This window comes from Veillonellaceae bacterium (assembly GCA_012523975.1).
Taxonomy (GTDB): Bacteria; Bacillota; Negativicutes; order JAAYSF01; family JAAYSF01; genus JAAYSF01.
On sequence record JAAYSF010000014.1, the window covers coordinates 1 to 42,422 of the forward strand.

Genomic DNA, 42,422 nt, shown 5'->3' on the forward strand with positions numbered 1-42,422 from the left:
CCGTTCCGCAAGGACGGGAAACCGTGCGGCTTACGTTAAAAAATCCCGACTGTCTGAGCGTTAGCGAGTTTCGGGATTTTAGTAAGCTGTGCGGTTTCCCGAGGCTTTTGGAATATAGGGCCTAGACCTTTGGTTACTTTGGGGCAATGCCAAAGTAACAACCCCCTTTAGGGGTTAGATTATTTAAGGCATGGTAGGGAAAGATGGCTGCTTTGAGCAGCCGTCCTTTTTAACAAGTAACATCCCCTTTTGCATGAGAGAAAGCCTACTCACTTGAGTAGGCTTTCTCATTCAGGAAATTGTCTAATAGGTCAAATCTGCGCTCGCTTTGATAACCGATGTAGGACTTGTTATTGAATTGTCGATTACGGGGCTCATTTTTAAAGACAGCAATTGCTTCCAGACAATCACCGACAATTGTGTCGATAATTTTATTGGTGTGGATTTGATTCTTGATAGACGAACCTAGACGATAATGGGGGATCGTAGTCGCAACGTCAATCCTAAGCTTGTGAATACGGGCTAAGGCTAACGGAACGGGCGGAATGGCTAATTCGCGAATGGGGATGGTTTCGAGAAGACGGCGTGATACCGCATGCGGACCATGAGCGGGGGTGGCTAGACTAATTTTTTTATCCAATCCGAGTTCCTTATTAAGGTTGAGTCGCCATTGAAAGGTTGGATTATACCGCTCTATATGCCGCGGCGGTGATGGGTAACAATTAGTTAAAGCGATATCAAGATGCTTTAGCAGTATTCCGTCAACCAGTTCCATCAGGTTTTCACTGAAAGTGCCCACCATGTCGCCGTCTACAAAGGCAATAACATCGCTGCCCAATGCTAAGGCTACTTTTGCTCCAATTGCTCTTGGAATGTCGATGCCAAGACAGTCATTAAAGTAAATTATTTGCAATTTCGGAATTCTAAGCTGCAAAACTTCCTGCATGGTGGTGTCTTTTGAACCGTTTGCTACAAGAATGATATGATCCACCGGTAAGATTGCTAAGTTCTGTAGTACAGTGACGATTCGTCCTGCTTCGTTTTTTGCGGGAACGACCACGCTTATCATGCGCCATCACCTCGTGAATGGAGTGCGGTGCATGTGACCGGTGCGGTCACAAACTTAGTACAGTATATGGCGTTCAGCCTATTTTGCTAATTGTCCCGAAAAAAAGAGCTCCGGTAGCAAAATCACCATACCCCACATATTATGAAGTAACGAGGGGGAGGGGTGAGCAGTGGCAATAACGATCGGAGATTTAGTCATTCGTAAGTCACATGGCGGCGATATAGTCTTTAAAGTTTCTGATATTCGCGAAGATGATAACGGGCAGCGGTTCTGTGTTCTGAAAGGCATGCATTTGCGCTTGATTGCCGATGCGCCTATGGGCGATCTAGAGAGAATTGATGCAGAGCATCTTCGTAATGAAATTGTCCGGATGGAGAGTGTACACAACGATAGCCTGAAAAGGGTAATGATGCGACGCAGTATTGAACGGGAAAAAGTAGAGATGGGGCGTTCGGAGGCGGCAAAAAAGTTCAGTTTTTTTGATTTACCCGGCCGAGTTCTGCATCTTGACGGTGACGAGGAGTACTTAAAGATGTGCTTGAAGACTTACAGTCAGCTTAATATGGAAGCTGTCGGCCGGTGTATAGCTGAAGATAAGCAGCACGAGCATGTGGTTGCGCTTATTGATGAATATCGTCCTGATATCTTGGTACTTACCGGACATGATGCTCTGATTGGCGGAGGCAAAAAAGATTTTCGCGATATAAACAATTACCGTAATTCTAAGCATTTTTGTGAATCTGTTAAGCGGGCTCGGGTCTTTGAGCCTTCCCGTGATGATTTGGTAATCTTCGCTGGAGCTTGCCAATCTTATTTTGAAGCAATTCTGGCAGCCGGTGCTAACTTCGCATCCTCGCCGACCCGTATCTTTATCCACGCCTATGATCCGGTGTTCATTGCCGAAAAGGTAGCATTTACACCCATCAACAAGACGGTCGACGTCAGTGATGCAATAACTGCATCGGTCACCGGTATAGAAGGAGTAGGGGGCCTCGAAACGCGCGGCAAGTTTCGGCTGGGATTGCCGAAAACTCCATATTGAGAGCCAAATGTAAAACAAATATAACAGAAAAAGAGTAAGGTGCGATTTTCGCGCCTTACTCTTTTTCTATTAGGATTTTGGCCTCGGTTTTACATACTTTTCATCTGGGAAGCTGGTTGAAAGCTGTTGTTGATTAGCCTTGCCGCCGTAGGGACCGTGATGTTTTTGGGCCACAGTACCTGAGGGCCCATGAACTGATTTCGTATTTTTATCATACATGTCGCCGCTCAATCCTAACACCTCTTTTCTGAGCTTTTAAGGCTTTTTGCTGATTTAGGACACAGTTCTGATGCAAATTCAGTAAAGGAGTCCTTGCAGCCTTTGCTTTGGCTGCAGCAAGCGCAATCTGATTTTCTAAAGTCGGCCAATAAAATCACCTCCGTTATAAAGGTAGCTTTCCCGACAAGAGTGGCTTTGATAAATGTCAAAGTGTGGAGAACAGCCGGCAAGATCAGTCGTTGATGCGTTAGTTATGTAAACATTACCAAATGTCAGAAAGAGGATTTTTGCTATTAAAAGAGAATTATTATTACGTGAAAACCACAGAGTTTTAAACTAATCTTCAAATCTGCTTTATTTACTAGAAGGAAGGAATTTAAATTGATTAAGAAAAGTAAAGTTAACAAGGTCCTTGTTTTAAGTTTTACCGTAGCTTCGCTTTTAACCACTTCTTTTGGCGGCGCTTTTGCCAACTCTGCCTTGGCTGCCGAGGTAACAACCGCTCAGCAGGAGAAGAAAGATACCAAGAAAGACATCCTTACCGGTGTAGCCGCGCTTGGCTTGCTAGCGCTGCTCAGTAACGGCGGCGGTGGCGACAGCGATGGCAATGCTGCTAAGACAACTGTGCCGTCAACTGGCGGTAAAACTACTAAGCCTTCCACTACAGTTCCAGCGGGTAATGTGGCAGCAGCTGAGGCTCGTGCCGTCCAATTATTAAATGCTGACCGTGCCAAATATGGTCTGCCGGCCCTAAAGGTTAACAGCAAACTTACTTCTCTGGCTGGAAAATATGCTCAAGACATGATTAACAGAGGGTACTTCGCTCATAACAATCCTGAAGGGCAAACTCCGTTTGATCGAATGAAGGCGGCCGGTATTAGCTATACTTATGCTGGGGAAAACTTAGCTATCAACAGCAATGTTGATGCAGCTCAAGTAGCCTTTATGAACAGTTCAGGCCATCGCGCCAATGTTTTAAGCAGCAACTTTACTGAGGTTGGTATTGGTGTGAGATATGCCCCAAGCGGCCAAGTATATGTAGTTCAAGAGTTTATTCGTCCATAGTGTACAGCCAAACAAAGCAAAAAATGAAGCCTGCTGAGCAGGCTTCATTTTTTTGCTTTGTTAGTCGCAGCGTGGGCACATGCCGCGATGACGGTGATAGTCAAATTCATGGCCGCAGCGCGGACAGACCTTTTGGAGTCGATAACAGCAGATTTTATAGAGCTTATAGGTGCACTTAAAAGTTTTTACGCATTTTTTTTCACACTTCATTTTGGGCATATTGCAGCTCATATCATGGTCTTTCATTTTTGGTTCGCACATATCATAGTCTTTGTACATTTTTGGTTTGCAGCACATGTCATAGTCCATCTTAGGCATTTTGTGCATATAATGCATTGAGGAACAGTCGCTGTCGTACATTTTGTCGTCATCACAATACTTTTCCGACCACTTAGGGTACATCACAAGAACCTCCTTGTTATATTATGTTTATTCAAAGTCCTTTGAAGACTTCTGCTATATCATATGAATGAAAAAAGTAAAATGTTATGTTTAGAAAAAATATTACAATATACGCCAAATAATTTTACCAAGCGTCACTGTTTTTGCACATAACCGGTGGCACAGGCATATATATAAATAGAACTTACGAAGGGGGGAATATGAATGACTGATAAAGAAGGTTTAAGGCCTATGGTGGATTACTGTACTCTTGGTCAGCAAGCAGGACCGCAGACTATCGTTGTTCGTCAGGTAATAGGCGAAGCCGAAAAACAGAAATCCTTGGATATTCATGTGAGGGTACCCGACCGTAAACCGGAAATTGAGCAAATTGTTGATGTTTTTGTTAAGGACGTTGAGATCAATAGCATCGATGTTATCACCAACAAGGTCATTGTTCGCGGTGATTTCGAAATTAAGGCTATTTACGTAGCCTGCCTGCCTGATCAGCCTGTTCATGCCGTTGAACTCAAGAACTTTAAATGGACAATTGATATTCCGATTCCGGGAGCCCGTAAGGGTATGGACGCTGAAGCTACTGTCGATGTTGAGTATGTTGATTACGATGTTGATAAGCACACTCGCGCTTATAAGTACAAAAATTATGAAGTCGATGACGATATGTGCGATGATGATGACGATGATGACTGCAATGACAACCACAATCATCACCACCACCATCACGACGATGATGACTGCGGTAATAACAACAATCATCATCACCACCACCATCACTGCACCCGCGACTTTGATGTAGCTGTTGTTCTCAGAGTTAACGCGAAAGTCTTAGCCGATCGTCAAGTTATGATTGGTGGACCTGTTCCTAATGGTACATTGCCAAATAACGCAAAAGGATAAGTTTGCCGCCTATCCTTGGAAAAGGGGGGAATGAAATGGGCAAGAAAGAGTCAAGACCTAGTTTAAGGGCTATAGCTAATAAACCAGGTGAGCTTTTACGTCAAGGCTTTGAAGATTGTTATTGCTTTGAACCCGGGATGGAAAAAATCCAAGTTGAACAGGTGCTTGGGGCGGAAATGGAGCAGCGGGTCGTAGAGTTTGATATGTTTGTTCCTGACAGGAAACCGCCTATTGAGCAAGTTATTGACGTTTATGTAAAAGATATATGCATCAAATCGGTTGATGTCATTCCCAATAAGGTTATTGTCAGAGGCGAACTAGAAGTTAAAGTTATGTATGTGGCCGACCTTCCTGATCAGCCTGTTCATGCTTTTGAGCGTAAAGGTGTTAGATGGACGCGTGATATTGAAATTCCAGGGGCTGTTAAAGACGATGCAGCGACAGCCGATGTTCAGATTGAATTTGTAGATTATGATTTCTGCGAGCATGATGATCCGCGCAAAGTCCATATTACAATCGTATTGAAAGTCTGGGCCCGTGTAACAAGCACTATCGAAATGGACGCTTATGTAATGGATCCGGTTGTGACGGCCGGAGCATTCGAAATGACGACAGCTGCTAATACGGTGACCTCGTCTGACGGTTTTAATGATGATAAGGTTTCTGCTTCCCAAATGGGCGGCGGCGATGTCGAAGCTTTCGGGGAGTCGAACATTCTGGTAACCGGCCCGGAGGGGATGGTTGGTTATCCAGAAACAGTTACCGGTCCGTTTGAACCGGTGGCAGGTGTTCCGACAACAGTTTCAGGCATGGCTGTAGTCAACGGTAATAGTGTTAACGTTCGTACCGGCCCTGGCACTAACTTCCCGGTAATTCAAAAAGTTAACAGAGGCGATACCCTTACGATTAAGGACGAAGCTTTCGGCTGGTATAAGGTCGTTCTTCCGGATGGAAACACAACAGGGTGGATTGCCAGCTGGTTGCTAAATACCAATGGGACTGTACCTTCGGCGCCTAAGGGTTAACAGACGAAAACACCGCTCATCCTGATGGATTGCAGCGGTGTTTTTAATTGTTCTTTTGCGCATATTTCGGCATATATTTTACCGTATGCATTATTAATATGCGGAAAAAGAGGGTGAACTAATTGCTTACGGCAGTTACATATTTGGGCTCGGTAGGACTTGGCGTAACTTCACCGCAATTATTTAAGGCTGATGATGGGTTAGTCTATGTTGTCAAACTCAAAAATAATCGCCTTGGGCTTAAGGTTTTAGTCAATGAGTTATTGGCGTGCCGATTTGCAACATTAATGGATTTGTGTTTTCCGCCGGGGGGAATAATCACAATAACTGAGGAATTGCTGACCAAGACTCGCAGGCTTAGGGCGGCCCGAGTCGAGCCCGGACTCCACTTTGCTAGCAGGTATATAAGCGGCAGCCGGTATGTAGTTAAGTCAAATTTGCATCGGGCAACTAATAAATCCCAGATGGCGGGCGTTATGCTCTTTGACCATATGTTCCACAATCTTGACCGCACATGGAATCGGCGTAATTTGATTATGCATCGCAATGAGGATAAGGCCCAAATATATGCTATCGATAATTCCCATCTATTTAAGAAAGGCCGTTGGACAGTTGCTTGGCTGGCTAAGCTTGAGCCTAAGATAATAATGAACTATCGGCGGGCGTACGGCTGGCTGCTCAAGCACTATTTAACGGCTAATGATTTTAAAGACTATATTGAAAAGGTGCGGAGCATAACTGATGAAGATATTGAGACGATTGTAAGCGAGATACCGCTGGAATGGCTGCCGGATGACAAAGAGCGGCAGGCACTTATTCACTATATTAAAGCCCGCCGCGATATGATTGATAAGATTGCCCGCCCCTTTTTGGAATTGTTAACGGATGAAGACGGGCGTCCCGATTCTGATGAGAGCAAATAACTCTTCTGCATTATGGTTATGCATGCGTATGCAGCCATTTGATACCATCTGCCCGATGAGCCAAGGTCTATTGGTGCCATGAATTCCGTAGGCATCATAGTTTAAGCCCATCCAGCGCGTACCTAGAACTCCACCCGGGTTTAATATTTTGGTGGCAATAGCGTAGTTGCCTTCCGGGGTTGGGGTAGATGGTTTGCCGATTGCGACCGGAAACTGGCGAATGGTGGTTTTGCCGTTGAACAGGGTGAGCTGACGGTTGGATTTCGTTATAAGGATGTTGGCGTTAGCCAGGGTTCCATAAACGCGATCGGTTTTCTCGATTGGTTCGATTTCAGAAACCGCGGCATCAAATAGACGACAGTAGGTAGTGTGGTCAAGAGTGGCTGTCGGCCGCAGACCTTGACGCATTTGAAATTCGGCAATAGCTTCGCGTGTATTTGAATCATATAAATTATGCTCGGCTCCTTCATAACAGCCATGTTTTTTTAGCAGACGATGGATTTCAGGCAGCAGTCTTGAATTATCAGAGGCCATACCGAGCAGGCCTAACGAATGCGGTAGGTAAATTCTCCGGATATTCATACAGTCAACCTCCTGGATAATGATTTATTGGCATAATCATTATATGTGGGTCGACTGTTTTTGTTTTTAGAGAAAAAATGTATAAATGTATGCAATAAATGGTAAAGATATTATTGAAATAATTGTGCATATTATGTTTTGTGACAGTGTTTGGAGGAAAAGCATGCAGACAAAAAAAGGAAGCCTCTTGATCATAGGCGGTAACGAGGATAAGGACGGTAAGTGTGAAATACTCAGGCGATTTGTAAAAATGGCGGGAGGAAGGGATTCGCGCCTGGCAATTATAACTACAGCTACCGAGCTGCCTCGTGAAGTAGGCGATGAGTATAAATCGCTGTTTACCCGAATTGGCTCAGAAAGTATTGCAGTTTTATATATCGATAACCGTGAAGAGGCGAATGATGCCCGAAATATAAGTGATATTGAACAGGCTACCGGTATTTTTTTTACGGGCGGAGATCAGCTAAGGCTGACGAGCATTTTAGGCGGCTCAGGTGTTGAGGCCGCTCTTAGGCATGCTCATTGTAAAGGTGCGGTAGTGGCGGGGACAAGCGCCGGGGCCTCTGTTATGAGTAATACGATGATTGTAGGGGGCGACTCAAGTGATACTCCTAAAAAATCGGCTTTAAGTATGGCTCATGGTATGGGGCTGCTGGAGGAAGCGGTTATTGACCAGCACTTTGCCCAACGGGGCCGGATAAATCGGCTGCTAGCAGCGATAGCCCAGAATCCGCACATTCTGGGCATTGGCATTGATGAAGATACTGCCTTGGCAGTTAATGCCGACAGCAAGTGCGAAGTAATCGGTTCACAAACAATCACTATTCTGGACGGAAAAAACGTAGTCCATTCAAATATATCTGAATCGAAGCGCCATGATCCCTTGGCGCTTACTAACGTTTTGCTTCATATTCTGCCGGCAGGGTACGGATTCGATATTAGACGCCGCCGGCCTTACATTATTGCCGAAAATTAATTTCCGCCAGCTAAGAAGGGGGCACACATGGAGATTTTAACAACAAGAATTTTGGAAGGGCCTAATATTTACAGTTATCGTTCGGTAATTTGGATTAAGCTTGATCTCGCTCAGTATGAAGATATACCCAGCAAGAACATTGCTGGCTTTAACGAGCGTCTGCTTGAAATGCTACCAGGGTTAGCTCAGCATCATTGTTCGCGGGGAAAACCGGGCGGGTTTGTTGAACGCTTGCTCGACGGGACTTATTTAGCCCATATTTTTGAACATACGCTATTGGAATTGCAGACATTAGCTGGTTTTGAGGTTAAGTTCGGCAAAACTCGCAGTACCGGGCTTCCCGGTATTTACGACGTCGTGGTCGGCAGCCGCGACGGCGAGGTATCAAGACTGGCGGCTAAGACGGCCCTGGAATTAATTCAGGCTGGGCTGACTCAGCAGTATTTTAATGTCGAAGAGGCTGTGGCCAAATTAATTGCGTTGGGCGAGCAGCGGCGGTTGGGTCCCAGTACTCAGGCAATTCTGACGGCTGCTCAGGCTCGGGATATTCCGGCTGTTGTGTACACTGAAGAAAATCTGCTGATGCTAGGCTATGGACATCAGCGCCAATTGGTATGGGCAACGCTTACTGGGCGGACAAGCGCAGCCGCAGTTGATTTGGCTTGTGACAAACAATTAACTAAAAGAATCCTAGATGAAAATGGTATTCTTGTTCCAAATGGCATAGTTGTTAAAAGCGCCGTCGAGGCCGTTAAGGCTTTAGACCTTATCGGACCGAAGGTGGTGGTAAAACCGCTGACTGGGAACCAGGGTAAGGGCGTTACTGTTAATATAAACAGCGCGGCAGAAGTTGAGCTTGCCTTTCAAGGTGCCAGCCAGTATGATGAGCAAGTTCTGATTGAAGAATATATTCCAGGTATGCAGTACCGTTTTTGCGTTGTAAACGGCAAAACGGTAGCAGCATCCGAACGAATTCCGGCCTATGTTATCGGTGATGGTCAGCATACTGTTGCCCAGCTTGTCGACATTGTTAATACTGATCCTGCCCGTGGTGACGGTCATAGCAAACCGCTCAGTAAAATCAAGCTGGATGCTGTGGCGATTACCGTGCTAGCCAAGCAAAATTTGACGCCGCAGTCGATACCCGACAAGACTGCTGTCGTACGCATCCGCGATAATGCCAATATAAGTACCGGCGGTACGGCAATAGATGTAACCGACATTGTTCACCCTGCTAACTGCAGGCTGGCTGAACGGGTGGCCAGATTAATTGGTTTAGACGTGGCAGGAGTCGACATTGTGGCAAAAGATATTACAATGCCGATTGGCCCTGATAACGGAGCTGTTATTGAAGTCAACGCTGCCCCGGGTATTCGCATGCATCATTATCCTTCGGCCGGGAAGCCGCGAAATGTTGCTGCGCAGATTATTGATTATCTTTTCCCTAACGGCAGTACCGGGCGGATTCCGCTTGTAGCTGTCACCGGCACGAATGGCAAGACAACGGTAACAAGGATGATTGGACATATTTGGCGGCAAGCCGGCTTTAATGTCGGTATGACAACCACCGACGGTATCTATATAAATGACGAATGCATTATGGAGGGGGATACTACCGGACCAGACAGCGCCCGCATAATACTGAGCGACCCGCGGGTGGACACCGCTGTGCTCGAAACGGCGCGTGGTGGCATTGTCCGCGGTGGACTGGCGTTTGATAAATGCGACATCGGGATTGTTACCAACATTACTGAAGACCACCTAGGCCAAGACGGCATTGAAACGCTGTCTGACTTAGCTTATATTAAATCACTTGTTATTGAAACAGTGCGTCCCGGCGGATTTGCATTATTAAATGCGGACGATCCTTATGTAAATGAAATGGCTGAACGCGTCCAGGCTGAGATTGTCTATTTTAGCGTTGAACCCTCGAATGTCATAGTGCGGCGTCATCTTGGCTGCGGCGGCAGAGCTTTCTTTGTAAAAGACGGTGTTATTTATGCGGCAAGCGGGGCATTTGCTCGGGCTATTCTGCCAGTTGAGAATATTCCGGTTACTTTAGGCGGCATTGCCCTTCATAATTTGCAGAACGCGATTATTGCCGCGGCTGCTTGTTATTGCGCTAAAGTTCCCATTAACTATATACGACAGGGTTTATCAAGCTTTGCCCAAAATCCCGGCCGCCTTAATATAATGTCTGTCGGCGATTTTAGGGTTTGCATTGATTACGGTCATAATCCAGCCGGGTATCAAGCGCTTATTAATACTGTCCGGCGGATGGGTGCTAAACGGCTGATAGGAGTTATCGCGGCCCCCGGTGATCGCCGCGATGATGTAACAGTGAATGTTGGCCGTATCGCCGGTCAAGGCTTTGATTGTATTTATATAAAAGAAGATAGCGATCTGCGCGGCCGAAAAGCTGGTGAAACGGCTGCTCTCTTGCAGCGCGGGGTATTTGAAGCCGGTTTTGCCGATGACAAGGTAGCAATAATTCTCAATGAGGCTGAGGCCGTTAAAGCGGCCTTGAAATGTGCCGAACCTGAGGATTTAATTGTTGTATTTTATGAGAAATATCAGACCGTTATTGATGCTTTGAACGAATTTTGCGAAACGCTTAAACCAGACCATGAAAGAATTGAGACTAATTATGAAGAAACAATCGTGGCCGGTGCAAAAATGATATAGAAATCTCTTGGCAAATGAAGGCAAACAGCTTTATAATAACGAATATAGTAACGAGCGAAAAATATCGCATCTATATGGCCTTGGGCCTATTATGGAGGTGTTTGCTGAATGGGAGAAGTACTAGACGATCAAGAATTGCAATTGGTTATATTCCGTTTAGCTAAAGAAGAGTACGGCTTGCCGATAACTAAGGTTCAAGAAATAAACCGCTTAGTGCCAATTACCAAATTACCACAGACACCATCGTTTATGGAGGGTGTTATTAACCTAAGAGGTCGGATTATCCCGGTCGTTGACTTAAGAAAGCGGTTTCAACTGGAAGTTACCGGCTATGATGAAGACACCCGAATTATTATCGTCGAGGTTAATGGGCAGACTGTTGGTATTATTGTTGATGCCGTAAATGAAGTTGTACGGCTTAGCGCTGACAACATTGAACCGGCTCCGCCCGCATTTGTGCTCGACGCCCGCTATATTAACGGGGTGGGCAAGCTTGAAGACAGACTGCTAATTCTGCTTGATATCGATAAAATCTTAACAACCCAGGAAGAAATTGCTCTTCGGCAAATGAATGGTTGAGTAATGTGATAACTGTAAAAGCTTATGCTAAAGTAAATCTCGCGCTTGATATTATTGGTAAGCGTCAGGACGGCTATCATGAAGTAGCCATGATTATGCAGTCAATTGATCTAGCTGATACCGTCTCATTCACTGAGCAGGACGGGGATATTACTGTTTCAGCGGATATCCCCGCCCTTGCTTGTGATGAGACAAATCTGGCTTATCGTGCGGCTGCCCTCTTAAAGCGGGAATTCAACATAAGAACAGGCGTTCATATTGAGCTCGTTAAAACTATTCCCATGGCAGCCGGTTTGGCCGGCGGCAGTGCAGATGCTGCCGCAGTTTTATCAGGACTCAATCATCTGTGGGGACTTAGGCTATCTGTCGATAAACTGGTCGAATTAGGAGCCACTTTAGGTTCTGATGTGCCGTTCTGTTTACGGGGCGGAACTATGTTGGCGACCGGTCGCGGGGAGATTTTACAGCGGTTGCCAAATTTACCTGAATGTTATATAGTGCTGGCTAAGCCTGATATAAGCGTCTCGACTGCCTGGGCTTACGGCAATTTTCGTCAAGACAAGGCCGGACAGCGCCCGGACATTGAAACCATGATTGGTTGTCTGGCAACCGGCGATTTGACGGGGATAGCGCATAGGCTTTGCAATGTGCTCGAAAGTGTTACAATAGGCGCTCACCCGGCAATTGGCGGCCTTAAACAGCTTATGCTTGACAGCGGTCTGATGGCATCCTTAATGTCGGGGAGCGGTCCGACCGTTTTTGGCCTTACCCCCGATGCTGAAACCGCGCAAGCAGCAGCCCGAAAACTTAGAAGTGCTAATAACGCTGAGATTTTTATCGCAAAAACAGTATCAAAGGTGGGTGATAATGTTGGAACGGAGATTATTGCCAATCAGGCTTGATAGCTATCAGCCGCTACGCGAAGTTGTATGTGAGGCATTGCGCGAAGCTATTATTAGCGGTGTGCTGAAACCTGGCGAAAGGCTGATGGAAATTCAGCTAGCTGAAGAACTTGGTGTCAGCCGGACTCCGGTGCGGGAAGCAATTAGAAAACTTGAACTAGAGGGTTTTGTTATTATGATTCTCCGGCGCGGGACATATGTCGCCGACCTATCAATAAAGGATATCAACGAAGTGTTTGAAGTCCGTACCTCCTTGGAAGTATTAGCAGCAGGACTGGCAACTGAACGTATTACCGATGATGAATTGGAAAAAATGGAGCGGCTATTAGTTCATATCGGCGAGTATATTGAAAAAGGTGATATGGATAAAATAGTTGAGGCAGACAGTCAGTTTCATGATATACTGTACCAGGCTACTCGCAATGACCGGCTGGTACAGATTATCAGCAATCTGCGGGAGCAGTTGACGCGGTTCAGGTCGATTTCTATGGCCTATCCCGGACGGCTGAAAAACACGCTTGAAGAACACAGCAGGCTGGTAGAAGCCTTGGCGGCCCGGGATCAGCAACTGGCAGAACGTCTAGCTACCGAGCATATGGAAAACACTGAGCAGACGCTGCTACTTGATTTTAATGATCGGCGCAAACTAGCGGATAATTCGAAGTAACACCATCGCTGGTTAAGCTTGTTCATATTTTAACTGGGAGGTTCCAATAATGTATGACGCCATAATACTGGCAGGCGGTGAAAATAGCAAACATTTAAGCCAATTTTCCCCTCAGCCGTATGAGGCTATGATTGAAATAGCGGGCAAACCGATGGTATCATTTGTAGCCAAAGCTTTAGCTGCCAGCCAGCATGTGGAAAAAATCTTTGTAGTAGGCCCAGTTAAAGAGCTATCGCGCTGTGACTTTCCCAGCAACACTATAATGATTGAGAGCGGCCAAACTATAATTGAGACCATTAAGTTGGGCATGAATGCCTTAGGGCATCAACGCAAGGTGCTTGTTGCCACCGCCGACATTCCCCTTTTAACAGCCGAAGCAATAAACGACTTCCTAGTGCAATGCAACAAAGTTGAAGCTGATTTATACTACCCGATTGTCAGACGGGAAGTTAATAATAAATGCTATCCCGGTAATAAGCGCACTTATGTAAGACTAAAGGAAGGCACTTATACCGGTGGCAATATATTTTTGGTAAATCCGGCAATTGTCCCGCAATGTGTGACGGTAGCGGAACGGATAATCGATAACCGCAAAAACCCGTTCAAGCTGGCCTGTATCCTGGGCTGGAAGTTTGTTATCCAGTTTGTTATAGGAACTTTGAGTCTCCCAAAAGTCGAACAGCGGGTATCAGAGCTACTTGGCATAAGGGGCGCTGTTGTTCATTCGCAGTACCCTGAGTTAGGTATTGATGTAGATAAGCCAAGTGACTTAGAACTCGTCAAGTCGACATTTTCGGCGCAGTGCTGAAGTTAATATTCTGCAAAAAAGCAGGACGCGTTATTAGGCGTCCTGCTTTGTAATTCTAGGATTATTTCACGGGAACAATAAATTTATTACGCAGGCGGCTTAAACGGCAGGAATTGTAAAGCTAAGGGAGAATGTGAATAAAAACACCTGAACGAGGCAATAATATTCGGCGTTTACCTGACAATGGGAGGCAATTTCATGAATAAAGTACGGAGAATTGAGCGGATAGCGGCTTTGACTAAGTTGCTTGTCGATGCGCCGGGGCGATTATTTCCGTTAAGCCATTTTAGTGAAATATTTGGGACCGCTAAATCGACTTTAAGTGAGGACTTGGTAACCGTTAAGCATGCGATGCAGCAGTTCGGTCTTGGAACACTTGAAACCGTCGCCGGAGCAGCAGGCGGAGTGCGGTTTGTCCCGGCTTTAAGTCAGCAGGCTATGAACGGTATATTGGCTGATTTGGCATTGCGGTTGGCGGAGCCTGAACGGATTATTCCCGGCGGTTTTTTATATATGACTGATTTATTATTTACACCGAATTTAATGGTGCCAGTCGGCGAGATATTCATGACAAAATTTGCGCATCTCTCGCCTGATTACATAATGACTGTTGAGACCAAAGGAATTCCCTTGGCCATGATGACGGCACGAGCATTTGGCCTGCCGTTGGTTATTGCTCGGCAAGGCAGCAAAGTGACTGAGGGCCCTTCAGTAAGTATTAACTATGTATCAGGTTCAACTAAGCGTATTCAGACAATGTCCTTGCCCAAGCGAGCGCTGCCGACTGGAGCTAAGGCGTTAATCATTGATGATTTTATGAAAGCGGGGGGCACAGCTCAAGGGATGGTTGATTTGGCTAATGAAGTAGGCGCCGAAGTTACGGGTATCGGTGTACTTGTAGCTACCGCTGAGCCTGCTGAAAAATTAGTCAAAGACTATCTGCCGCTGCTTATTTTATATGATGTAAATCAGCATACTAAGAAAACAGATATTAGACCAGCCTTATAAATCGTGTCTATAGTTATATCGGTCGGGAGGTTAAACGATGACTAATACTATCACTTTAACTGATATACAAGAAGCTCATTCGGCCATGCAAGGCGTTGTTCATCGCACGCCGCTTGATCGCAGTGTTACCTTTAGCGAGATGACGGGTGCGCAGGTTTTTTTAAAGCTGGAAAACCTGCAAAAAACAGGATCGTTCAAAATTCGCGGCGCCTACAATAAAATCCGGCTGTTAACTGCAGCTGAGAAAGCCAAAGGTGTTATCGCAGCCTCGGCCGGTAATCATGCCCAAGGGGTAGCATTTGCCGCAGCTCGGGCTAACACTAAAGCGACCATTGTAATGCCCGAAGTTGCTCCGCTGGCCAAAATTATGGCTACTCGGGGTTATGGCGCTGAAGTTGTTTTAAGTGGTACGGTATATGATGATGCCTATGCAAAGGCCTTGGAAATTCAAAAAGCCAGTGGGCAAACCTTTATGCACGCTTTTAATGACTGGGGCGTTATCGCCGGTCAGGGTACGGTAGGACTTGAAATACTGGAAGACCTGCCGGATGTTTCAGCAATTGTCGTTCCAATTGGTGGGGGCGGGCTGATTGCGGGGATTGCCGCGGCCGTAAAGGAAAAAGCACCGCATGTTAAAGTTTACGGCGTTCAGGCCCAAGGCGCCCCGGCAATGTATATTTCGAAAAAAGAGCATACCATCCGTACTACGCCGGATGCTGTTACTATGGCTGACGGCATTGCGGTAAAAGTGCCGGGCGATTTGACCTTTTCAATAATTGATAAATATGTCGATGACATCGTTGTCGTTGATGACGAATTAATCGCCAGCACTATTCTAATGCTGCTTGAACGGGCTAAGATGATGGTTGAAGGGGCGGGCGCAGTAAGCTTAGCCGCTGTCTTAAATAATAAGCTTCCGCTTAAGAACAAGGTTGCCAGTGTTATTTCGGGGGGGAATATCGACGTAAATTTCATTGCGCGGATTATCGAACGCGGTCTTGTCAAGGCCGGACGGCGGATTAAAATCTCAGCGCTTATTATGGACCGGCCGGGCGTGCTTCAGCATTTGTTAACAGTGGTTGCCAAGCAGCGCGCTAATGTTATTAATGTTTACCATGACCGGGTCGAACGCAATGTACCAATTGGCCAGGCGGTAGTCGAAATAAGCTTAGAAACGCGCGACGCGCTGCATACTGAACAGATACTTTCAAGTTTACGCCAAGAAGGTTTTAATGCGGAAGTTATATAAGGCGTCCTTGAGAGGACGCTTTTTTAGCAATTACTAATTCTAAATACTTGCAGGAATTTATCTAATAATGTCGAAAATCCTAATGTTTGTTCGTGTCTTATCCTAATGTGTAAGCAAGAATGGGGGAACGGTGATGTCAGATTTGCTGGCAGTAATTCTGGCGGCGGGTAAGGGTACTCGCATGAAGTCAGCTTTACCCAAAGTGCTCCACCAAGTTGGCGGTAAAGCTATGGTTGAGCATGTGCTGGATGCAGCAAATAGCGCTGGTTCATCCAGGAATATAGTTATTATTGGCTTCGGCGCTGAAAAAGTTCAGGAGAAATTGGGCGAACGGGCTGAATTTGTCGTTCAGGCTGAACAGCTTGGCACTGGCCACGCAGTGCAGCAGACAGCTGAGCTCCTTGCTGAATACAACGGAACAGTTATGGTGCTGTGCGGTGATACACCATTGTTAGAAGGCAAGATGCTGGCCAAGCTATATGCCGAGCATAAAGCCAAGGCCGCAGCAGCTACTGTATTGACGGCCATAATGCCTGATCCTGCTGGGTATGGCCGGGTTATCCGCGATCAAAGCGGACAGGTTGTCAAGATTGTTGAGCAAAAAGACGCATCACCGGCTGAACTTGCTGTAAATGAAGTAAATACCGGCATCTATTGTTTCGAGCGGGCAGCGTTGTTTGATGCTCTCGCCGGAATAAACTGTGCAAACAATCAGGGCGAGTATTATCTGACCGATGTTATCGGCATTCTGGCAGGTCAGAAGGCAACAGTGTGGGCGGTCGCTGCCGCAGAGTATGAACAAACGCTGGGAATAAACTCACGGGTGCAGCTTGCGCAGGCTGAAAGAATTATCCGGAACAGGAAACTTCAGCAGCTCATGGAGAATGGTGTTACAATTATGGACCCTGCTTCTACGTTTGTTGATAACGACGTAATAATTGGTAGCGATACCGTTATTTACCCGTTCACATGGCTTGAAGGCAATACGACAATTGGTAGCAATTGTGAAATCGGACCTAACACCCGTTTGCAGAATACCAAAGTTGGCGATAATGTTGTCCTTAATATTACATATGCTCACGATTGCCAAGTCAGTGATAATGCAACCGTCGGCCCCTATGTTCATTTACGTCCCAATACGGTGCTGTCTCAGGGGGTAAAGGTCGGCAACTTTGTCGAAGTCAAGAATTCCACTGTGGGTAAAAACAGCAAAATTCCGCATCTCAGCTATATTGGTGATACCGATATGGGCGAGCGTGTAAATATTGGTTCGGGGACAATAACAGTTAATTACGACGGCAAACATAAGCATCGGACTGTTATTGAAGATGAGACATTTATCGGCTGTAATACTAACTTAGTTGCGCCGGTAAGAGTAGGCAGCGGCGCCTATGTGGCTGCCGGTTCGACGATTACTAAGGATGTGCCGGCCGATGCGCTGGGGGTTGCCCGGGCCCGGCAGAACAACATTGATGGCTGGGCGAAAAAACGCAAAGCGTAACCATTGCCAAACAGAAAAATTCTGTAATAACAATGACGCGGAGGTATATTTAATGATTTTAGAAGACAGTAAGAAGTTGCGTATCTTTACCGGTAACTCTAATCCTGCACTTGCTCATGAGATTGCCGAGTATTTAGGAGTAAAGGTAGGCAACGCTTTTGTCGGACACTTTAATAATGGTGAAACACAGGTCATCATTGATGAAAGTGTTCGCGGTAAGGAAGTTTTTATTATTCAATCAACATCACAGCCTGTTAACGACAGTGTTATGGAGCTGCTCGTTATGGTTGATGCCGTGAAGCGGGCATCGGCCAACCATATCACGGCTGTAATTCCGTATTACGCTTACGCCCGGCAAGACCGCAAAACCCGCGGCCGTGAGCCGATTTCAGCAAAGCTGATGGCCAACCTATTAACTACTGCCGGTGTTACCCGTGTGGTAACGATGGACTTGCATGCCGGACAAATTCAAGGTTTCTTTGATATTCCAGTAGATCATTTGCCTGGCGTACCTATTCTGGCTGATTATATAGCATCGAAAAAGCTGGATGATTTGATTGTAGTTTCGCCTGATTTAGGCGGCGTTACCAGAGCGCGGCAATTGGCCGACCGCCTGCAAGCGCCAATCGCTATTATCGAAAAACGGCGGCCGATGCCCGGCGTTGCCGAAGTAATGAACCTAATCGGCAGCGTTGAAGGCAAAACTGCCGTGATTATAGACGATATTGTTGACACAGCCGGCTCTCTTACCGAAGGAGCGCGGGCTCTCGAACGCCTTGGGGCCAAAGAAGTGTATGCTTGCTGTACGCATCCCGTACTTAGCAACCCGGCGGTCGAACGCATTAACAACTCAAACATTAAAGAGCTAATTGTTACTAACACAATTCCGCTGCCGCCGGAAAAGCAAAGCCCGAAAATCAAGGTGTTATCAGTTGCACCATTATTAGGTGAAGCCATTGTTCGAATTTTCGGCGAGCTGTCGATCAGCAAATTGTTCGACCAATAGGCACTAACGATAAGTATTAAGTAAGATAAACGAGATTGCCACGTCCCTTCAGTCGCGCAATGACAAGCTAAATGTCAGCGCGAGCCGAGCGTGGCGATCTCGTTTTTTGTCTATTCCCTATTACGGGGACAGTTAAACTACACAAACAAAGGTGCGAAGCTTCAGAAGACGACTGCTGCCAACTCCTATTTAAGTGAAGTGGCTAAAGAATACCGCCTTGTGGTATAATTCCATTGAGGCGGTGAGGGTATGGTTCAAATAGTGATTGAAAACGCAAATGAGCAGGATGTGCCGGCAATTGCCGCCCTGTTTACTGAGAGTTTTAAGGAAAGCGTCCTTCATCATTGCGGACGTTTGCCCAAACCGTTGGCTATGCAGGACGTCTTTTCGCTTGTTTACCAAGCTGAGCCTGCTGCGGCATTTGTAGCTCGCTCGGGCAGCGAGGTAATCGGCTATTGTTTTGCGCCGGTTAATTTGTCTGCTCTATGGATGCGTGCCATAACCGGCGGTCATATTATAAAATGGGCGTGGCGCTGGCTGACTGGCCGCTATGGCTTCGGCCTGCACCCGGTAAAGATAATTATCCTGAATAAAATTGCCTTCTTGTGTTCGTCGGTTAAACCTGGTAAAGCAGCTAATGCCCGCATTCTTTCAATTGCTGTGGCTGAATCCTACCGCGGGCAGGGGGTTGCTTCAAGGCTGATGAAGGCTGCGCTTGAATATTTTAAGGCTAATAATGCATCCTTGGTGCGTTTGGAGGTAAGACCCGATAATGCTCCCGCGGTCAAGGTTTATAAAAACTTGGGCTTTGTCGAAGGGGGAACTACGCGCGATTCGCAAGGTGATTGGTTGATAATGTTCAAAGAAATGGAGTAAAACCATGTTTGACTTAAATATGAGGCTTATTAGCATGCTCGGTCTGCTTACCGTAATCGTATTGGCTGGACTGATTTTTGATTATTTTCATAGACTGCGCCGACCGGTGAGGTTGGGGATGTGGGTAGCCATTCTGGGCATTATTGCCGGTATCGGCCTGACCCTAAGCGCCGTACTGCCGGACAACCATGTTTACGGCACTGTTTTTTTAGAAGGGCAGCCCGACCGCAAAGTAGTGGCACTTACCTTCGATGACGGTCCTTATCCGCCGTACACCGAGCAGATTTTGGATATATTAAAGGAATATCAAGTACCGGCCACCTTTTTTGTTGTTGGACGGAATGTTGAAAAACATCCTGAGTTAGTGCTTCGCATTAAGCAGGAAGGCCACCAAATCGGTAATCATACTTACAACCATATTGATTTATTAAAGGCTGACCGCAATATAATGGAGCGCGAGATTGACCGCACCAACAAGGTAATTACCGACATAACCGGCCATGCGCCGCAGATTGTCCGACCGCCGCACGGGTTCCGTGATCCAGTAGTGATGGAAGTTATGGCTGACCGCAAACTTAAAGTAGTTGAGTGGTCCGTTATGAGCAGAGACTGGACTAATCCCGGTGTTGAGGCCATTGTCAATAGAACGGTTAGTAAAGTGCAGAATGGCTCAGTAATTTTACTGCACGATGGTGACGGGATTGCGTCTAAGGCTTCGCGGGCCCAGACAGTAGAGGCAACCCGACTTATTATCCGCGAATTAACAGCTCAGGGATATAAATTTGTTACTGTTGATGAAATTTTAACCAATCTGGAGGATACTTAAAAGTGAAAATAGTAGTTGGGTTAGGAAACCCTGGTGCCGAATACAGTGAGACACGGCATAATGCTGGTTTTATGGTAGTGGACGAGCTGGCCCGGCGGTGGGAACTTGATAACTGGCGCAGCAAGCACCAGGCATTAGTTTCGGAATATCGGGGCAAAGAGCAAGTGCTGCTGGTCAAGCCTCAGACCTATATGAATTTAAGCGGCAACGCCGTTGGTGAAATAGCCCGCTGGTACAAGGTTGCGGCAGAGGACGTAATTGTTGCCTACGATGACCTTGATTTGCCGGCAGGTAAACTTCGTCTCCGGGTAAAAGGCGGTTCGGGTGGGCATCGTGGCATTGAATCGCTGTTAACACATTGGGGACAGGATAGCTTTATCAGGGTCAGAGTTGGTATCGGCCGGCCGCCTGTCGGGTGGGAAGTCGTAAATTATGTACTTGGCCGATTCTCAGCTGATGAAACTCCGCTTGTGCAAGAGGCTGTCAAAAAAGCAGCTGATGCTATTGAGAGCATGATTAATGACGGCATTAATAAGGCCATGAATAAGTATAATAAGTGAGTGATTTAATTTGTTGACAGCATTATATGCCGACAGCCGGGGTGAAATTTTTGATGCCCCGGGTTATGAAGCAGTTGGACGGGTTGCTAATGAGCATGCTCTTTTAGAGCCTGAGGATATGATACCGCTCCCCGAGGGTGCTGACCTTATGTTTTTGCCGGGACGACCAGCGCTTGCCGCGCGCAAGGGTAAGATTGAGGCTATTTCATCAGGACTAATGGCCGTCGCGGCCATACTGCCGGCAGGCTATACCAGAACACAACTGCCAGCTTTTCAGAAAAGTCCTGATGCGCCGACGCTGCCGCTCTACGGTTATACAGCAGTTGCCCTTTATAACGACGAAATATACGTAGCGGCCGTTAAGACTGATGATAATGCCAAATGGCATCCACTAAAATACAATACGCCTGGCATGAAGAAAAAGGTGAGCAAGATTAAACGCGAGCTTGAAGGTAACCGGATCGTCAAGCAGTTGGCGCATTGCTCGCTTAAATGGCACTGCTGCACCGCGCAAAACTTGTTTTATCGGCGCTGGGAAGCCGGGATTCCAACCTCGCCGGCCTGTAATGCCAATTGTTTTGGCTGTATCTCGCTACAACCTTCGGAGTGCTGTCCGTCGCCTCAAAGCCGAATTGACTTCAGACCTACCCCGGAAGAAATAGCTGCAGTCGGCGTTTTTCATCTGTCAGCGGCGCCTGAGCCCATTGTGAGTTTTGGGCAGGGTTGTGAAGGTGAACCGGCATTGGCGGCCGATAATATTGCTGCCGGGATAAAATTAATGCGGGCGCAAACACAATCTGGAGTTATTAATATAAATACTAATGCTGGCTATACTGAAGGTATTAAGAAAATTGTGGACGCTGGTCTCGACAGTATGCGAGTCAGCATCATCAGCGCTATTCCTGAGACATACCAAGCTTACTATCGCGGCAATTATAGTTTGGATAATGTCAAAGCTTCGATTAAATACGCCAAGGACAAAGGAATTTATATTTCGCTCAATATGCTGTTTTTCCCAGGTCTGAACGATCGTCCGGAAGAGGCTGCGGCTTGGGGAAATTTTATTGAGGAAACCAAGATAGACATGATTCAACTGCGCAACCTCAATGTCGACCCGGATGCCTTTCTGGCAATAATGCCTGAGGGCAGTACGAAGCCGATTGGAGTCCGCAAATTCTTAGCTGAGCTTGGGGAAAAATTCCCAGGCGTCAGAGTGGGAAGTTTTAGCCGATATATTGATAAGAAGGCTTAAACAATGTTGCACATAAAAAAATGGTATGCTATAATTGTCTGGTACGAAAACCAAAGTGGCTAATAATCATGCCCGTGCATGAGCTATACTTAGAAAAAACCCGCCGCTGAGGGAATAAAGTGAGGTGCAAACTAATGAAAGAAAAAATTCATCCTAATTTCAATGAAGCGAAAGTAATCTGCGGTTGTGGCAACACTTTTACAACCGGTTCAATTAAAAAAGAACTGCGTGTTGACGTCTGCTCAAAATGCCATCCGTTCTTCACCGGGCAGCAGCGTAATATCACTGCCGGCGGACGTATTGAGAAATTCAATAAGCGTTACGGCCAATAAGGCTAAGGTGGTAGCAGAGCAGAAATGCTCTGCTACAATTGTATATGCATCTTATTTTAATAGGCGTTAAGGACTTGCCTTTAAACGCCGGAAGGAGGAGTACCGTGCCGAAACCATCTATCGGAGGTCAAGCGGTAATCGAAGGCGTCATGATGCGCGGCCCAAGCCAAATCGCGACAGCAGTCCGTGAGCCGTCCGGCCAGATAACCATAAAGACTGAACCGCTCAAGTCAATAACCGACCGGTATCCTATCCTTAAGAAACCCATGCTGCGCGGTGTAGTAGCCCTGGTCGAATCCTTGGTCTACGGGCTCAAAGCACTGTCATTCTCAGCTCAGGCAGCCGGCGAAGAAGATGAACAGTTATCAACAAAAGAAATCGTTGTGACCATGCTGTTTTCCCTTGGCTTGGCCATTGTTCTGTTTGTGATAATTCCAACCGGCGCCGCAAAATATATTCATAGTGCGATTACCGATCCTGTTATGCTGAATTTATTTGAAGGTGTTTTACGATTGGTGATTTTTCTGGCCTATGTTGCCGGGATATCCATGATGAAAGATATCCAGCGGGTATTTGAATACCATGGCGCTGAGCATAAGACAATTCATGCCTATGAGGCAGGAGTACCGCTCGATGTCGAACATGTCCGGCAGTTTAGCACGCTGCATCCACGATGCGGTACCAACTTTCTTCTGATTGTTATGATTGTCAGCATTGTAGTATTTGCTTTTCTCGGCTGGCCTGATCTGTGGCTGAGAATTGCTTCTCGAATTGTGCTCATGCCGCTTGTTGCCGGTATTGCTTACGAAATTATTCGGTTTGCCGGACGCAGCCAGAATAAATGGGTAATGTACGCCATTCTGCCCGGTCTGTGGCTGCAAAAACTGACAACCCGTGAACCAAGTGACGACCAAATCGAAGTGGCCATCTCATCATTAGAAGCCGTTCGTCCCATAGAAGAATAATAATTTATGCCTAGACTAAGGGCGTCGATAAGGGCCCAGATGCTAGGCGCGCCGAGATGGTGAGCGAGGCGTACTCCATGTACGTTGAGCGAGCCCTCGCAGGAGTAACGACGCAGGTGAGCCTTTAGTCATAGAAACGTTAAATGAACAATATATGCCTAGACTAAGGGCGTCGATAAGGGTCCAGATGCTAGGCGCGCCAAGAAGGCGAGCGAGGCGTACTCCATGTACGTTGAGCGAGCCCTCGCAGAAGCAACAATGCAGATGGGCCCTTAGCGGCGGCCGTCTTTAGGAGGACAATATGCTGGATAAACTTCAATCCTTTGAAGATAGATATAATGAGCTTGAGTCGCTCATCAGCGACCCTGATGTTATTGCCAATATGACTGAGTGGCAAAAGCATACCAAGGCTCATGCCAAACTAACGCCCATTGTTACCAAGATTCGCGAATACAAAGAGGTGCAGCAGGGAATTAAGGATGCCCTCGAGATGTTAGGCGAAAAACTTGATGATGATTTTCGCGAAATGGTATCTTCGGAATTACACGAGTTAAAGAAAAAAAACGAGGAACTTGAGCAGGAGCTAAAAATTTTGCTTATGCCCAAAGATCCCAATGACGAAAAAAGCGTAATTGTTGAAATCCGGGGCGGCGCAGGCGGCGACGAAGCCGCTTTGTTTGCCGGCGACCTGTTCCGGATGTATACCCGTTATGCCGAGGATAAGGGCTGGCGGACGGAAATCCTTGATGCCAACCCATCGGATTTAGGTGGATTTAAAGAAGTTATCTTTACCGTTGACGGGGACGGCGCGTACAGCAAGCTCAAGTATGAAAGCGGTGTGCACCGTGTGCAGCGGGTTCCGACAACCGAGTCCAGCGGCCGGATTCACACCTCAACGGTTACGGTGGCTGTACTGCCTGAGGCTGAAGAAGTCGATATCGACGTAAATCAAAATGATCTCAAAGTAGACACTTATTGTGCCAGCGGCGCAGGCGGTCAGCACGTTAATAGAACTGAATCGGCTGTTCGGATAACTCACTTGCCGACAGGCGTGGTTGTGACTTGTCAGGACGAAAAATCACAGCTGAAAAATCGCGATAAAGCTATGCGCGTGCTAAGAGCCAAGTTGCTTGAACTTGAGCAGGAGAAGCAGCGCAGCGAAGTTGCTGAAACAAGGAAAAACCAAGTCGGTAGCGGTGACCGCAGCGAGCGCATCCGCACTTACAACTTCCCGCAGGGAAGGGTTACCGACCACCGAATTGGCTTAACATTGCATAAATTGGACTTTGTCCTGAACGGGGATATTGATGAGTTAGTCAATGCCCTGATTACCGCCAGTCAAAGTGATCAAATGAAACAGGTTGATTGATGATGGATAAAACAAAAACAACATGGACGATTAGCAGCATTTTAACATGGACTAAGCAGTACTTTAGCGAAAAGGGTGTGGATAATCCGCGCCTTGACGCTGAAGTACTGCTTTCCCGTATTCTTGGCAAAGACCGGCTGTATTTATATGTTAACTTTGATCAGCCGCTGCAGCCGGCTGAGCTTGCAGCTTTCCGCGATGCCGTAAAGCAGCGGGCGGCTCGACAGCCGGTAGCTTATATTATCGGCAGCAAAGAATTTATGGGCCTGAAATTCAAAGTCAGTTCGGCAGTGCTTATTCCTCGTCCCGACACCGAAATACTTGTTGAAACAGCTATCAGCCGTCTTGAAAAAATTTCTAAACCGCGCGTTCTGGATATTGGAACAGGCAGCGGAGCAATAATAATAAGTGTTATTGCCAATTTAAAATCAGCACAAGGCGCAGCTGTAGATATTTCAAAAGAAGCTTTGGCGGTTGCCGCTGACAATGCCCACAGCAACGGTGTAGCAGATCGGCTGGAGTTTTATCGAGGTGACTTGTTTAATCCGGTTGCCGGTCAAAAGTTTGATGCCATATTATCTAACCCGCCGTACATACCAAATGACGATATCGCCGGACTTGAACCCGAGGTTCAGCGTGAACCGAAACTGGCGCTAGCCGGCGGCAAAGACGGATTGGATTATTACCGCCGTTTAATTGACCAAGGCTCAGCTTATCTAGAACCTGGCGGATTTATGGCTTTGGAAGTTGGCATCGGACAAGCCGCCTCTATCGCTGATTTAGCTAAAAAAAACCGCTTGCTCCAAGTCACTGGCATTATAAAAGACTACGCCGGTATTGACCGAGTGGTAGTTCTCGAACAAAGGCAGGATAATTAAATGAAGACAGCAGTTTTCGTTGTAGATAAAGATAATCCGGATAAAGAAAGCCTTGCGCAGGCCGCACAAATCCTCGCCGGGGGCGGTTTGGTTGCGTTTCCGACCGAGACAGTTTACGGTCTGGGTGCCAACGGTCTTGATGAGAAAGCCTCCGGCGGCATTTACCGTGCGAAAGGCCGGCCATCCGACAATCCCTTAATTCTCCATATAGCGGAAAAGTCGGCTCTTAACAATTTGGTAACTGAAATAACTCCCAGCGCTAAAGCCTTAATCGATAAATATTGGCCGGGTCCGCTCACGGTTGTGCTGCCGCGCGCTCAAGTTATCCCTGATATAATAACCGGGGGCTTGGATACTGTAGCGGTACGGATGCCGGACTCGGTTGTAGCCCGTGAACTTATCCGGATGGCCGGAGTGCCGATTGCGGCGCCTAGCGCCAATACTTCAGGGCGGCCAAGCCCGACGACCGCGCAAATGGTTATTGACGATCTCAACGGTAAAATCGATGCCGTTATTGATGCAGGACCCTGCGATGTTGGTGTAGAATCGACCGTAATTGACTGCACAACTGTCGTGCCCACCCTCCTGCGTCCGGGCGGCATCACCTTGGAAATGTTGACCGATACACTTGGCGCCGTTGATCTTGATAAAGCACTGCTAACTAAAGATGCTATTCCCCGCTCGCCCGGTATGAAATATACGCACTACGCTCCCGAGGCACCTATGGCATTAATCGAGGGCCAGCCTGATAAAGTTGTAAGGGAGCTTAAGCGCCAGGTCGAGCAAGCTCTGGCTGAGAACAAGGCAGTGGGCGCAATTGCTGCGCAAGAATCTGTGGCAGTACTGCCGGCAGAAGTTAAAGCGGCAGTTTACGGCCCAAGAGGCTGTGTTGAGCAAATTGCTGCAAATTTATATAGCAGTTTGCGCTATTTTGACAATCATCAAGTTGATATAATTTTTGCCGAAGGCATCTGTGAAGACGGTTTAGGTCTAGCGGTCATGAATCGGATGCGAAAAGCAGCAGGGCATAGGATAATCAAAGTTTAAATTGCCTGGCTATGTGAATGGCATGTATATCGTATAGCGGCTGTTCATATACATTAGGCGGAGGTGGAAACATTGAGTAGTTTGGAGTTAGTGATACTAAGCGTGGCGCTTGGTACCGATCTGTTTTCAGTAGCTATTCCGATCGGCATGAATCGGGTGCCGCCTAGGATTATACTGCGTGCTGCTGCTGTTTTTGCGATATTTCACATTATTATGATATTAACGGGCTTTTATGCCGGCCGGTGGCTAGGCACAGTAGTAGAGCATCTGAGCAGTTATCACATAAACGCGTCGAGTGCGCTTGTCGAGAACTGGGCCAGTATTTTGGGAGCAATCGTTTTAGCCGGGCTTGGTGCTTATATGATAAAAGAAAGTTTGACGGAAGATGATGACGACCAGGTAAAGGGTCATCCACTAAAGGGAGTTACGCTCATTATGCTGGCTACCAGTGTAAGCATCGACGCACTGGCGGCAGGCTTTAGCCTTGGTATGATGGACGTTGATTTATTTAAGCTCAGCGTTATTCTTGGCATCGTCATTTTCGGCATCGCCACGCTTGGCTTAGGCTTAGGGCGGCGACTGGGCCGGTTTATCGGCTCGCGATCGGAAATCGTCGGTGGTTCGGTGCTTATCCTGCTTGGAGCGCATGTACTGTATACTACGCTGACTTAGCAGCAGGATTTTTTGAACTTTGAACCAATCATTATAAAAATGGGATATACTAAGGAAAGGTTGTTAGATATGCTTAGCATATTGGTAGTTTGTACAGGGAATACCTGCCGGAGCCCGATGGCTGAAGCGCTTCTGAAGCAAAAAGCAAAGGAAACCGGTCTGAGCGATAGTGTGCACATTACATCGGCTGGGTTGGCTGCCGGAGGAAAATTTCCGGCATCTCAGGGCGCGCATAGCGTTATGCGGAGGCGGGGACTTGATTTATCTAAGCACCGTTCACATCAATTGGCGCAGCAAGATGTAGAGATGGCCGACCTAATACTTACAATGACAAGAGGCCATAAGCAAGCCATTCTTGCTTTTTTTCCTGAAGTTAAGGACAAGGTATTTACTTTGCCGGAATTTGCCGGAGCCGATAACGATGTAGCCGATCCGTATGGCGGCGATGTACGAGTTTATGATGCTTGTGCTAATCAAATAGTACAATTAGTTGATAAAATATGGGAAAAAATTGTCGCTTTAGCAGGAAATAAAGCCTAAATGGCGAAATTGACCAAGATATAACATGGAGGTATCTCAGTGAAAATAGCAATTGGCAGTGATCATGGCGGTTTCAGGCTTAAAGAAGAAATTAAAGCAATGCTGACCGAAAAGAAAATTGATTTTCAGGATTTTGGCACACATTCTACCGAATCGGTTGATTACCCCGACATTTCCCGTAACATTGCAGAGGCGGTGGCCTTCGGGGATTATGACCGGGGCATTATTATATGCGGGACAGGCATTGGGGTCAGTATTGCCGCCAATAAGATAAAAGGAATCAGAGCGGCGTTATGCAATGATGTATTCTCGGCGCAAATGTCGCGCGAGCATAATGATGCCAACATCTTAACTCTGGGAGAAAGGGTTATCGGTCCAGGACTAGCCTGCATGATTGTTGAGACTTGGCTTGGTGCTGAGTTTGCCGGCGGACGTCACGGCCGGCGGGTCGAAAAAATAGCCGAACTCGAAAAATAAACGGGCGGTACCGCTTAGGGGTGATGATATGGAGACCGAAGTTGCTAATATTGCACGTCAAACTCAAGCGGCGCTGACTGAACTCATTGCGGCAGCCGCGCTCAAGTCAGGCCAAATCGTTGTTATTGGGTGCAGCACCAGCGAAGTGCGTGGCGAAAAAATCGGGTCAGCCGGCTCGGATGAGGTGGCCGCTGCTATCTTAACTGCTTTGCGGCAAACTTTGCAGAATACGGGAATCTTTTTGGCTATCCAGTGCTGTGAGCACCTTAACCGTGCGCTGGTTGTTGAGCGGCAAGTCATGGAGCAGTACAGCCTGGAACAGGTTGCTGTTGTACCTGTTCCAAAGGCGGGCGGGGCACTGGCAGCCCGGGCTATGCGAAGTTTTGACGATGCCATTGTTGTCGAGACAATTGCCGCTAATGCCGGTCTTGATATCGGCAGTACTTTAATTGGTATGCATTTAAAGCGTGTAGCGGTGCCGGTTCGCTTAACGCAAAAATACATAGGGCAGGCTTTTGTTACCGCAGCAAAGACCCGGCCTAAGCTCATCGGCGGCGCGCGCGCCGTTTATGAACTGTAGAGTATATAACGTAGTAAAATATGGAGGTAATGATTAATGAGCACACTTTACGGTATTGATCCAGAAATCGCACGGGCAATAGACCTGGAACTCCAGCGCCAGCAGAACAAGTTGGAATTAATTGCGTCAGAAAACTTTGTCAGTAAGGCTGTCTTAGAAGCACAAGGCTCAGTTTTGACCAATAAATATGCTGAAGGATATCCAGGCAAACGCTACTACGGCGGCTGTGAATATGTTGATATTGTGGAGCAGCTGGCAATCGACAGAGCAAAAGAACTCTTTGGTGCCGAGTTCGTCAACGTCCAGCCCCATTCCGGAGCGCAGGCTAATACGGCAGTATATTTTGCCTGTTTGAATCCCGGCGATACAATTCTAGGTATGAATTTATCGCATGGCGGTCACTTAACACATGGCAGCCCGGTTAATATTTCGGGTAAATACTTCAACATTATTCCGTATGGTGTTGATGCCGAGACTAATCTCATCGACTATGATGAAGTCGAAAGATTAGCAAAAGAGCACAAACCTAAAATGATTGTGGCCGGAGCCAGTGCTTATCCACGGATTATTGACTTTGAACGCATGGGCAAAATTGCGAAAAGCATTGACGCCCTACTGATGGTTGATATGGCTCATATTGCCGGTCTAGTAGCTGCTGGACTGCATCCGACACCGGTCGGTCACGCTGATATAGTAACAACTACAACCCATAAAACCTTGCGCGGCCCACGCGGCGGGATGATTATGTGCCGTGCCGACCTTGGTCCGGCTATTAACAAGGCCATCTTCCCTGGCATTCAGGGCGGGCCATTGATGCATGTAATTGCGGCCAAAGCAGTAGCGTTAAAAGAGGCCATGGGTGAGGAGTTCCGTTTATATCAAGAGCAAGTTGTTAATAATGCTAAAACGCTGGCTCATAAACTTACCGACCTCGGCTTTAAGCTAGTGTCGGGCGGCACTGATAATCACTTAATTCTAGTTGACGTTCGCAAGCAAAATTTGACCGGCAAGCGCGCTGAGCAACTGCTTGATGAAATTGGGGTAACGGTAAATAAAAACACTATTCCGTTTGACCCGGCCAGTCCGTTCGTAACAAGCGGCATTCGCATTGGTACACCGGCCCTTACCTCACGCGGTATGAAGGAAGCCGACATGCTGATTGTGGCCGAAATTATCGGCATGATCTTGAACAACCCTGATGATGCCGAGGCTAAATCACGTGCCATTACCCTTGTCAGCGAACTCTGCCAGAAGCATCCGCTATATTAATACAAATCAAAAGCGGTATAAAGCCGCCTGACTGGAGATGTTTTGATGAATGCAAAAATTATTGACCACCCGTTGATACAGCATAAATTATCACTCATTCGCGACATAAAAACCGGCCCCAAGGAGTTTCGCGAGCTTCTTGAAGAGGTTGCCATGCTAATGGCCTACGAAATTACTCGGGACCTTCCCCTCGAAGAAACTGAAATAACTACCCCGGTAGCTACCTGCAAGTGCAAAATGCTGGCTGGCAAAAAAGTTGGGGTTGTGCCTATCCTCCGGGCCGGGCTCGGCATGGTAGGCGGTGTCCTAAAACTGATTCCGGCTGCCAAGGTCGGCCATGTCGGCCTATATCGCGACCCGGAAACCTTAAAACCAGTAGAGTACTACTGCAAACTGCCGACCGATGTTCAAGAGCGTGACTTCATTGTTATCGACCCGATGCTTGCTACCGGTGGCTCGGCTTCGACAACTATCGCGATGCTGAAACGGAAAGGCGCTAAACATATAAAACTGATGTGCCTTGTAGCTGCTCCGGAAGGAGTTAAGTTGGTTAACAATGACCACCCCGATGTTGAAATATATGTTGCAGCTGTTGACGAGTGTCTCAACGATCACGGCTATATTGTTCCCGGCCTGGGTGATGCCGGTGACAGGATATACGGTACCAAGTAATCTTAAGGAGACCTGGAGCAAATCCACAGGTCTCCTTTCTAAGTTCTGATATATAGTACAGATTGTATTTACAAGGAAGTGAAATTATGCCTCGCCCCTCTTGGGATGAATATTTTATGGATATTACGCGCGTTGTTGCTGAACGTTCGACCTGCCTTAGGCGTCATGTCGGGGCCGTTATCGTAAAAGACCGGCGGCTGCTGGCGACCGGTTATAATGGTGCGCCACAGGGGCTTGCGCATTGTGAGAAGGTCGGCTGTCTGCGGGAAGAGTGCCATATCCCGTCCGGTCAGCGTCATGAACTGTGCCGCGGGACTCATGCCGAACAAAACGCTATCGTTCAGGCCGCCCTTCATGGCGTCGCAATCGATGGCAGCACCTTATATTGTACGCACCAGCCCTGCTCAGGTTGCACAAAAATGATAATCAACGCCGGTATAAAGCGGATTGTTTACGAAATTGGCTATCCAGACGAACTAGCCGCTCAGCTTATCAACGAAGCAGGGATCGAAAGCATCTGTGTAGCAAAATATTAACCATAACGTACCAGCCTGCCAGGAAATTGTGGCAGGTTTTTTTGTTCCAGAGAAATTATAAGTGGTGAATAATTCACTTAATGGTAATATTTATCAAGCATGTGTACAAACTATTGCCGATGTGCTATTATCGGAGTAGAATGGGAAACTCCGGAGGGGTCTATGATCTCGGCTATTTGTTTGCCTAAGTTAAATAATTTAACGCCGACGCTGCCGTCGACTTTGCTCAAGGCTGTGGAGGAAGCGGGGGAACTGGCGCGGGCGGTACTGAAGTTTTTGCCCTACCAGAACAAAACGGCCGAAGCCGATGAACTGCTGGCCGATGTTGCCGGCGAGCTATTGGATGTTGCTCAGACTTGTGTCACGATGATTTTTGTGATGGAGGACTCCTACGGCATTAAGGCGGATGATCTTATCGGTGTCCACCTAGCCAAGCTTGACGCCAAAGGCTATTGTTTTGACCATCAGAGGGCTTATCGTATTTCAACGACCGGAAATTATAAATACCTTGAATTGCCGAGGCTGGCGATTGCAGATGTTAATCTGCTGACAACCGTTTGCAAGATTCAGGAGGAGTTGGGTGAACTGACTCAGTTTCTTGGCAAAAAGGCTGGAGCCTCAGGGGAACGGCGCGAAATAGATGACGACAAGGTGTATACCGGATGCGCTCTGGAACTTTTAGACGTGGCTCAGTGCTGCTTTACCATGATGTATATTCTGGCAGAAAGTTATAATGTGGATATAGATAAGCTCATTCGTCTGCATATAGCTAAGCTCAAACGCAAAGGTTATTGCGCTTAGATTAGGTGTTTGTTGTGATTAGTGCAACGATATTGGTAAATATTTGTAAGCGTGTTATATTGCTTGTATGATCTGAATATATATAATTGACAGTGAATTTCATCACTTTTGTCGGTAAATCCCGCTATTTGTGCTGTTTGACACTTCAAAAACGGTAGGTTAAAATGGACTTGTTGGTTAGAAATGAGGTGTAAAAATTTATGCAGGCATATTTTGTGGCATTTACGATAGCATTAGCGGTAGCTTATATTGCAACGCCGCAAGTGATAAATCTAGCTACTAAGGCCGGCGCCCTTGATGCTCCGGATGCTCGCAAAGTTCACACTAAGCCAATCCCGCGAATGGGCGGTTTAGCTATATACGCTGGTTTTGTACTGGCAGTACTGGCCAGTATGCATGTTAACCGGGAGATAATGGGCCTGCTTGCAGGCGGTACCTTTATTTTGATAATTGGAATTATTGACGATATCATGCAGTTGTCAGCTAAAGTCAAGCTGCTTGGACAGATTGCTGCCGCCGCTGTACTGGTGCTGTTTGATATTCGAATCGAATGGCTTACTAATCCGTTTGGCGAAATGATTTATGTTGAATATCTGGCTATTCCGCTTACGATTTTGTGGGTGGTTGGTCTGACTAATACTGTAAATCTGATTGACGGTCTGGATGGCTTGGCTGCCGGCGTCTCGACAATTGCGTCGATTACAATATTACTGGTTGCATTGCAGCAGAATTTTTGGTCGGTAGCTATTTTAAGCGCGGCACTGGCCGGAAGTGCGCTCGGCTTTTTACAGCATAACTTTAATCCGGCCAAGATCTTTATGGGTGATACCGGAAGCATGTTCCTCGGTTATATGCTGGCTGCAGTATCGGTCACCGGGGCCGTCAAAAGTGCGGCTACTATAGCGCTGATCGTGCCCATTGTGGCCTTAGGGCTGCCGATTATGGACACAGCTTTTGCAATTATCCGCCGTTATATGAGCGGCAAACCGATTTTTAAACCCGATAAAGGTCACCTGCATCATCGGCTGCTTGAAATGGGACTGACTCAGAAACAAGCTGTACTGCTTATGTATGTTATCAGCGGCTGTCTTGGAATGAGTGCTATCGCGTTAACCGAAGTAAACCGTGCTCTTGGCGCGCTTATCGTAATAGGGCTGGTGGTAGTTGCCTTTTTAGGCGCCAGAAAGATTGGTGTGCTTAAGGCTACCAATTCAGTCGAAAGTCATTAATAGTTAGTAAAGGCGGGCATTGCCCCGCCTTTTGTTGCGAGGAAGGGAGAATGTGCATGCTGCCGATTAAAGTAATGACAGTCTTTGGAACTAGGCCTGAAGCAATTAAAATGGCCCCCGTTGTTCTGGAACTTGCTAAACACCCCGAATACATAAAGCCAATCGTGGCAGTTACCGCTCAGCATCGGGAAATGCTTGACCAAGTGCTCAATCTGTTTAAAATATCGCCTGACCATGATCTTGATATCATGGCGCAGGGCCAGACCTTATTTGATATAACCTGTCGGGCGATGCAGGGGTTGAATCGGGCCATGGCTGAGGAAAAGCCTGATCTTGTATTAGTTCATGGCGATACAACGACAACTTTTGCCGGAGCGCTTGCCGCTTTTTATCATCAGATTACAGTCGGCCATGTTGAAGCCGGACTTAGGACTGGAAATAAGTATTCACCATTCCCGGAGGAAATGAACCGGAAATTAACCGGCTCAGTTACTGATCTTCATTTTGCGCCCACGCAAACAGCCCGCAACAATTTGTTGGCGGAAAGAGTCAATGATGAAAGCGTATTTGTTACCGGGAATACCGTTATTGATGCCCTGTTAGCAACAGTAGACGCTGATTATAGGTTTACCGATGAATTACTGGCGAAAATTGATTATGGTAAACGAATAATACTGGTAACAACTCACCGTCGCGAGAACTTAGGCGAGCCTATGCGCCATGTTTATCAGGCGCTGCGTCAGCTGGTTACCGAGTATGAAGATGTTGAGATTGTTTTCCCGGTGCATCGCAATCCTAAGGTCCGTGAGGTCGTAAATAGTGAACTCGGCGGTCTTGATAGGGTACACTTGATTGACCCGCTCGACTATCAGCCGTTCGCAAATCTGTTAGCCCGTTCCTATCTGGTGCTTACCGACTCGGGCGGAATTCAGGAAGAAGCGCCGTCTCTCGGCAAGCCGGTTCTAGTATTGCGTGATACTACTGAGCGTCCGGAGGCTATTGATGCCGGTACTGTTAAACTCATAGGTACCGATAAAGACCGAGTTTACAGTGAAACCAAGCTGCTGCTTGATAGCCCGGCTGAATACCATCGCATGGCTAACGCCTATAACCCGTACGGTGACGGGCAATCCTCGCGGCGAATTGTGGAGGTTATACTCTGGAAATACGGCTTCCGCTCGCAAAAGCCTGACAACTTTAATTGTGAATTTTAGACTTTAGGAGGCTGCCTGGTGGCGGCCTCTTTTCATACTGCAGAACACTATGTTAACAAATTAACACTCTTTCTGGACAATTTCAGAAGGAATTGTATTATTTTTAGAGAATAATACAAGTTACAGCAACCAAAATGACCTAAATTTGGCATATTATTTTTGGGGGAAAGCAATTGCCTAGTCTAAAAAATTCCTTTTAGGGCATATTATTTCTGGAATGTCATTTAGATGGAGAGTAGCATGAACAAGGGTGATGCTGGTCAAATGCTAAAGGCGTTTAGTTATGTAGGGGCCATTGGCCTCACTATGGCTGCTACAATTGCAGTCGGTCTGTTTGGCGGACGATGGCTGGACAGTTATTTAGAAACAACGCCGTATGCCACTGTCGTAGGTATTATTCTTGGAATGCTGGCCGGCTTATGGTCGGCATATAAGCGAATTATGAAACATAAAGAGTAGGTCAGTATGCAGGAGTTTTTTAACGAAGTTAAACGAACGCTGCTCCATCTGGCAGTTTGGGGTGCCTTGGTGGTCAGCGCGATGTATTTTTCGGGGTCTCTTGCTCTTATACCCGGGTTTATTCTCGGACTTGGCACAAGCATTGTTTATTATCTGCTTATGAGCTACCGGGTGAAAAAGAGTGCCGAACTGCCGGCGGCAAAAGCAATATCGTATATGAGAGCCGGCGGAATGGGCAGATTAATCTTTATCATAGCTATGTTATTCTTGGCAGCTAAACTTCAGCAAATCAATTTATGGTCAGCTGTTGCGGGAATTTTTTCACTGCATGCCGTAATGGTATTCAATGCCGCACTTTTAATCATTAAGGACACTGGCGGCAGAGTTCAAACCCGCGGGAAGGAGTGATGGTGTGGGACATGAAATAGGTGCGCATAAGGTGGCTCAGGTCGGCGGGCTAACCTTTCACATGGATACTTTGATGATGACTTGGATAGTTATGGCACTGGTCATTCTGATCGCAGTACTTGCTACCAGACAGGTGGCTCTGGTGCCGGGAAAATGGCAGAGTGTCATGGAGATGGCCATTGAATGGCTCCTTGAGCAGATGAACTCGGCCATGGGCCCAAACGGCCGCAAATTGGCGCCGCTGGTCATTACGCTATTCTTATTTTTGCTGATATCTAACTGGCTTGGACTGGTACCGGGCTTTACATCACCTACGGCAGACCTAAACACTACACTGGGTTTGGCGCTGATGATGATAACGCTGGTGCATGTTTTAGGAGTTATGCATAAAGGTCTTAAATACTTTAAGCACTTCTTTGAGCCCTATATACCGTTTGTTGTTATAAACATAATTGAAGAGCTGGCTAAGCCAATTACATTGTCTTTCCGTCTATTCGGCAATATTTTGGCTGGCGAAGTGCTGCTAATAATTCTCGGGATACTTGTCCCGTATATTGTACCAACTGCATGGCTGGCATTCAGTGTATTTGTCGGCGTAATTCAAGCCTTCATTTTCACGATGCTTTCTATGTCATATATTGGAAATTCAATCCGCGATGAACACCACTAATTAGTGTACAGAGGGTTATTTCGTTGAAAGGAGGGGGCATTGTGGAAAACGCTATCATGGTTGCAGGTGCATTTATCGGAGCAGGCTTGGCTATTGGGTTGGGCGCTGTTGGTGCCGGTATTGGTAACGGCGCTGTAACCGCTAAAGCAGTAGAAGGCATTGCCAGACAGCCTGAAGCAAGAGGTACTATCTTGGTAAATATGCTTATTTCAGTTGGCTTGATTGAGGCCGTGCCAATTATCGCTGCAGTTATTGCGATCGTACTGTTGTACGCTAACCCGCTGCTGTAGTCAGAAAAGTCCTCTTATAAGGCGGCTAGCAGATTTATCTGCAGCCGCCTCCCTTAAATGCCTGCTGAGGAGGGGTCCTGCTTGATTGAATTAAATGCGACGCTTATAGCGCAGATTATAAATTTTCTTCTTTTAGTGGCAATTTTGACAAAATTAGCTTATAAGCCGCTTATGAAGGCGCTTGAGGAGCGCAAAAATCGAATTGAGGCCAGTATTGACCAAGCTGACCGCGCCCAGAAAGAAGCCGAAGAACTTAAACGTCAATATCAGGAGCAGCTCGCTAAAGCCCGAGCTGAAGCCCAGAATATTGTAGAAAAGGCTACACGTCTGGCTGAACAAACTAAAGATGAAATACTTACTGCTGCTAGGGCTGAACATGCCAAGCTTCTCAAAGAAGCCCAAGATGAAATTAGCCGCGAACGGGAGCGGGCGCTGAGTGAACTTCGAGGCGAGGTCGTAGCGCTGTCGATGGCAGCAGCTACCAAGATTATTGAAAAAAACCTTGATGCTGAAACAAACAGCAAGCTGGTTACTGACTTCATTAATAAGCTTGATGACAAAAAAATAGGTGGATTGCCATGCTAAATGATCAACTGGCAATAAAATATGCCCAAGCATTGTACGAGCTGGCTGGGGAAAAAGAGGCGCTGCCACAGGCTGAACAGCAGCTGACAGAACTTGAACAAGTCCTTGCTACTAATGCTGAGTTGGCAACTTTTTTATACCACCCGCAGGTTGAAGCTCAAGCTAAAAAAGAAGTGCTTGCAGCAGTTTTCGACGGCGAGCTTGCCGAGTTTGTACATAATTTTTTACTGCTCGTCATTGATAAGCGGCGTGAAACGATTTTGCCGGCTATTTTTCGTGAGTTCAAAAGAATTCTTAATGAAGCCCGCAATATTATTGAGGCTGAAGTTACTACCGCTTTTCCTTTAAGCGACGCCGAGCATAACAGCTTGGCCCAAAAACTAGGTACAGTAACCGGCAAGACGGTTATCCTTAATACCAAAATTGATTCCAGTATCTTAGGTGGAGTAATCGTCAAAATTGGCGATAAGCTCATTGACGGCAGTGTGGCCCGTCAGCTTAAGACACTAAAAACAGCTTTGATAAACGCTCCCGGAGCTTAAGCCGTTTTTAAAATGGCAAGCGATGACTAGATTGGGGTGACAGAAGAAGTATGAAAATGAGGCCAGAAGAAATAACGGCTATTATCAAACAGCAAATAGAACGCTACCAAGTCGATCTTAATGTCGACGATGTTGGTACCGTTATCGAGGTGGGCGACGGTATTGTCCGTATTCATGGTCTGCAGAAGGCTATGGCGGGTGAGCTTTTAGAATTTCCCCACAATATTTATGGCATGGTGCTGAATTTAGAGGAAGATAATGTCGGCGGCGTGCTTCTAGGCGGTGAAACGCTGATAAAAGAGGGCGACACTGTCCGCCGAACCGGGCGTATTATGGAAGTTCCGGTTGGCGAAGCCATGATAGGTCGTGTTGTCAACGCGCTTGGACAGCCTATTGACGGCAAAGGGCCAATCAACGCTACTGAATTTTTCCCGGTTGAGCGCCAGGCTCCTGGTATTGCCGACCGTCAGTCTGTTAAAGAGCCGCTTCAAACAGGTCTGAAGCCTATCGATGCGATGGTGCCGATTGGACGCGGCCAGCGTGAACTTATAATCGGTGACCGTGGTACCGGTAAGACGGCCATCGCAATTGATACTATAATAAATCAGAAGGGCAAAGGCGTTATCTGCATCTATGTAGCTATCGGCCAAAAGGCTTCAACGGTCGCGCGGGTTGTTAAGACGCTTGAGGATAGCGGCGCCATGGAATATACCATTGTTGTTGTCGCCTCGGCCTCTGACAGTGCTCCGCTTCAGTACTTAGCGCCATACTCCGGGGTTGCAATGGGCGAGTACTTTATGCAAAAAGGCGGTCACGTGCTGTGTGTATATGATGATCTTTCGAAGCATGCCATGGCGTACCGCGCTATGTCGCTGCTGCTTCGTCGGCCGCCGGGCCGTGAGGCTTATCCCGGCGACGTCTTTTACCTACACTCCCGCCTGCTCGAAAGGGCCGCCAAACTTTCGGATGAACTTGGCGGCGGATCGATTACGGCGTTGCCGGTAATCGAAACCTTGGCCGGTGACGTTTCGGCCTATATCCCGACTAATGTTATTTCAATAACCGACGGGCAGATCTTCCTTGAATCCGAGCTCTTTTACGCCGGAGTGCGGCCGGCCATCAATGCTGGTTTGTCGGTATCGCGTGTTGGCGGCGCCGCCCAAATTAAAGCCATGAAACAAGTTTCTGGCCGCCTAAGATTGGATTTAGCCCAATACCGGGAATTAGCAGCATTCGCCCAATTCGGTTCTGACTTGGATAAAGCTACTAAAGCCCTCCTGGATCGTGGTCAGCGGACAGTAGAAATCTTAAAACAATCACAGTATTCACCGATGTCGGTTGAAGAACAGGTTATGTCTATTTATACAGCTGTCCAAGGCTATCTTGATGATATTCCTACTCACGATATTACCAAGTTTGAACATGAGTTCCTGAAATTCATGCGCAGCAATTATGCCGAAATCGGCAAGAGTATTATAGAAAAGAAGGTCCTAGACTCTGAGACCGAGGCTGCTCTCAAAAAGGCCATCAAAGAGTTTAAAGACACTTTCTTGACTTACGAGGAACATCAAGGAGCTGCGAGGTGATAAACAATGCCTAGCACCCAAGATATCCGGCGCCGGATAAAGAGCATTAAGAACATCCAGCAAATAACCAAGGCCATGAAGATGGTAGCTGCTGCCCGGCTGCGCAAGGCGCAGGAGCGAGCCATTGCCAGCCGGCCGTTTACCGAGAAAATCCGCCAGGTAATGACCAGTGTTGCGCATAATGCCCGAGATGCTGTGCATCCGCTGCTCACCGTGCGGGAGGTTAAACGTACGGCCTATGTAATTCTGAGCTCTGATAAAGGCTTGGCCGGCGCTTATTCATCTAATGTTATGAAAGAAGCTCTTGCCCATATACAAAGCCGTGAGAACACCGGATTTATAACGATCGGGCGCAAGGCACGCGACTACTTTAAACGGCGTAATTTTTCAATCGATGCTGAGTACAGTGGCTTTTCCGAGAAACCTTCGTATATGAATGCGGTAGAAATTGCCCAGCGTGTTGCTGATAGCTTTATTACCGGAGAGTATGACGAAGTATATCTGGTTTATACACAGTTTATTTCGCCTATCAACCAGAAGCCCGAAGTTATTAGGCTGCTGCCGATTGACAGCGGCGTCGAAGACGCATCAGACAAGCATGAATACATATTTGAACCGTCAGCGCCTGAAGTGCTGGATGTGCTGTTGCCGCGCTATCTCGAGACAGTGCTTTACGGAGCACTCTTGCAGGCTGCGGCTAGTGAACTCGGCGCCCGGATGACGGCGATGGAATCAGCCACCGACAACGCTGAGGAGCTTATCTCCAAGCTTGTTCTTAATTACAATAAGGTTCGCCAGGCGACGATAACCCGCGAGATTTCCGAGATTGTGGGCGGCGCCGAAGCGCTGAAATAGCTGGTGAAAAAGGAGGGGAAACCCTTGAGTAATATAGGTAAAGTTGTGCAGGTTATCGGGCCGGTTATTGATATTCAATTTCCGCCGGAACAGCTGCCGGCAATTTACAATGCCATTAATATTTCCGGACAATCTGGCGATGTACAAATCGACCTTGTTGCTGAAGTAATGCAGCATCTTGGTGACAGTACAGTCCGTTGTGTGGCCATGTCCTCGACGGATGGTCTCACCCGCGGTATGGATGCCGTGGATACCGAAGCACCGATTAAAATCCCGGTTGGCAAAGGTACGCTTGGTCGCGTGTTTAACGTACTAGGCCAAGTTGTTGACAATAATCCAGAACAAATCGCTGCTGATGATCACTGGCCGATTCATCGGCCGGCTCCAACTTTTGAACAGCAGGAAACTGCTACGCAAATCCTCGAGACTGGTATTAAAGTTGTCGATCTGATTGCCCCCTATTCCAGGGGCGGCAAAATAGGTCTCTTCGGCGGCGCCGGAGTTGGTAAAACCGTACTGATTATGGAGCTAATCCGTAATATCGCAACTGAGCATGGCGGTTACTCAGTATTTGCCGGCGTTGGCGAACGGACCCGCGAAGGCAATGACTTGTGGATGGAAATGCGTGAATCTGGCGTTATTGAAAAAACTGCGCTTGTTTACGGCCAGATGAACGAACCGCCCGGCGCAAGAATGCGCGTCGGTTTGACTGGCCTGACCATGGCTGAATATTTCCGTGATGTTGGCGGACAGGACGTGCTGCTCTTCATCGATAACATTTTCCGCTTTATCCAAGCCGGTTCTGAAGTTTCGGCGCTACTGGGTCGGATGCCGTCAGCCGTTGGTTATCAGCCGACATTGAGTACTGACGTAGGTGCTTTGCAAGAGAGGATTACCTCCACTAAGAAAGGATCAATCACATCAGTTCAGGCTGTTTATGTTCCGGCCGATGACTTGACTGACCCTGCCCCGGCCGCAACTTTCGCCCATCTTGATGCTACTACCGTGCTTTCCCGGCAAATCGCCGAGCTCGGTATCTATCCGGCCGTTGATCCGCTTGAATCAACCTCGCGGATACTTGATCCTAATGTTATTGGCGAAGAACATTATCAAGTGGCCCGCGGTGTCCAAGAAGTATTGCAGCGCTATAAAGAACTGCAGGATATTATCGCTATCTTAGGCATGGAAGAATTATCGGACGATGATAAGCTGTCCGTTGCCAGAGCCCGTAAAATTCAGCGTTTCTTGAGTCAGCCGTTCTTTGTTGCCGAGACATTTACCGGCATGGCCGGAAAATATGTTCCGCTTAAAGAAACCATCCGTGGTTTCAAAGAAATTTTGAGCGGTAAGCATGATGATTTGCCTGAGACGGCCTTCTTTATGGTCGGTACAATTGAGGAAGCGGTGGAAAAGGCGCGCAAACTGAAGGAGGAGTAGCAAGTGGCTAACAAAATCAGGCTGGATATTGTTACTCCCGAAAAAGTTACCTATAGCGCCAGTGTGAATATGGTTATCGCCCGGACGCTGAGCGGTGATATCGGTATTCTCCCCGGTCATGCCTCATTAATTGGAGCCCTTGCCGTATGGCCGCTTCGTATTTTAACTGATGACGGTGAGGATCAAATTGCTGTTGCCGGCGGCTTTATCGAAGTTCAGCCAGATAAGGTTACGGTACTGGCCAATTGTGCAGAGCTTGCCGAAGAAATTGATGTTGAAAGGGCCGAAACGGCAAAAGAGCGTGCCGAAAGGCGTCTCAAAGAATCTAAGGAAGATCATGAAATGCGACTGGCTGAGGCAGCCTTGCATCGGGCGCTTGTCCGTTTGCAGGTGGCCAAAAATAAGAAGCCTCTATAAAAATGACCGCAGAGTGAAAAGCTCTGCGGTTTTCAGTCGTACATATCATTTCCGTAGCCCGTATCTTCATTAAAAGAATAAACGGGGAAGAAAGGGGGCTGCTTTGTGCAGCCGGTACTTTTTTCTTGATAAAAAAGTACCCAAAAAATCAAGGACCTGTCCTCCAGCGGCCTTGGAAAAAGACCTCACTTGCGGAAAGTCCGAAACTCGCTGCGCTCAGACAGTCGGACTTTCTTATCGCAAGCAAGGTCTTTTTCCATCCTTCGGACCGGCCGCTTCCGTAATGGTCCGTAAGGGAGTACGAACGGGGTAATGTGAAAGATGACGACTCTAAGTTATACTCGTTTCCTCATACCCCCGTGCCTATCGGCCCTTTCTGGAAAAAGCCGTTCCGCAAGGACGGGAAACCGTGCGGCTTACGTTAAAAAATCCCGACTGTCTGAGCCGCAGGCGAGTTTCGGGATTTTAGTAAG

General features: G+C 47.2%; 47 protein-coding genes and 1 pseudogene. 44 read left to right on the plus strand and 4 right to left on the minus strand.

Annotated features, from left to right (window positions below; all coding sequences use genetic code 11):
- Positions 1–265: 265 nt before the first annotated feature.
- Positions 266–1,069, minus strand: a complete 804-nt coding sequence (locus GX348_01705; GenBank protein ID NLP40902.1) for a glycosyltransferase — start codon at positions 1,067–1,069, stop codon at positions 266–268.
- Positions 1,070–1,244: 175 nt separating this feature from the next.
- On the opposite strand from GX348_01705, the gene yabG reads away from it, so the two are divergent.
- On the plus strand, positions 1,245–2,111 hold the full coding sequence (gene yabG, locus GX348_01710) for a sporulation peptidase YabG (protein ID NLP40903.1): 867 nt from the start codon (positions 1,245–1,247) through the stop codon (positions 2,109–2,111).
- Between the two features lie 69 nt (positions 2,112–2,180).
- Here the strand turns inward: yabG and GX348_01715 are convergent, their stop codons facing one another.
- Positions 2,181–2,342, minus strand: coding sequence for a hypothetical protein (locus GX348_01715; GenBank protein NLP40904.1), 162 nt, complete (start codon positions 2,340–2,342; stop codon positions 2,181–2,183).
- A gap of 372 nt (positions 2,343–2,714) precedes the next feature.
- Between GX348_01715 and GX348_01720 the strand changes: the two genes are divergently transcribed.
- Positions 2,715–3,395 (plus strand): serine protease, encoded by a 681-nt coding sequence (locus GX348_01720; GenBank protein ID NLP40905.1) that lies wholly within the window; start codon positions 2,715–2,717, stop codon positions 3,393–3,395.
- Positions 3,396–3,455: 60 nt separating this feature from the next.
- Here the strand turns inward: GX348_01720 and GX348_01725 are convergent, their stop codons facing one another.
- Entirely contained in the window at positions 3,456–3,722 is a 267-nt protein-coding gene (locus tag GX348_01725) for a hypothetical protein (GenBank protein ID NLP40906.1), read from the minus strand.
- Between the two features lie 279 nt (positions 3,723–4,001).
- Here GX348_01725 and GX348_01730 point away from each other — a divergent pair, with 279 nt between their 5' ends.
- The 3 genes and pseudogenes from GX348_01730 (at position 4,002) to GX348_01740 (ending at position 6,576) form a co-directional block, all read left to right on the plus strand.
- Complete coding sequence (locus GX348_01730; protein ID NLP40907.1) at positions 4,002–4,694, plus strand: DUF3794 domain-containing protein; 693 nt, start codon at positions 4,002–4,004, stop codon at positions 4,692–4,694.
- A 35-nt stretch (positions 4,695–4,729) separates the two neighbouring features.
- On the plus strand, positions 4,730–5,719 hold the full coding sequence (locus GX348_01735; GenBank protein ID NLP40908.1) for an SH3 domain-containing protein: 990 nt from the start codon (positions 4,730–4,732) through the stop codon (positions 5,717–5,719).
- Positions 5,720–5,841: 122 nt separating this feature from the next.
- Positions 5,842–6,576, plus strand: a pseudogene (locus tag GX348_01740) (hypothetical protein).
- 21 nt (positions 6,577–6,597) lie between these two features.
- Here GX348_01740 and GX348_01745 read toward each other — a convergent pair.
- Entirely contained in the window at positions 6,598–7,224 is a 627-nt protein-coding gene (locus GX348_01745) for a murein L,D-transpeptidase (protein NLP40909.1), read from the minus strand.
- Between the two features lie 163 nt (positions 7,225–7,387).
- Between GX348_01745 and GX348_01750 the strand changes: the two genes are divergently transcribed.
- The 39 genes from GX348_01750 to GX348_01940 all read left to right on the plus strand — a co-directional run bounded on the left by GX348_01750 (position 7,388) and on the right by GX348_01940 (position 41,949).
- Positions 7,388–8,200, plus strand: a complete 813-nt coding sequence (locus tag GX348_01750) for a cyanophycinase (GenBank protein NLP40910.1) — start codon at positions 7,388–7,390, stop codon at positions 8,198–8,200.
- Positions 8,201–8,227: 27 nt separating this feature from the next.
- Positions 8,228–10,885, plus strand: a complete 2,658-nt coding sequence (gene cphA, locus GX348_01755; GenBank protein ID NLP40911.1) for a cyanophycin synthetase — start codon at positions 8,228–8,230, stop codon at positions 10,883–10,885.
- Positions 10,886–10,993: 108 nt separating this feature from the next.
- Positions 10,994–11,464: a chemotaxis protein CheW gene (locus tag GX348_01760; protein ID NLP40912.1), complete on the plus strand. Its 471-nt coding sequence runs from the start codon at positions 10,994–10,996 to the stop codon at positions 11,462–11,464.
- Between the two features lie 5 nt (positions 11,465–11,469).
- On the plus strand, positions 11,470–12,366 hold the full coding sequence (locus tag GX348_01765) for a 4-(cytidine 5'-diphospho)-2-C-methyl-D-erythritol kinase (GenBank protein NLP40913.1): 897 nt from the start codon (positions 11,470–11,472) through the stop codon (positions 12,364–12,366).
- Positions 12,335–13,033 carry a GntR family transcriptional regulator gene (locus GX348_01770; GenBank protein ID NLP40914.1) on the plus strand — a complete coding sequence of 233 codons (699 nt, stop codon included), beginning with the start codon at positions 12,335–12,337 and terminating at the stop codon, positions 13,031–13,033. The genes GX348_01765 and GX348_01770 overlap by 32 nt, the downstream gene beginning before the upstream one ends.
- Positions 13,034–13,082: 49 nt before the next feature.
- Positions 13,083–13,841, plus strand: a complete 759-nt coding sequence (locus GX348_01775; GenBank protein ID NLP40915.1) for an NTP transferase domain-containing protein — start codon at positions 13,083–13,085, stop codon at positions 13,839–13,841.
- A gap of 198 nt (positions 13,842–14,039) precedes the next feature.
- On the plus strand, positions 14,040–14,849 hold the full coding sequence (gene purR, locus GX348_01780) for a pur operon repressor (GenBank protein NLP40916.1): 810 nt from the start codon (positions 14,040–14,042) through the stop codon (positions 14,847–14,849).
- Between the two features lie 37 nt (positions 14,850–14,886).
- On the plus strand, positions 14,887–16,098 hold the full coding sequence (locus GX348_01785; protein NLP40917.1) for a threonine ammonia-lyase: 1,212 nt from the start codon (positions 14,887–14,889) through the stop codon (positions 16,096–16,098).
- A 133-nt stretch (positions 16,099–16,231) separates the two neighbouring features.
- A complete protein-coding gene (gene glmU, locus GX348_01790; GenBank protein NLP40918.1) occupies positions 16,232–17,599 on the plus strand; it encodes a bifunctional UDP-N-acetylglucosamine diphosphorylase/glucosamine-1-phosphate N-acetyltransferase GlmU in 1,368 nt (455 codons plus the stop codon).
- Positions 17,600–17,651: 52 nt separating this feature from the next.
- Positions 17,652–18,605 (plus strand): ribose-phosphate pyrophosphokinase, encoded by a 954-nt coding sequence (locus GX348_01795; protein NLP40919.1) that lies wholly within the window; start codon positions 17,652–17,654, stop codon positions 18,603–18,605.
- 249 nt (positions 18,606–18,854) lie between these two features.
- On the plus strand, positions 18,855–19,481 hold the full coding sequence (locus GX348_01800) for a GNAT family N-acetyltransferase (GenBank protein NLP40920.1): 627 nt from the start codon (positions 18,855–18,857) through the stop codon (positions 19,479–19,481).
- A gap of 4 nt (positions 19,482–19,485) precedes the next feature.
- Positions 19,486–20,307 carry a polysaccharide deacetylase family protein gene (locus GX348_01805; protein ID NLP40921.1) on the plus strand — a complete coding sequence of 274 codons (822 nt, stop codon included), beginning with the start codon at positions 19,486–19,488 and terminating at the stop codon, positions 20,305–20,307.
- A 2-nt stretch (positions 20,308–20,309) separates the two neighbouring features.
- Positions 20,310–20,867, plus strand: coding sequence for an aminoacyl-tRNA hydrolase (locus tag GX348_01810; protein ID NLP40922.1), 558 nt, complete (start codon positions 20,310–20,312; stop codon positions 20,865–20,867).
- A 10-nt stretch (positions 20,868–20,877) separates the two neighbouring features.
- On the plus strand, positions 20,878–22,119 hold the full coding sequence (locus tag GX348_01815) for a radical SAM protein (protein NLP40923.1): 1,242 nt from the start codon (positions 20,878–20,880) through the stop codon (positions 22,117–22,119).
- Between the two features lie 134 nt (positions 22,120–22,253).
- The gene (gene rpmE / locus GX348_01820; GenBank protein NLP40924.1) at positions 22,254–22,451 is read left to right on the plus strand and encodes a 50S ribosomal protein L31; all 198 of its coding nucleotides are present in this window, start codon (positions 22,254–22,256) and stop codon (positions 22,449–22,451) included.
- Positions 22,452–22,495: 44 nt separating this feature from the next.
- Positions 22,496–23,416, plus strand: a complete 921-nt coding sequence (locus tag GX348_01825) for a DUF1385 domain-containing protein (protein ID NLP40925.1) — start codon at positions 22,496–22,498, stop codon at positions 23,414–23,416.
- 301 nt (positions 23,417–23,717) lie between these two features.
- Complete coding sequence (prfA, locus tag GX348_01830) at positions 23,718–24,785, plus strand: peptide chain release factor 1 (GenBank protein ID NLP40926.1); 1,068 nt, start codon at positions 23,718–23,720, stop codon at positions 24,783–24,785.
- 2 nt (positions 24,786–24,787) lie between these two features.
- Positions 24,788–25,663, plus strand: coding sequence for a peptide chain release factor N(5)-glutamine methyltransferase (gene prmC, locus GX348_01835; GenBank protein ID NLP40927.1), 876 nt, complete (start codon positions 24,788–24,790; stop codon positions 25,661–25,663).
- Positions 25,664–26,710: a threonylcarbamoyl-AMP synthase gene (locus tag GX348_01840; GenBank protein NLP40928.1), complete on the plus strand. Its 1,047-nt coding sequence runs from the start codon at positions 25,664–25,666 to the stop codon at positions 26,708–26,710.
- Between the two features lie 72 nt (positions 26,711–26,782).
- Positions 26,783–27,382 carry a hypothetical protein gene (locus GX348_01845; GenBank protein ID NLP40929.1) on the plus strand — a complete coding sequence of 200 codons (600 nt, stop codon included), beginning with the start codon at positions 26,783–26,785 and terminating at the stop codon, positions 27,380–27,382.
- A gap of 69 nt (positions 27,383–27,451) precedes the next feature.
- Positions 27,452–27,922, plus strand: a complete 471-nt coding sequence (locus GX348_01850; GenBank protein NLP40930.1) for a low molecular weight protein arginine phosphatase — start codon at positions 27,452–27,454, stop codon at positions 27,920–27,922.
- Positions 27,923–27,961: 39 nt separating this feature from the next.
- A complete protein-coding gene (rpiB, locus tag GX348_01855) occupies positions 27,962–28,399 on the plus strand; it encodes a ribose 5-phosphate isomerase B (GenBank protein ID NLP40931.1) in 438 nt (145 codons plus the stop codon).
- Positions 28,400–28,427: 28 nt separating this feature from the next.
- A complete protein-coding gene (locus GX348_01860) occupies positions 28,428–28,979 on the plus strand; it encodes a TIGR01440 family protein (GenBank protein NLP40932.1) in 552 nt (183 codons plus the stop codon).
- A 36-nt stretch (positions 28,980–29,015) separates the two neighbouring features.
- Complete coding sequence (locus GX348_01865) at positions 29,016–30,248, plus strand: serine hydroxymethyltransferase (GenBank protein NLP40933.1); 1,233 nt, start codon at positions 29,016–29,018, stop codon at positions 30,246–30,248.
- 45 nt (positions 30,249–30,293) lie between these two features.
- Positions 30,294–30,920: a uracil phosphoribosyltransferase gene (gene upp / locus GX348_01870; protein ID NLP40934.1), complete on the plus strand. Its 627-nt coding sequence runs from the start codon at positions 30,294–30,296 to the stop codon at positions 30,918–30,920.
- Between the two features lie 86 nt (positions 30,921–31,006).
- Positions 31,007–31,456, plus strand: a complete 450-nt coding sequence (locus GX348_01875; protein ID NLP40935.1) for a cytidine deaminase — start codon at positions 31,007–31,009, stop codon at positions 31,454–31,456.
- A gap of 162 nt (positions 31,457–31,618) precedes the next feature.
- Positions 31,619–32,257: a nucleotide pyrophosphohydrolase gene (locus GX348_01880; protein NLP40936.1), complete on the plus strand. Its 639-nt coding sequence runs from the start codon at positions 31,619–31,621 to the stop codon at positions 32,255–32,257.
- Between the two features lie 200 nt (positions 32,258–32,457).
- A complete protein-coding gene (locus tag GX348_01885; protein NLP40937.1) occupies positions 32,458–33,486 on the plus strand; it encodes an undecaprenyl/decaprenyl-phosphate alpha-N-acetylglucosaminyl 1-phosphate transferase in 1,029 nt (342 codons plus the stop codon).
- 56 nt (positions 33,487–33,542) lie between these two features.
- Positions 33,543–34,700 (plus strand): UDP-N-acetylglucosamine 2-epimerase (non-hydrolyzing), encoded by a 1,158-nt coding sequence (gene wecB, locus GX348_01890; protein ID NLP40938.1) that lies wholly within the window; start codon positions 33,543–33,545, stop codon positions 34,698–34,700.
- A gap of 240 nt (positions 34,701–34,940) precedes the next feature.
- A complete protein-coding gene (locus GX348_01895) occupies positions 34,941–35,159 on the plus strand; it encodes an AtpZ/AtpI family protein (GenBank protein NLP40939.1) in 219 nt (72 codons plus the stop codon).
- A 6-nt stretch (positions 35,160–35,165) separates the two neighbouring features.
- A complete protein-coding gene (locus GX348_01900; protein NLP40940.1) occupies positions 35,166–35,567 on the plus strand; it encodes a hypothetical protein in 402 nt (133 codons plus the stop codon).
- Positions 35,568–35,628: 61 nt separating this feature from the next.
- Positions 35,629–36,237, plus strand: coding sequence for a F0F1 ATP synthase subunit A (gene atpB / locus GX348_01905; GenBank protein ID NLP40941.1), 609 nt, complete (start codon positions 35,629–35,631; stop codon positions 36,235–36,237).
- Between the two features lie 41 nt (positions 36,238–36,278).
- Positions 36,279–36,527, plus strand: coding sequence for a F0F1 ATP synthase subunit C (gene atpE, locus GX348_01910; protein ID NLP40942.1), 249 nt, complete (start codon positions 36,279–36,281; stop codon positions 36,525–36,527).
- Between the two features lie 81 nt (positions 36,528–36,608).
- Positions 36,609–37,112, plus strand: coding sequence for a F0F1 ATP synthase subunit B (atpF, locus tag GX348_01915; protein ID NLP40943.1), 504 nt, complete (start codon positions 36,609–36,611; stop codon positions 37,110–37,112).
- A complete protein-coding gene (locus GX348_01920) occupies positions 37,106–37,654 on the plus strand; it encodes a F0F1 ATP synthase subunit delta (GenBank protein ID NLP40944.1) in 549 nt (182 codons plus the stop codon). The genes atpF and GX348_01920 overlap by 7 nt, the downstream gene beginning before the upstream one ends.
- Before the next feature lie 50 nt (positions 37,655–37,704).
- On the plus strand, positions 37,705–39,240 hold the full coding sequence (locus tag GX348_01925) for a F0F1 ATP synthase subunit alpha (protein NLP40945.1): 1,536 nt from the start codon (positions 37,705–37,707) through the stop codon (positions 39,238–39,240).
- A gap of 6 nt (positions 39,241–39,246) precedes the next feature.
- The gene (atpG, locus tag GX348_01930; GenBank protein NLP40946.1) at positions 39,247–40,095 is read left to right on the plus strand and encodes an ATP synthase F1 subunit gamma; all 849 of its coding nucleotides are present in this window, start codon (positions 39,247–39,249) and stop codon (positions 40,093–40,095) included.
- Between the two features lie 24 nt (positions 40,096–40,119).
- The gene (gene atpD, locus GX348_01935) at positions 40,120–41,532 is read left to right on the plus strand and encodes a F0F1 ATP synthase subunit beta (GenBank protein NLP40947.1); all 1,413 of its coding nucleotides are present in this window, start codon (positions 40,120–40,122) and stop codon (positions 41,530–41,532) included.
- Positions 41,533–41,535: 3 nt separating this feature from the next.
- Positions 41,536–41,949, plus strand: coding sequence for a F0F1 ATP synthase subunit epsilon (locus tag GX348_01940; GenBank protein ID NLP40948.1), 414 nt, complete (start codon positions 41,536–41,538; stop codon positions 41,947–41,949).
- Positions 41,950–42,422 lie beyond the last annotated feature (473 nt).

Bases quoted from the DNA above. Each gene is read 5' to 3' on its own strand.
- prmC (NLP40927.1), top strand. From the start codon at position 24,788: ATGGATAAAACAAAAACAACATGGACGATTAGCAGCATTTTAACATGG.
- GX348_01735 (NLP40908.1), top strand. From the start codon at position 4,730: ATGGGCAAGAAAGAGTCAAGACCTAGTTTAAGGGCTATAGCTAATAAA.
- GX348_01760 (NLP40912.1), top strand. From the start codon at position 10,994: ATGGGAGAAGTACTAGACGATCAAGAATTGCAATTGGTTATATTCCGT.
- GX348_01925 (NLP40945.1), top strand. From the start codon at position 37,705: ATGAAAATGAGGCCAGAAGAAATAACGGCTATTATCAAACAGCAAATA.
- GX348_01800 (NLP40920.1), top strand. From the start codon at position 18,855: ATGGTTCAAATAGTGATTGAAAACGCAAATGAGCAGGATGTGCCGGCA.
- GX348_01705 (NLP40902.1), bottom strand. From the start codon at position 1,069: ATGATAAGCGTGGTCGTTCCCGCAAAAAACGAAGCAGGACGAATCGTC.
- wecB (NLP40938.1), top strand. From the start codon at position 33,543: ATGCTGCCGATTAAAGTAATGACAGTCTTTGGAACTAGGCCTGAAGCA.
- cphA (NLP40911.1), top strand. From the start codon at position 8,228: ATGGAGATTTTAACAACAAGAATTTTGGAAGGGCCTAATATTTACAGT.
- prfA (NLP40926.1), top strand. From the start codon at position 23,718: ATGCTGGATAAACTTCAATCCTTTGAAGATAGATATAATGAGCTTGAG.
- atpG (NLP40946.1), top strand. From the start codon at position 39,247: ATGCCTAGCACCCAAGATATCCGGCGCCGGATAAAGAGCATTAAGAAC.
- GX348_01750 (NLP40910.1), top strand. From the start codon at position 7,388: ATGCAGACAAAAAAAGGAAGCCTCTTGATCATAGGCGGTAACGAGGAT.
- GX348_01860 (NLP40932.1), top strand. From the start codon at position 28,428: ATGGAGACCGAAGTTGCTAATATTGCACGTCAAACTCAAGCGGCGCTG.
- GX348_01885 (NLP40937.1), top strand. From the start codon at position 32,458: ATGCAGGCATATTTTGTGGCATTTACGATAGCATTAGCGGTAGCTTAT.
- purR (NLP40916.1), top strand. From the start codon at position 14,040: ATGAATAAAGTACGGAGAATTGAGCGGATAGCGGCTTTGACTAAGTTG.
- GX348_01875 (NLP40935.1), top strand. From the start codon at position 31,007: ATGCCTCGCCCCTCTTGGGATGAATATTTTATGGATATTACGCGCGTT.
- GX348_01745 (NLP40909.1), bottom strand. From the start codon at position 7,224: ATGAATATCCGGAGAATTTACCTACCGCATTCGTTAGGCCTGCTCGGT.
- GX348_01920 (NLP40944.1), top strand. From the start codon at position 37,106: ATGCTAAATGATCAACTGGCAATAAAATATGCCCAAGCATTGTACGAG.
- GX348_01775 (NLP40915.1), top strand. From the start codon at position 13,083: ATGTATGACGCCATAATACTGGCAGGCGGTGAAAATAGCAAACATTTA.
- GX348_01795 (NLP40919.1), top strand. From the start codon at position 17,652: ATGATTTTAGAAGACAGTAAGAAGTTGCGTATCTTTACCGGTAACTCT.
- GX348_01895 (NLP40939.1), top strand. From the start codon at position 34,941: ATGAACAAGGGTGATGCTGGTCAAATGCTAAAGGCGTTTAGTTATGTA.
- rpmE (NLP40924.1), top strand. From the start codon at position 22,254: ATGAAAGAAAAAATTCATCCTAATTTCAATGAAGCGAAAGTAATCTGC.
- glmU (NLP40918.1), top strand. From the start codon at position 16,232: ATGTCAGATTTGCTGGCAGTAATTCTGGCGGCGGGTAAGGGTACTCGC.
- GX348_01865 (NLP40933.1), top strand. From the start codon at position 29,016: ATGAGCACACTTTACGGTATTGATCCAGAAATCGCACGGGCAATAGAC.
- GX348_01805 (NLP40921.1), top strand. From the start codon at position 19,486: ATGTTTGACTTAAATATGAGGCTTATTAGCATGCTCGGTCTGCTTACC.
- upp (NLP40934.1), top strand. From the start codon at position 30,294: ATGAATGCAAAAATTATTGACCACCCGTTGATACAGCATAAATTATCA.
- GX348_01730 (NLP40907.1), top strand. From the start codon at position 4,002: ATGACTGATAAAGAAGGTTTAAGGCCTATGGTGGATTACTGTACTCTT.
- atpB (NLP40941.1), top strand. From the start codon at position 35,629: ATGGATACTTTGATGATGACTTGGATAGTTATGGCACTGGTCATTCTG.
- GX348_01785 (NLP40917.1), top strand. From the start codon at position 14,887: ATGACTAATACTATCACTTTAACTGATATACAAGAAGCTCATTCGGCC.
- GX348_01840 (NLP40928.1), top strand. From the start codon at position 25,664: ATGAAGACAGCAGTTTTCGTTGTAGATAAAGATAATCCGGATAAAGAA.
- GX348_01725 (NLP40906.1), bottom strand. From the start codon at position 3,722: ATGCACAAAATGCCTAAGATGGACTATGACATGTGCTGCAAACCAAAA.
- GX348_01850 (NLP40930.1), top strand. From the start codon at position 27,452: ATGCTTAGCATATTGGTAGTTTGTACAGGGAATACCTGCCGGAGCCCG.
- GX348_01900 (NLP40940.1), top strand. From the start codon at position 35,166: ATGCAGGAGTTTTTTAACGAAGTTAAACGAACGCTGCTCCATCTGGCA.
- GX348_01825 (NLP40925.1), top strand. From the start codon at position 22,496: ATGCATCTTATTTTAATAGGCGTTAAGGACTTGCCTTTAAACGCCGGA.
- GX348_01880 (NLP40936.1), top strand. From the start codon at position 31,619: ATGATCTCGGCTATTTGTTTGCCTAAGTTAAATAATTTAACGCCGACG.